Origin of the sequence: Gilliamella sp. App4-10 (assembly GCF_001690495.1) — a bacterium.
Taxonomy (GTDB): domain Bacteria; phylum Pseudomonadota; class Gammaproteobacteria; order Enterobacterales; family Orbaceae; genus Gilliamella; species Gilliamella apicola_G.
Genome location: NZ_LZGS01000026.1, coordinates 1 through 57,671, shown reverse-complemented (window position 1 = coordinate 57,671; position 57,671 = coordinate 1). Strand labels below are relative to the sequence as shown.

Annotated in this window: 53 protein-coding genes, 1 tRNA gene and 1 pseudogene (1 of these 55 running past the window's edge); 30 read left to right on the top strand and 25 right to left on the bottom strand. The window is 35.6% G+C overall.

Features of this window, described 5'->3' with window-relative positions:
* The 7 genes in view from A9G23_RS04205 to tssE are tightly spaced (at most 54 nt apart) and all read left to right on the top strand, a layout consistent with a single transcriptional unit that may run on beyond the window.
* On the top strand, nucleotides 1–769 hold the 3' portion of the coding sequence (locus A9G23_RS04205) for a hypothetical protein (RefSeq protein WP_065586428.1). It extends 350 nt beyond the left edge of the window; 769 of the gene's 1,119 nt are visible here — the last part of the coding sequence; its start codon lies off the left edge, out of view; it ends in the stop codon at nucleotides 767–769.
* A gap of 15 nt (nucleotides 770–784) precedes the next feature.
* Nucleotides 785–4,114 (top strand): ImcF-related family protein, encoded by a 3,330-nt coding sequence (locus A9G23_RS04200; RefSeq protein WP_065586427.1) that lies wholly within the window; start codon nucleotides 785–787, stop codon nucleotides 4,112–4,114.
* 28 nt (nucleotides 4,115–4,142) lie between these two features.
* Complete coding sequence (gene tssA / locus A9G23_RS04195; RefSeq protein ID WP_065586426.1) at nucleotides 4,143–5,768, top strand: type VI secretion system protein TssA; 1,626 nt, start codon at nucleotides 4,143–4,145, stop codon at nucleotides 5,766–5,768.
* 54 nt (nucleotides 5,769–5,822) lie between these two features.
* Nucleotides 5,823–7,586 carry a type VI secretion system baseplate subunit TssF gene (gene tssF / locus A9G23_RS04190; protein ID WP_065586425.1) on the top strand — a complete coding sequence of 588 codons (1,764 nt, stop codon included), beginning with the start codon at nucleotides 5,823–5,825 and terminating at the stop codon, nucleotides 7,584–7,586.
* Entirely contained in the window at nucleotides 7,550–8,593 is a 1,044-nt protein-coding gene (gene tssG / locus A9G23_RS04185) for a type VI secretion system baseplate subunit TssG (RefSeq protein ID WP_065586424.1), read from the top strand. Before tssF ends, tssG begins: the two co-directional genes overlap by 37 nt.
* Nucleotides 8,594–8,612: 19 nt before the next feature.
* Entirely contained in the window at nucleotides 8,613–9,131 is a 519-nt protein-coding gene (tssJ, locus tag A9G23_RS04180) for a type VI secretion system lipoprotein TssJ (RefSeq protein WP_065586423.1), read from the top strand.
* Entirely contained in the window at nucleotides 9,128–9,556 is a 429-nt protein-coding gene (tssE, locus tag A9G23_RS04175) for a type VI secretion system baseplate subunit TssE (RefSeq protein WP_065586422.1), read from the top strand. Before tssJ ends, tssE begins: the two co-directional genes overlap by 4 nt.
* A 74-nt stretch (nucleotides 9,557–9,630) precedes the next feature.
* On the opposite strand, the pseudogene A9G23_RS11715 reads toward tssE, so the two are convergent.
* From A9G23_RS11715 to A9G23_RS04145, 6 genes and pseudogenes are all read right to left on the bottom strand, one after another.
* Nucleotides 9,631–10,471: pseudogene (locus A9G23_RS11715) on the bottom strand (integrase core domain-containing protein); the annotation flags it as partial.
* A 374-nt stretch (nucleotides 10,472–10,845) separates the two neighbouring features.
* Nucleotides 10,846–12,519 (bottom strand): alpha,alpha-phosphotrehalase, encoded by a 1,674-nt coding sequence (gene treC / locus A9G23_RS04165; protein ID WP_065586420.1) that lies wholly within the window; start codon nucleotides 12,517–12,519, stop codon nucleotides 10,846–10,848.
* Between the two features lie 91 nt (nucleotides 12,520–12,610).
* Nucleotides 12,611–14,038: a PTS trehalose transporter subunit IIBC gene (gene treB / locus A9G23_RS04160; RefSeq protein WP_065586438.1), complete on the bottom strand. Its 1,428-nt coding sequence runs from the start codon at nucleotides 14,036–14,038 to the stop codon at nucleotides 12,611–12,613.
* 191 nt (nucleotides 14,039–14,229) lie between these two features.
* Nucleotides 14,230–15,195 (bottom strand): trehalose operon repressor TreR, encoded by a 966-nt coding sequence (gene treR, locus A9G23_RS04155; RefSeq protein ID WP_065586419.1) that lies wholly within the window; start codon nucleotides 15,193–15,195, stop codon nucleotides 14,230–14,232.
* A 155-nt stretch (nucleotides 15,196–15,350) separates the two neighbouring features.
* Nucleotides 15,351–16,454 carry a 5-methylcytosine restriction system specificity protein McrC gene (locus A9G23_RS04150; RefSeq protein ID WP_065586418.1) on the bottom strand — a complete coding sequence of 368 codons (1,104 nt, stop codon included), beginning with the start codon at nucleotides 16,452–16,454 and terminating at the stop codon, nucleotides 15,351–15,353.
* Nucleotides 16,454–18,601 carry an AAA family ATPase gene (locus A9G23_RS04145; RefSeq protein WP_065586417.1) on the bottom strand — a complete coding sequence of 716 codons (2,148 nt, stop codon included), beginning with the start codon at nucleotides 18,599–18,601 and terminating at the stop codon, nucleotides 16,454–16,456. The genes A9G23_RS04150 and A9G23_RS04145 overlap by 1 nt, the downstream gene beginning before the upstream one ends.
* A gap of 364 nt (nucleotides 18,602–18,965) precedes the next feature.
* On the opposite strand from A9G23_RS04145, the gene A9G23_RS04140 reads away from it, so the two are divergent.
* Nucleotides 18,966–19,601: an NAD(P)-dependent oxidoreductase gene (locus A9G23_RS04140; RefSeq protein WP_065586416.1), complete on the top strand. Its 636-nt coding sequence runs from the start codon at nucleotides 18,966–18,968 to the stop codon at nucleotides 19,599–19,601.
* 334 nt (nucleotides 19,602–19,935) lie between these two features.
* Here A9G23_RS04140 and A9G23_RS11880 read toward each other — a convergent pair whose 3' ends face one another.
* On the bottom strand, nucleotides 19,936–20,184 hold the full coding sequence (locus A9G23_RS11880; protein WP_081296938.1) for an NADAR family protein: 249 nt from the start codon (nucleotides 20,182–20,184) through the stop codon (nucleotides 19,936–19,938).
* Nucleotides 20,185–20,213: 29 nt separating this feature from the next.
* The gene (locus tag A9G23_RS11180; protein ID WP_081296937.1) at nucleotides 20,214–20,423 is read right to left on the bottom strand and encodes an NADAR family protein; all 210 of its coding nucleotides are present in this window, start codon (nucleotides 20,421–20,423) and stop codon (nucleotides 20,214–20,216) included.
* Nucleotides 20,424–21,063: 640 nt separating this feature from the next.
* Between A9G23_RS11180 and A9G23_RS04130 the strand changes: the two genes are divergently transcribed.
* Nucleotides 21,064–21,140: transfer RNA gene (locus A9G23_RS04130), tRNA-Met, on the top strand.
* 38 nt (nucleotides 21,141–21,178) lie between these two features.
* Here the strand turns inward: A9G23_RS04130 and metF are convergent.
* The 4 genes from metF to A9G23_RS04110 form a co-directional block, all read right to left on the bottom strand.
* The gene (metF, locus tag A9G23_RS04125) at nucleotides 21,179–22,054 is read right to left on the bottom strand and encodes a methylenetetrahydrofolate reductase [NAD(P)H] (protein ID WP_065586415.1); all 876 of its coding nucleotides are present in this window, start codon (nucleotides 22,052–22,054) and stop codon (nucleotides 21,179–21,181) included.
* 133 nt (nucleotides 22,055–22,187) lie between these two features.
* The gene (gene metE, locus A9G23_RS04120) at nucleotides 22,188–24,461 is read right to left on the bottom strand and encodes a 5-methyltetrahydropteroyltriglutamate--homocysteine S-methyltransferase (RefSeq protein WP_065586414.1); all 2,274 of its coding nucleotides are present in this window, start codon (nucleotides 24,459–24,461) and stop codon (nucleotides 22,188–22,190) included.
* A gap of 177 nt (nucleotides 24,462–24,638) precedes the next feature.
* A complete protein-coding gene (locus A9G23_RS04115) occupies nucleotides 24,639–25,190 on the bottom strand; it encodes a YagU family protein (RefSeq protein WP_065586413.1) in 552 nt (183 codons plus the stop codon).
* A 650-nt stretch (nucleotides 25,191–25,840) separates the two neighbouring features.
* Complete coding sequence (locus tag A9G23_RS04110; RefSeq protein WP_065586412.1) at nucleotides 25,841–26,161, bottom strand: hypothetical protein; 321 nt, start codon at nucleotides 26,159–26,161, stop codon at nucleotides 25,841–25,843.
* A gap of 230 nt (nucleotides 26,162–26,391) precedes the next feature.
* Between A9G23_RS04110 and recN the strand changes: the two genes are divergently transcribed.
* The 5 genes from recN to A9G23_RS04085 all read left to right on the top strand — a co-directional run bounded on the left by recN (nucleotide 26,392) and on the right by A9G23_RS04085 (nucleotide 31,262).
* Nucleotides 26,392–28,053 (top strand): DNA repair protein RecN, encoded by a 1,662-nt coding sequence (gene recN / locus A9G23_RS04105; RefSeq protein ID WP_065586411.1) that lies wholly within the window; start codon nucleotides 26,392–26,394, stop codon nucleotides 28,051–28,053.
* Between the two features lie 52 nt (nucleotides 28,054–28,105).
* On the top strand, nucleotides 28,106–29,332 hold the full coding sequence (gene coaBC, locus A9G23_RS04100) for a bifunctional phosphopantothenoylcysteine decarboxylase/phosphopantothenate--cysteine ligase CoaBC (protein ID WP_065586410.1): 1,227 nt from the start codon (nucleotides 28,106–28,108) through the stop codon (nucleotides 29,330–29,332).
* On the top strand, nucleotides 29,316–29,774 hold the full coding sequence (gene dut / locus A9G23_RS04095) for a dUTP diphosphatase (protein WP_065586409.1): 459 nt from the start codon (nucleotides 29,316–29,318) through the stop codon (nucleotides 29,772–29,774). Before coaBC ends, dut begins: the two co-directional genes overlap by 17 nt.
* Complete coding sequence (slmA, locus tag A9G23_RS04090) at nucleotides 29,771–30,364, top strand: nucleoid occlusion factor SlmA (RefSeq protein WP_065586408.1); 594 nt, start codon at nucleotides 29,771–29,773, stop codon at nucleotides 30,362–30,364. Before dut ends, slmA begins: the two co-directional genes overlap by 4 nt.
* 61 nt (nucleotides 30,365–30,425) lie before the next feature.
* Nucleotides 30,426–31,262 carry a mechanosensitive ion channel domain-containing protein gene (locus A9G23_RS04085; protein WP_065586407.1) on the top strand — a complete coding sequence of 279 codons (837 nt, stop codon included), beginning with the start codon at nucleotides 30,426–30,428 and terminating at the stop codon, nucleotides 31,260–31,262.
* A gap of 57 nt (nucleotides 31,263–31,319) precedes the next feature.
* Here the strand turns inward: A9G23_RS04085 and cysE are convergent, their stop codons facing one another.
* From cysE to A9G23_RS04040, 9 genes are all read right to left on the bottom strand, one after another.
* Complete coding sequence (gene cysE / locus A9G23_RS04080; RefSeq protein ID WP_065586437.1) at nucleotides 31,320–32,099, bottom strand: serine O-acetyltransferase; 780 nt, start codon at nucleotides 32,097–32,099, stop codon at nucleotides 31,320–31,322.
* A gap of 344 nt (nucleotides 32,100–32,443) precedes the next feature.
* Nucleotides 32,444–33,400, bottom strand: a complete 957-nt coding sequence (gene flgL, locus A9G23_RS04075; protein WP_065586406.1) for a flagellar hook-associated protein FlgL — start codon at nucleotides 33,398–33,400, stop codon at nucleotides 32,444–32,446.
* 14 nt (nucleotides 33,401–33,414) lie between these two features.
* Complete coding sequence (gene flgK, locus A9G23_RS04070; protein WP_065586405.1) at nucleotides 33,415–35,058, bottom strand: flagellar hook-associated protein FlgK; 1,644 nt, start codon at nucleotides 35,056–35,058, stop codon at nucleotides 33,415–33,417.
* A 116-nt stretch (nucleotides 35,059–35,174) separates the two neighbouring features.
* Entirely contained in the window at nucleotides 35,175–36,068 is an 894-nt protein-coding gene (motB, locus tag A9G23_RS04065) for a flagellar motor protein MotB (protein WP_065586404.1), read from the bottom strand.
* Nucleotides 36,068–36,955 (bottom strand): flagellar motor stator protein MotA, encoded by an 888-nt coding sequence (gene motA / locus A9G23_RS04060; protein WP_065586403.1) that lies wholly within the window; start codon nucleotides 36,953–36,955, stop codon nucleotides 36,068–36,070. Before motA ends, motB begins: the two co-directional genes overlap by 1 nt.
* 60 nt (nucleotides 36,956–37,015) lie before the next feature.
* Nucleotides 37,016–37,621, bottom strand: a complete 606-nt coding sequence (flhC, locus tag A9G23_RS04055) for a flagellar transcriptional regulator FlhC (RefSeq protein WP_065586402.1) — start codon at nucleotides 37,619–37,621, stop codon at nucleotides 37,016–37,018.
* Between the two features lie 14 nt (nucleotides 37,622–37,635).
* A complete protein-coding gene (gene flhD, locus A9G23_RS04050; RefSeq protein WP_065586436.1) occupies nucleotides 37,636–37,956 on the bottom strand; it encodes a flagellar transcriptional regulator FlhD in 321 nt (106 codons plus the stop codon).
* Between the two features lie 191 nt (nucleotides 37,957–38,147).
* Complete coding sequence (locus A9G23_RS04045; RefSeq protein WP_065586401.1) at nucleotides 38,148–38,864, bottom strand: RNA polymerase sigma factor FliA; 717 nt, start codon at nucleotides 38,862–38,864, stop codon at nucleotides 38,148–38,150.
* A gap of 176 nt (nucleotides 38,865–39,040) precedes the next feature.
* Nucleotides 39,041–39,853 carry a flagellin N-terminal helical domain-containing protein gene (locus A9G23_RS04040; RefSeq protein ID WP_065586400.1) on the bottom strand — a complete coding sequence of 271 codons (813 nt, stop codon included), beginning with the start codon at nucleotides 39,851–39,853 and terminating at the stop codon, nucleotides 39,041–39,043.
* A gap of 334 nt (nucleotides 39,854–40,187) precedes the next feature.
* Here A9G23_RS04040 and fliD point away from each other — a divergent pair, with 334 nt between their 5' ends.
* The 3 genes from fliD to A9G23_RS04025 are packed head-to-tail and all read left to right on the top strand — an operon-like array spanning nucleotide 40,188 to nucleotide 42,370.
* Nucleotides 40,188–41,621 carry a flagellar filament capping protein FliD gene (gene fliD / locus A9G23_RS04035; protein ID WP_081296936.1) on the top strand — a complete coding sequence of 478 codons (1,434 nt, stop codon included), beginning with the start codon at nucleotides 40,188–40,190 and terminating at the stop codon, nucleotides 41,619–41,621.
* Nucleotides 41,622–41,630: 9 nt separating this feature from the next.
* Nucleotides 41,631–42,011, top strand: a complete 381-nt coding sequence (gene fliS, locus A9G23_RS04030; protein ID WP_065586398.1) for a flagellar export chaperone FliS — start codon at nucleotides 41,631–41,633, stop codon at nucleotides 42,009–42,011.
* Between the two features lie 11 nt (nucleotides 42,012–42,022).
* Nucleotides 42,023–42,370 (top strand): hypothetical protein, encoded by a 348-nt coding sequence (locus A9G23_RS04025; protein ID WP_065586397.1) that lies wholly within the window; start codon nucleotides 42,023–42,025, stop codon nucleotides 42,368–42,370.
* A gap of 373 nt (nucleotides 42,371–42,743) precedes the next feature.
* Here A9G23_RS04025 and fliE read toward each other — a convergent pair whose 3' ends face one another.
* Nucleotides 42,744–43,052 carry a flagellar hook-basal body complex protein FliE gene (gene fliE / locus A9G23_RS04020; RefSeq protein WP_065586396.1) on the bottom strand — a complete coding sequence of 103 codons (309 nt, stop codon included), beginning with the start codon at nucleotides 43,050–43,052 and terminating at the stop codon, nucleotides 42,744–42,746.
* Between the two features lie 175 nt (nucleotides 43,053–43,227).
* On the opposite strand from fliE, the gene fliF reads away from it, so the two are divergent.
* From fliF to fliR, 13 genes are all read left to right on the top strand, one after another.
* Complete coding sequence (fliF, locus tag A9G23_RS04015) at nucleotides 43,228–44,952, top strand: flagellar basal-body MS-ring/collar protein FliF (RefSeq protein ID WP_065586395.1); 1,725 nt, start codon at nucleotides 43,228–43,230, stop codon at nucleotides 44,950–44,952.
* The gene (gene fliG, locus A9G23_RS04010) at nucleotides 44,949–45,947 is read left to right on the top strand and encodes a flagellar motor switch protein FliG (protein ID WP_065586394.1); all 999 of its coding nucleotides are present in this window, start codon (nucleotides 44,949–44,951) and stop codon (nucleotides 45,945–45,947) included. The genes fliF and fliG overlap by 4 nt, the downstream gene beginning before the upstream one ends.
* Nucleotides 45,940–46,698: a flagellar assembly protein FliH gene (locus A9G23_RS04005; protein ID WP_065586393.1), complete on the top strand. Its 759-nt coding sequence runs from the start codon at nucleotides 45,940–45,942 to the stop codon at nucleotides 46,696–46,698. The genes fliG and A9G23_RS04005 overlap by 8 nt, the downstream gene beginning before the upstream one ends.
* 1 nt (nucleotide 46,699) lies before the next feature.
* Nucleotides 46,700–48,073: a flagellar protein export ATPase FliI gene (gene fliI, locus A9G23_RS04000; RefSeq protein WP_304363185.1), complete on the top strand. Its 1,374-nt coding sequence runs from the start codon at nucleotides 46,700–46,702 to the stop codon at nucleotides 48,071–48,073.
* A gap of 9 nt (nucleotides 48,074–48,082) precedes the next feature.
* On the top strand, nucleotides 48,083–48,547 hold the full coding sequence (gene fliJ / locus A9G23_RS03995; protein ID WP_065586391.1) for a flagellar export protein FliJ: 465 nt from the start codon (nucleotides 48,083–48,085) through the stop codon (nucleotides 48,545–48,547).
* Nucleotides 48,537–49,688 (top strand): flagellar hook-length control protein FliK, encoded by a 1,152-nt coding sequence (locus A9G23_RS03990; RefSeq protein ID WP_065586390.1) that lies wholly within the window; start codon nucleotides 48,537–48,539, stop codon nucleotides 49,686–49,688. The genes fliJ and A9G23_RS03990 overlap by 11 nt, the downstream gene beginning before the upstream one ends.
* Before the next feature lie 171 nt (nucleotides 49,689–49,859).
* Nucleotides 49,860–50,327: a flagellar basal body-associated FliL family protein gene (locus A9G23_RS03985; protein ID WP_065586389.1), complete on the top strand. Its 468-nt coding sequence runs from the start codon at nucleotides 49,860–49,862 to the stop codon at nucleotides 50,325–50,327.
* Between the two features lie 5 nt (nucleotides 50,328–50,332).
* The gene (fliM, locus tag A9G23_RS03980; protein ID WP_065586388.1) at nucleotides 50,333–51,382 is read left to right on the top strand and encodes a flagellar motor switch protein FliM; all 1,050 of its coding nucleotides are present in this window, start codon (nucleotides 50,333–50,335) and stop codon (nucleotides 51,380–51,382) included.
* Entirely contained in the window at nucleotides 51,375–51,755 is a 381-nt protein-coding gene (gene fliN / locus A9G23_RS03975; RefSeq protein WP_065586387.1) for a flagellar motor switch protein FliN, read from the top strand. Before fliM ends, fliN begins: the two co-directional genes overlap by 8 nt.
* A complete protein-coding gene (gene fliO, locus A9G23_RS03970; RefSeq protein WP_065586386.1) occupies nucleotides 51,755–52,192 on the top strand; it encodes a flagellar biosynthetic protein FliO in 438 nt (145 codons plus the stop codon). The genes fliN and fliO overlap by 1 nt, the downstream gene beginning before the upstream one ends.
* A 6-nt stretch (nucleotides 52,193–52,198) precedes the next feature.
* Nucleotides 52,199–52,936 (top strand): flagellar type III secretion system pore protein FliP, encoded by a 738-nt coding sequence (gene fliP / locus A9G23_RS03965; protein ID WP_065586385.1) that lies wholly within the window; start codon nucleotides 52,199–52,201, stop codon nucleotides 52,934–52,936.
* Between the two features lie 8 nt (nucleotides 52,937–52,944).
* Nucleotides 52,945–53,214, top strand: a complete 270-nt coding sequence (gene fliQ, locus A9G23_RS03960; RefSeq protein ID WP_065586384.1) for a flagellar biosynthesis protein FliQ — start codon at nucleotides 52,945–52,947, stop codon at nucleotides 53,212–53,214.
* A gap of 5 nt (nucleotides 53,215–53,219) precedes the next feature.
* Nucleotides 53,220–54,014 carry a flagellar biosynthetic protein FliR gene (gene fliR / locus A9G23_RS03955; protein WP_065586383.1) on the top strand — a complete coding sequence of 265 codons (795 nt, stop codon included), beginning with the start codon at nucleotides 53,220–53,222 and terminating at the stop codon, nucleotides 54,012–54,014.
* 770 nt (nucleotides 54,015–54,784) lie between these two features.
* On the opposite strand, the gene A9G23_RS03950 is transcribed toward fliR, so the two are convergent.
* From A9G23_RS03950 to tuf, 3 genes are all read right to left on the bottom strand, one after another.
* Nucleotides 54,785–55,120: a zinc ribbon domain-containing protein YjdM gene (locus A9G23_RS03950; RefSeq protein ID WP_065586382.1), complete on the bottom strand. Its 336-nt coding sequence runs from the start codon at nucleotides 55,118–55,120 to the stop codon at nucleotides 54,785–54,787.
* 203 nt (nucleotides 55,121–55,323) lie between these two features.
* Nucleotides 55,324–56,286, bottom strand: coding sequence for an aldo/keto reductase (locus A9G23_RS03945; protein ID WP_065586381.1), 963 nt, complete (start codon nucleotides 56,284–56,286; stop codon nucleotides 55,324–55,326).
* Nucleotides 56,287–56,754: 468 nt separating this feature from the next.
* On the bottom strand, nucleotides 56,755–57,671 hold a 917-nt coding region (tuf, locus tag A9G23_RS03940), incomplete at its 5' end, for an elongation factor Tu (RefSeq protein WP_065586380.1).

Here is a 57,671-nt window from a genome sequence, read left to right as displayed (position 1 = left end):
ACTCAACCTAGACGACCTTTTGACAAATAATCCAAATGTGAGTTCTAAAATTAATAAATCATTAGCATTTGATGAAAAATTTGATTTAAATGAACATATTGAGTGTCTATTTATATCAATGCGAGATATGTTATCTCAATTGCCGGTTAAAGAACCTATCAATATTATTGTTTACTCGTCACCTGAGTCATATGGTCTTATTGGAAACAATATTAATGATGCCTATAAAAATGCAAAAATTGCACAACCTTATACGGTGTCCTTCCATATCATGAATCATGTTGATATTGATAAATTAATGGAATTGATTGATAGTCCTCAATCAGCCTTACAGTTAATTATTATTGATAATACTAGCTCCTTAGGATCTGCTTTCTTATGTGGTTTTTTATTGACTGATAAAACATCTTATCAAGATTTAACTATTGACGTAGCAAAAAGTGAAATTTTACGACCTATGATCACCTCGGATATGTCTTTAGGCATTCAGCAGATGGTCGAAATCCAACATGCCATTCATCATGCAAAACAACTTTGGTTTTCAAATCTTGATAACAAACAACAAGTAGATGTTACTAAACAGTTGGCGCAATGGGATATCTCCCCCGAACAGATGCATCAATTAGAAAGTATAGTGGGTAATCAAACTGAATTATCTTTCTGGCTTTCACTAGCATTAACATGCGAAATGGTAACGCAAAAAAAACAAAATAATTTAATTGCTACAATGACTCAAAATCAATGGTTATTTTCAGTTGTGGCAAAATGAAGTAGGGAGTCGTAAATGAATAAATGGAAATGGACTGGATTAATTTTTATTATATTATTAGGTGCAATATTATTAGCATTAGGACTATTTTTTGGGGGTGATTCGCTTGGCTATACAGCAACAGGGCAAAAAGTACAAATATGGTTACAAGGAATGTTACTGTTATTTGGTTTATTATTGACCCCAATTCTTATTACCAACAGTTATAGGTTGTGGGCACAAGATAAAACTAAACGTGAGTTACTCAATCCCATTCAAAATGAAAAACCAAAAGAATCTCTGCTATTTACAGAATTTCTGGATATTAAAAAACAGTGTAGATATCGTCTAGGACTTTTTTGGCGTTATAAAGTTTGTAAATGTTTAGTTTTGGGGAATCTCTCTGACGTTGAGCTTTTGTTACCTAATTTGCCAAAAGATCAATGGCAATTATCTGATAATATGCTAATGGTATACGGTGGTGATATTCAAGATGACCCAAATACGTTGTGGTTACAAGCATTAAAAAGACATTTCTCACGTATTTTCCCATTTTTTAGTAAACCGCTTGATGCTGTTATTTGGGTTTCATCTAAGCATTATCTTGATGATAACCGGCAACAGCAATCAAGGATCGAAAATGCAGTATTAAAGTTACAAACACGTAATAAAGTTTTAAAATGGTCAGCACCACTTTATTTAGTTGCAGGGCAGCAGTGTGAGCGGTTACAAACAGAACGCATAGAACAAAGTGTTGGAGTCTTATTTACTGAATTAAAAAAAGAGGATATGGAGTCTGTTGTTGTATCTCTTAATCAATTAGCAAAAACATGTTGTCAGCGTGGTGTAAGACAAATTAAAGATAATTTGCATTATTCGTTTTTACTTAAACTAAGTCAGGATTTAGCTAAGCGTAATATCACAAATATTAAACGTTATTTAACATCACTCGTTGCTTTCCCTTATTCTCCTTATGTCAGAGGGCTATTTTTTACACCTCATCAATCAAAGCCAAATAATGAAAATATGACCATTTTTGATCATTCTCTGGCAATGACTCCTACATGGCAATCAATTCGTGATGATGCCCATTCACAATTGGGACGTCGCATGGGAATTCAATGGGGAACTTGGTCTTGTTATGCGTTACTTTCACTTATGGGAACAATGTGTTTGGCTTTGGGGACTTCGTATTTTCGAAATGTATCACTCATTGATGATAGTATTGAATTGGTGAAACAGGCTGATAATTCCGTTAAACAAGATTATACTTCACGGTTACACATACAACATCAGTTACAACAGCATTTAGAACAGTTACTTTATCGTCAGCAACAAGGCGCACCTTTACTTTATCGGTTTGGCTTAAATCATAATGATGAGGTCCTCAAAAGAATGTGGCTTACTTACCGAGCAACAAATTCGCGTAATATTGCTACGCCATTTTATAATATTATGACTGACTATTTGACCTTGTTAACTGAATTGCCACCCGATGATCCAAAACGAATAAAAATGGTTGATTCAGCATATGATGTGCTAAAAGTCTATCTAATGATGGGGCATCCAGAGAGAAGTGATGGGGTTTATTTGAGTCAATTTGCTTCAAAACAATGGCGAACACCCGAAGGCGTGAGCGATGGTGAGTGGCAAATGTTAATGCCAGATTTAGTGCGTTTTTGGGGACAATTGCTCAAACTACACCCTAATTGGGCACAAAATAATGATGTACATTTAATAAAAAATATTAGGCAAATATTAATTAATAAAATTGGTGTACAAAATGCCGTTAATACTCTTTATCAAGAAATGATTCAACGAGCGAGCCAACATTATGCAAATCAAAACTTGAATCAGTTGCTCGAAGGTTTAGATAGCAAAATGTTATTTTTTTCTAATGCTGAAATACCAGGCGTTTATACGCGTAAAGCTTGGGAAGATTCTATCGAGGATGAAATTGCTGAAGCAGCAAAATATCGGAAAGAACAAATTGACTGGGTTTTAAGTGATGGAGAAAGTGATCTGACTGCTTCAATTTCTCCTGACGCATTAAAAAAACAACTTACCGACCGTTATTTTAGTGAGTATAGTGCTGCATGGCTATACTTTTTAAATACGATTCAGTGGCAATCATATAATAATGTTTCAGATATTATTGAGCAGCTTACACTATTGGCTGATACTCGTCAGTCTCCTTTGATCGCTTTAATTAATGTGGTTAAATATCAATCCGAAGTTGCTCACAAAGGTGATGGTTTTTCAGATAATTTAATTCGCTCTGCAAAAAAAATTGTTGATAATAAATCAAAAATTGCTTTGCCAGAAAGCAATGAAGTAACGGGACCTTTAACTACAACTTTTTTACCTGTCACTAGTTTGCTTAATAATGACAATAAGAATGGGCTTTCTTTACAAACCTATCTATCGCGTATTACACAAGTTCGCTTAAAATTACAAAATATAGCCAATAGTGCTGATCCCCAAGCGATGATGCAAGGGCTTGCAAAAAGTGTTTTTAAAGGTACATCTGTTGATTTAACCGAAACACGAGATTATGGTAACTTAATTGCTGCTAATTTAGGTGAAGAGTGGTCAGGGTTCGGTTATAGCTTATTTAAACAACCGCTAGAACAATCATGGCAAGTAGTATTAGCACCAGCTGCCAATAGTTTTAACGATGTTTGGCAAAATTATATTGTCAATCAATGGGAAAAATCTTTTGCAGGTCGTTACCCTTTTAAAAATAGTGATAATGAGGCATCGTTAGCTGAGCTTGCACGCTTTTTACGTGCTGACACAGGAATTATTGATAGTTTTATCACCAGTGAGCTAAGTGGTGTATTGGAAAAGAAAGGGGGAATTTGGGTTATTAACTCTGTCAATGCTCAAGGTCTTAATTTTTCATCTAAATTTCTTAATGCATTAAATTTATTTAATGAATTATCGACAGAGTTACTTGCAACCGGTGATGTCTCTGTGGCGTTTGATCTTATGCCTCGTAGTGGTAGTAAAATTGTGCGAATGGAATTGTTGATTAATAAACAAAAGATGGAATATTTTAACCAATCTCCTACCTGGCAACGTTTCAATTGGCCGGGGGATGGATACTCGCCTTATTCTCAATTAAGTTGGAGTAGTGATACGTCAGGATTACGACTCTATCAATATTATAGTGGCGATTGGGCGTGGATCCGTTTGCTTGAATCTGCATCTGTCAAGCCGTTAGATTCAAGCCGTTATGAACTAATTTGGCAAGCACCAGATGAACGTAAGTTAAGATTTATTTTACGTACTCAGCTAGGGAAAGGACCATTAACATTATTGAAATTACGTAACTTTACTTTACCTAAAAAGGTATTTGAATAACAATTAATTAAAATAATGGATTATTATCATGTTTAGCCAATTATTAAGCCGTTTTTTGGGGCAACAACGCCCTAATGAATTAGTAACTGCTGAGTTAAATCAACGTTGGCTTGATTGGTTACAACCAGTTACAGCTGATAAACCCGCGGGTGATGATTTAACCTATCACGATACCTTTCAGGAAATTAAGGAAGAGATCACAAAATTATCGGGAATTGATTATTCGCTGATTGTTACTGAAAGTGAAACCATATTAAAACAACATAGTAAAGATATTCGAGTCGCAACCTATTATTGTTTGGCACGATTACATATCGATGGTGCAGAGGGATTTGCTGATGGTGTTGAACTCTTAGCTGGATTATTGGACAAATTTGGATCATCAATTTTCCCTTCACGGCATAATATTCGTAAAAACGCTGTAGAGTGGCTTGCTAATACAAGATTTGTTGAACCTCTCACTCAATTGCAACCTCTACCTGAACCTTGCTTGACACGCATTATTATTGCATTGAACCAGATTGATAGTTGTTGCCAAAAGTTGTTTGTAAGCAATGATCCTAATCAACCTATTTCTGCTCCTGATTTGTCAGCGCTAGTTCACTTCTTTAATAATAGTATAAAGAATAATGATAAAAATCTTTCTGTTAAAACAACTAATGTTGATGAGACTACGTCGATAGCATCGCCAGCTTCTTCGCAATTACAATCCCATACAAATATAACAGAAATGAAGTTTCGCTCTCAACGTGATTTGTTTGATCAAGCGCGTAAAATGGCAGCATTTTTACGTGAAAAACCAGAGGGATATCTTGCCGCAGGGCGATTTTTGCGAGTACTTAGGTGGGACATGATTATTGATTTGCCCCCAGCAGATCATCGAGGGAGAACACGGCTACCAGCACCAAGAAATGAACTTAAACAGCATATTAGCCGTTTAATTCTTCAACAACAATGGTCAGAACTTTTTGAACGTGTTGAAACTGCTTTTATGGAAAGTGCTAATCATTTTTGGTTAGATTTACAAAGAGCCACAGTGATGTCGCTCCAAAAAATGGGAGAGCCTTATCAATCTTGGGCTGATATTTATTTAACAGATATCGGTTTAATGCTTGAACGACTAAATGGTGTTGAACGCCTCTGTTTTGAAAATGGTATGCCATTTGCAGATGATGAAACATTAAGTTGGATTGCCAATAATGCACGTATTCATCATCTAGATGAGGGCGATAGTATGGGACCTATTACCGTACACGGTGAGAATGATTGGAATGAAATTGAGAAGCAAGCATTAGAGCTTGTTCATAATGAAAATTTAGAAACGGCGTTTCAATGGTTACAAAATTTACCCTTGCTGCGCTCGCCTAAGCAACGATATTTGTTGCAATATACCCAAGCAAGAGTTGCTGAACAATCTGGCAAGCAAGATATCGCATTAAACCTATTAATTGGACTAAATAAACAACAGCAATCTTTAACTTTAATTCAGTGGGAACAAGAATTATTATTTGATGTTAAGCGATGCTTATTGCGATTAATCAAACAAAAAAACAAATCTAAAGAGATGATAAAACCACATATGTTGGAGTTAGCTGAGTTATTACAGCAAGAGCTAATCCAGCTAGATCCTGCTAGGGCATTAAGTGTGATGTAATTTTATCAACGATAAAAAATAATCAAACTAATATAAACAATAAAGAGATAAACAATGGATGATTTAATTTTACGTTATTACGAATCCGAAATGCGTTATTTGCGGGAAGCTGGAAAAGAATTTGCCAAAATTCATCCTGATAGAGCAAGTCAACTTAACTTAGATCGCGTTGGTGATCGTGATCCTTATGTAGAGCGTTTATTTGAAGGTTTTGCCTTTTTAACTGGACGATTACGCCAAAAAATTGATGATGACTTACCTGAACTTACCGAAAGCTTAGTGAGTTTACTTTGGCCGCACTATTTGCGATTAATTCCGTCATTGTCTATTATCGAGTTAACACCAAATTATGGAATGTTATCTCGCCCAGAAGTAATTCCTCATGGATTACAAGTGCAGACAGAACCACTAGGTCAGATAGGCACTCGATGTCCATATCGCACAACACAGACGGTAACATTACAACCGATTAGAATCAGTCAAGCAAAACTGAGTTTACATCATGATGGGCGAAGCATGATTACGCTTCGTCTCAGTTTTGGGGAGTTAGCTGATTTTGAACAACTTGACTTGTCTAAACTACGATTATATTTGAATGCCGACGGACCGATTGCCTCGACGTTACATTATATGTTAACGCAACAGGTTGAATCAATGCACTTACGTTATGCAACTCAACCCGAAGAACGTATAAATTTACAAGGTAAAATAACCCCAGTTGGTTTTGCTGAAGATGAACGGTTATGGTTAAAACCCGATAATGCTTTTGCAGGATATCAACTTTTATTAGAATATTTTGCCTTTCGCGAAAAATTTATGTTTGTTGATTTACATGGATTAAATATCCGTGATGTTCCAGAACAATGTGATTACATTGATATTGAACTATTGCTTAACCAAAGCTGGCCAAGTGATATGCCATTTGATCATAATAATATTCGTTTACATTGTGTACCTGCCATTAATTTATTCGATATGGAAGCTGATCCAATAGTTGTAAATCAGTTAGAGAGTGAATATTTACTTCGCCCATTACTCCGTCAAGATGGGCATGTTGAGGTTTATTCAGTTGAGCATGTGGAAGCAATCACCCGTCATGGGCGTTATCACTATGTACCTTTTACAAGTTTTAAACATCGCGGTGGCATGTTACGACATGATGCCCCAGAAAGGTACTATCATACCCGAGTTCGTAAAGGTGCTTCAGGGCTACATGATACCTGGTTAATTTTGGGAGGTAAGATTTGGGATAGACACGAGGTGTTTGAGCCCGAGACTTTATCATTACGCATAACGGGTACTAATGGTATGTTACCACGTAAAACATTACGTAATGCTCGAATTAATGAGCTATGTAGCGCCCAAAATAGTATTGCTAAAGTGCAAAATTTATGTTCTCCAACATTACCTTGCTATCCACCAACAGAAGATCGCTTTTATTGGCGAGTATTATCTCATTTAGCACCTAACTATTTGTCATTAATGAATGCGGAAGTCTTACGGGGAACTCTTGCTTTATATGATTGGACAGATAACGAATTAAATCGTCGCCGATTAGAAGGTATAGTCGATGTCTCTCATCGAATGATTAAACGTACCGAAAAAGGGATGTTACAACGTGGTATAGAGATTGAGGTGACAATTAACAGTTATCAATTTACAGGTGAAGGCGATGTGATGCTTTTTGGTGAGTTGTTACATCAATTTTTTGCATTATATGCCGATGTTAACTTATTTACTCAATTAGTGATTGTTATTTTACCAACAGGAAATAAAATTGTATGGAATCACAGCAAAGCATCGAAAACAGCCCTTTAATGCAGGCACTTGAAAAAAAGCTGCCAAAAATAAATTTTTATCGTTTTTGTCAGTTAATTGAACAAATGTATGCAGATGAACCCGTATTAGGTAAGCACGAAACACCTCTCGCTGACCCTCTGCGTTTTGCTCCATCAATTGATATGTCATTTCCTGCAAGTGAGCTAAAATGCATTGAGCGGGCGCCTTATATTAATCGCCCAACCACAGTTAGAACTCGATTTTTAGGATTATATGGTGTTGATTCTGTATTACCATTGGGTTTGCTTGATAATATTATTCGTCGTGAAGAAAACTATCAAGTTATGACAGATTTTTTAGATATCTTTAATCATCGAGTAATAACCCAATTTTATCGGATTTGGCTCAAATATCATTATCCATCAAGCTTTTTAAACGGTGGTAAAGATCCGATATCACTATGTTTACTTGGATTAACGGGATTTGGCATAGAAGGAACGAGTAAACAAATTGGTTCACCATTATCACGATTTTTAGCATTATTAGGTTTAATCACACAAAAAACACGTACATCCGAAGGGATAGTCGGATTAATTCGAGTATTAGTAGATGATGCAAAAGTCGTCGTAAGTGAATTTTATCCAGTTTGGCAAACAATGGATAATCCTGTGCAGTTGGGAGGTAAAGGGCAACAACGCGCCACTTTAGATGGCGGTACTATATTAGGATCTCGCTTCAGAGAGTGCAACCAAACCGTCCATATTGCAATTACACCACAACACGAAAGCCAGATTAAAGATTTGCTACCAGGTGGGCAATTATATGATGATTTGTTAGCTTTATTGCGGGCTTACTTAGGTTATCAAGTGGATGCCAAAATGACACTGTATATCCAACGTCAATTTTTACCTCGTAGTCAACTTAAATCGAGAAATAGTCGACTAGGACAAACAGCTGCATTGACTAAAACAGTAAATGGTGAATCTATACAAGATGAAATTGCTGTAAATTTAGGATGCTATTGTGGAATGAATTATGCCGCATAACACTTAAAAGGAAATAAATATGAGAATAATTACTGTATTTACTGCTATCTTATTATCTCTGTGGCTAACGGGATGTGGTATTGCACAAAGCGCCTCGGAAAGGGCGGTCGATTTAAGCAACTCTATTTTTACATGGGATGTAAGAGCATTGCATTTAGATATTATGGCAAGATCTGAATTAAATATGGATGATGATGGACACTCCTCGCCTGTTGTTATCCGTATTTATCAATTAAAAAAAGCTGACGCATTTAACTCTGTTTCTTATCAAGAGTTAGTTGATCAAGATAGTGATATATTAAAAGAATCATTGCTTGAAAGTAAAGAAATAGTACTAAAACCCAATACGGCTATTTCTATTGATGCTCCATTTCATAAGCAGGCTAAAGCGGTAGGGATCGCTGCACTTTATAAAGAGCCGAACATAAAAGAGAATAACTGGCGGATAGTGTTAAAACGAGGCGATTTAAATATCACTAAACCTCGCGAAATAATCGCAAGTCAATATACAATTAGATTGGTGGAAGAAAATAAATGAGCGCTTCACTTTACGAGCAGCTTTACGGTTATTTTGAGTCAGGCATAGCGGTTGATGATGTGCCTGAGAATGAACAGACCATTATCAGCGTGATGGATAATATTGAGCGTATTTTAAATAGCCGAGCTGGCGCTATAAAACACCTGCCAGACTATGGTTTACCTGATATGTCAACAATCTTTCAGGCTTTGCCCTCATCTGCCTATATTTTGATGAGGGCAATTGAACAAACGTTATTAAAATATGAACCAAGATTGGCATCGATTAAAATTAATATTGATGAACAAAATACTGACACCATGGTATTAGCTTATGAACTAGTTTGTCATTTCAAAGAGGGGGCGCTGGTCAAATATGGGACCTATTTTATGTCTGACGGCAAAGCGCGCCTTAAATATATACGTAAAGCTCCACGTTACACATAGTGAGTGTGTTTTTTCTGGATAGAAAATGGCCATATCTCGCCGTAGTAGCTCAAATTTAATCTGACAGACACATATTACTCACCGGCATTCATTTTAACAAAATGAGTGTCCGATGCACAAAATAAGTTCTCCAATTGCTTTTTCTTAACCAACCCTTTTGCCCCGTTCCACGTTTGCCATGGTGTTTTTCCATAACAATATTTTTCAGAATGTATCCTTTCTCGGTTGTAAAATTCAAGCTATTGGTCAATGTCGGTTTGTATTTCACTCAATTGCGTGTAAATCTTACGTCGAAATAAAACATCATAACATTCTGTTTTCATCGTCTTATGAAATCGCTCACAAATACCGTTAGTTTGAGGGCTATAGGCTTTGGTCTTGGTGTGTTCAATATCTTCTAGATTAAGATACAGTTCATAAGCATGGCTCTACTTATGACCATTATATTCCGTTCCTCGGTCTGTAAGAATGCGTAAAAGCGGTATTTGTTCACTATCAAAAAAAGACAGCACTTTATCATTGAGCATATCGGCAGCGATGAGACTGTTTTTCTCGGTATAGACTTTAGCAAAAGCATGTCTGGAATAGGTATCAATGACTGTTTGTTGGTATATTTTCCCCATCCCTTTAATATGTCCCACATAATAGGTATCTTGTGCACATAAATAACCTGGATGATGGGTCTCAATTTCGCCATGCGCTTCTCGTGATGCTTTGGCTTTTTCGAGGGCTTGTAATTGATTTTATGTGAGCACACATCTATCTTGCACCACTTTGATTTCTAGGGGTGATTAGGCGTTTTTTAAAACTTTCTAAATCGTGACGTAGCCAAATTGAACGTACACTACTCCCTGACACCAATATGCCTTTTTGATGGAGTTGATTGGCGACCCGATGTTGACCATAAGCAGGATATTAAAAATGTCCAAAAAAGACCTACATCCATTGCTTGTGGACGACGTCATATCTCTTCTTTTACTTCAATATAAATACCTGTATGGGGAATAGCATCACGATCTTCAGCAAGTAAATGAGCGACATATTCTTCAAGAAACTTCATTGCTAAACTATTTTCAATAGCGTGGATATTTTACAACGCTATTTTATCTTCCATCATCATTCCTCTTTATTTTTTTAGATTTATCCATTTTTTAAACATAATATTATAACTTTTTAGTCTAATTTTTAAATGGAATTTTAATTAAATAAATCAACATATTGTCATTAAAAATCGGCAATTATCATACATAAAAATGGGCCAGCTTTTATTGATAGCCCATATTGCCTGCTTAATCCGCTTGGTGTAACCAATACATGGCTTCATAAGGTCTTAACCTTATTTCAACACCTAACAGAGGACTATCTTGGTAATTACCCAATAACCGTTGCCAGTTTAAGTGTTGTAACGATTTTGGTAATGACCATGTTAACGTTTTATCGGTCAGATTGGTTATCACGAGTAGTTGTTGCTGCTCCGAACGACGCACATAAGCCCAATAATCGGCAATATTGGGGGTGAGGTCTTGATAATCGCCAAAAATAAAGATCGGATATTCTTTGCGTAATTTAATTAAGGTTTGATAGCAATAAAACACCGAATCAGGATCATCTTGTGCCGCTTTAACATTAATTTGTGGATAATTGTTAGCAACCTCAATCCATGGCTCACCTTGCGTAAAGCCAGCGTTGGCGGAACTATCCCATTGCATGGGCGTTCGGCTATTGTCTCTGGATTTGCTGGCTAGAATAGCTAAAATTTCTGCTTTAGACATACCATCTGCTATTTTTTCTTGATAGATGTTAAGACTTTCAACATCTTTATATTGTGAAATATCGGTAAAATGAGGATTTGTCATCCCAATTTCTTCACCTTGATAAAGATAAGGTGTGCCTTGTAAACCATACAGTAGCATCGCCAACATTTTAGCGGATTGTGTGTGATATTGGCTTTCATTGCCAAGGCGTGAGACGATGCGTGGTTGATCATGATTACACCAAAAAATCGCATTCCACGCCTTACCTTGCATGCCCATTTGCCAGTAACCGATAATGTTTTTAAGTTCAATTAAATCTGGTTTGGCTAAACACCACTTATTCCCATTGGGGTAATCGACTTTGAGATGATGAAAATTAAAGGTCATGGTCAACTCTTTACCATCTAAATTGGCATATTTTTGGCAGTTTACTAATGTGGTGGATGACATTTCGCCCACAGTTTTAAGTTGCTTGGGTTGAAATACTTCACGGCTGATCTCTTGTAAAAACTCATGAATTCGAGGTCCATCGGTATAAAATCGTCGTCCATCGCCGTTATCATCATCAGGGAAATCTTGCTGTTTCGAGACTAAATTAATCACATCCAGTCTGAGGGCATCTACCCCTTTATCGGCCCAAAATTGACACACTTTTTTGATTTCGTTGCGAACAATTGGGTTTTCCCAGTTGAGATCAGCTTGCTCTTTCGCAAATAAGTGCAAATAGTACTGCCTTGATGGTTCATGCCATTGCCATGCTTTACCGCCAAATTTTGAGCGCCAATTGTTAGGCTCTGAGCCATCAGCTTTAGCATCTTTCCAAATATAAAAGGAGCGATAAGGGCTGCTTTTATCTAAAGCGGCTTTGAACCAAGGATGCTCGGTTGACGTATGATTAAACACCATATCCATCATAATTCGGATCCCACGCTGGTGCGCTTGTTTAACCAGTAACTCGAAATCAGCCATTGAGCCATAGCTTGGGTCGATAGCATAATAATCTGATACATCATAACCGTTATCAATTTGTGGGGAAGGGTATATTGGGGTTAACCAAATCGCACTGATCCCCAGCGTTTGTAAATAATCTAAGCGCCGAATAATACCTTGTAGATCACCCGTTGGGCTTGTGCCGCTGGCTTGAAAGCTTTTGACATAAATTTGATAAACAGTACCATTTTGCCACCAAGGAATATTGATTTTGTTCATTGTATTCTCTTTTGTTAATCAGTTAATCGCCCACCGTTTTGTTTATACAATGGCGAATTGTTACTATGTATTGTGTATTGCTTAGTATTACTTAGCGAATATTTAACGTGCCTTTTTTCAGTTTTATCTTGTAAACTACTGAGGTTAAAGCAATTGGCACCACAATTGCCACTAACATAGCAAAGGCATAAATCGTCCAATATATCGGCTTAATGGTTAATATTCCCGGTAATCCCCCAACGCCAATCCCATTAGACAACACTCCGGCTAAACCACAGATTAATCCCGCTAACGCCGAGCCAATCATCGCGCATAACATCGGGAACTTATAGTGTAAATTGATGCCATACATGGCGGGTTCGGTTACCCCTAAATAGGCCGATATCGCCGCTGGCACTGACACTTCACGTTCTTTTTGTTTTCTGCTGACCAAGATAATACCCACAACTGCCGAGGCTTGCGCAATATTGGATAGAGCGATAATGGGCCAGATTGGTGTTCCGCCCATGCTATTGGTCATCTGCAAATCAATTGCGAGCGTTGTATGATGAATACCGGTAATCACCAGTGGTGAATAGATAAAACCAAAAATGGCTGCGCCAATGAAGGCATAATGTCCCGTCATTAAATATTTAACAATATCGGCCATGCCATTGCCTAACATTCGCCCCACTGGACCTAAAATAAAATGGGCTAAAAAGACCGAAGTAATTAACGCAATAATAGGTACAATCACCAAATTTAAATAGTCAGGAACGATTTTGCGTAAATGAGTTTCGATCCAGCCAAGTGCCAGCCCTGCAAAAATCGATGGAATCACCTGCGCTTGATAACCGACTTTAGCAATCGTAAACCAACCAAAATCCCATACTTCGGGAATTTTGCTTCCAAGATCATAAGCATTCATTAACTGGGGTGAAACTAACGTAATGCCAAGCACAATACCAAGCACCGGCGAGCCCCCCATTTTTTTTGTGGTTGACCAACAAATGGCAACCGGTAAAAAGTGGAAAATCGCCTCGCAAGGTAGCCAAAGCAGGCTATAGATCGGCGCTAACCAGGGATAACTTTCGGTAAGAGGCTTGTTATCAATAAATGGCATATCGCCAATGACATTACGCAGCCCCAGTAATAATCCACCCGCGATTAAAGCTGGTAATAGGGGGATAAAGATTTCGGCTAAATTAGAAATCAACCTTTCAAAAACCGACATATTTTGTTTGGCTGCGGTTTTGGTCTGCTCTTTGCTTGTCTCATTTAGATTTAATTGTTGAATAAGTACTTTGTAATAACGATCGACATTAGTACCAATAATCACCTGAAACTGCCCAGCATTAATAAAACACCCTTTGACAAAGGGTAATGCCTCGATGGCATCAATTTTAGCCGCCTTGGGATCAACTAGCGCAAACCTTAACCTTGTCAGACAGTGGGTGACACTCGCAATATTTTTACTGCCACCAACAAAAACGATTAGTTGCTCGATTGATTCTGTGGTTATTTTTAAATCTGTAGCCATAATAACATCCCCTTTTATCGGTAAAAACGCAGCCGACATCATTTTATTTTTATCAATAATCTGGCTGTTTTTTTGATTGAAATTAAGCATAGATTGAATTGCTAAATTAATAAATGGGAACGTTCCCTTTTTTGTGATTTATATCACAAATTAGGATGAAATAAGCACAAATTAAATAACCATGGTTGAAATTAACTTATTAATCGGCAAGGAACGGTAATACTTTTAAACTCAAGATGATTTTGTAACATATTAAGTAACGCTTGCGCCGCATAGCGACCGGCTTGATCAAAGCCCAGTTCAACCGCACATGTTTTAGGAAAAAGAAAACTCAGTAGCTCACTATTGCCAATACTGGCAACGGTAATATGTTTAAGCTGTTTTTCGTGTAAGTATTTATTTAACCCCAACGCAATGGCATCGGTTGCGCAAACAATAGCCGATGGATTTTGTACTAACACAAACTCGGCAAGCTCATAGCCTGAACGGTAACTTAATGGCCCTAAAACCGCATTTGGGTTAAGTTGATATTGCTGGCAAAAATCCACATAGGCTTGATAACGCCGTGCGCCAGTGGTTTGATCTTGTTGCTCAACCCCAATATAACCAATCTTTTGATGTTGTTGCGATTGATATAAATGAGCCAATAACATTTTAACTGCGCCCACATCATCATAACAAATACAAGTATGTGCTGGGAATTTTCGTGCAATCACCACACTTTTATCCTGCCAGACGGATAATAATGACTGCTCAAGCTCTGTAAAGGCAAAGATAACAACGCCATCAGCTTGCTTGTCTTTGAGCATGGATAAATGTTCGTTAACTTTGGCGGTACTAAATTGACTTTCCATAATGATCGGATCATAACCCTGCTGGTAAAAAATAGGCAACATGCTTTGCACCGCTTGATTTTCAGACAGTGAATCAAGCCGAGTGACAATAATCCCAATCACTTTATTCCCATAGCCACGCATCGCCCTAGCCGATTTCGACGGCGTAAATTGATGCTGTTCAATGATTGCCATCACATTGGCGCGGGTACTTGCTTTCACCATTGGATCATGATTAATCACCCGTGAAACCGTCGATTTACTCACCCCACAAAGCTTGGCAATATCTTTAATGGTTAAATGATTTGAGGATCTGTTCATCATAAATTAGCCAACAAAAATCAATAAAATTATACTAAGCTATTTTAGAAAAAATAGCGATTTCAGATTGTTTATTTGGGCTTGGTAAATTGGATTTTTGCTAAACAATAGTTAGAATTAAAATCAGGTAAAAATGATAAAATCTGAATTAGCACGAGTCAAAAACCATGTAATAACGCCAGTAAACTATCTTTAATCGTGTTATTATCTTGCATTAAATCAATAGTACAAAAGGATAATTTATGTCCTTGGATAGTTATATTTTCATTAACCGTCACACCGACAGTCGGGTATAGCAACATGCCAGAGGCGCAAACGGATAAAGGATCGCTATCTTTTTCCTGACTTCTTAAATAAGCATACAATTGATAAAGGTGGTGACTACTAAACGAGTTAGGTCTAAATCGTGATTTTTTTAAAATTGAGGTACATTTAGTATCAATAATTAAACGTTGCATATGACTGCGATTTTCAAGTATTAAATCGGTTTTCATAGTTGGCAAATAGGCGGTGATATTATCGGTCACATTGCTATATTGCCAATTTAATTTTTTACCCGCATAAATAGTCCATTGCCGAGGATCTAAATTTACACGATAAAAGCCAACTATCGCTTTTTCAAATAATTCACGTAACCAATGATCGGTTTTTTTTAGTTGTTCAATGGTATGTAATCCTTGGAATTGAGTGGGAATGGACAAGCTAAAAATCAGTTTTGCTAAAGAGATTAAAGTATTATCTTTAAGATTTGCATGGTTAAAACGCTCCTTTTCATAGCAATAATGCGTTGTTTGACCAATCTTCAACGCAGTAAATTGATGAATGATTTTTCTACATTGTTCAATTAAGCTCGCATCGTTTAATTTTTTTACTAATAAATGAGCCGCAGCATGAATATAGCGATTTTTAGGGGTATCAATCGTTAAATCATCATATCGACATTGAATTTTACCTTTTGCCAATAATTGCTTTCGCTGAGTAGTTAAAACCTCTATTTTTCCTCTGACACGATTAAGTGCTTTTGTTGTGAGCTGATAATTTGTAGCAAGGTGATGTATTAACCATTTATTTGCTGCCTGACAATATAGTTTGGCAGCGAGCGTCATTAATTCCTCAGGGTTATTTTCTAGCTCTATTCTCTGTTTTTGCCCTACAGTTTTATAATAATCAGAAGCATAGAGCAAAAGTAGCCATATGTTTCTAATTGGTATTTTGGCAACGGTCGTATTGGTTAATAGCGGATGATTATTTATCGTGGTCATTATTGTCCATTACCTAATAATATATTCATCGCATCGCTAAATTTTTCAGGCTCGCCAAACCAATACTCTTCTAATAGGGGCTCGATTTCTGAACGAACAATATGCTTAAACCAATCTTGCGCAGTCATTTTTTGGTTAGAACAGGTAAAATAGCTATGCCCAATGGTAAATGCCTTGCCGAGTGAACTATCATTACTGATATATTGATTTAATGCCTCTATACGGCGCTTTATATCTTGTAATTGTTGCGGTGAAAAGGCGTGTTTTTCTTGCATATAGTTGAGCCAATTTTCGCCAAAATGAGGACTTAAATGGTAAAAGGCAAAACGACGACGTAAAGCAAAATCGAGCATCGCTAACGAACGATCGGCAATATTCATAGTGCCGATAACATAAAGATTGGCTGGAATAAATACGCCTTTTTCATTTTGGTGTTGGTATGTTAATTCTAATGCCTCATTTGGATTTCGTTTATCAGCTTCAAGTAGCGTTAACATTTCACCAAAAATTTGTGCTGGATTGCCACGATTAATTTCTTCAATCACAATAACATAATTTGATTGAGCATCATTCCTTGCTTGATTAATTATCTCTAAAAAAGGTCCATCAGTCAGCGATAATTTTCCATCACTGGTTGGTCGATAGCCGCGGATAAAATCCTCGTAAGACATATTAGGATGAAACTGAATGGCTTTGATATTCTTTGAATCTTTATAACCAACAATAATATTCGCTAAACGTTTAGCTAACCAAGTTTTACCTGTCCCTGGCGGGCCTTGTAAAATAATATTTTTTTTCAACTTTAAGCTCTTTAATATGGCTTGCAACTGTTGTTCATCAACAAAACAACCCTCATTGATTAGGTCATCTAGGGTATAAGGTTGTTTTATGATTAAAGGTTCAGTAGTATCTTGGTTATTTAAACGCTCTTTAGCTTCATAATCAGTATCTAAGATCGCATTTTCATTGTTACGCAATGCAGTTAAATAAAGTTCAGGATAAGAGTGAACAGGAAAATTTTCATCAGCAAACCTCACAGTTAAATCATCAAGCAATTTCAGATAATCATTACCGCTGAAATCGCTTTTTCTTAAGTTTTTATTTTTGAAAATTTCTACATACTGACTTAAGTAACTTTTTGTTACTTTATCTAACACTAAATAAGCATTAGGACGAATCCAAAATAAACCATTGGTTAGTTGCCAAGAGCAATAAGGTTGCGCCATAGCCAAATCAAATTTTTGCTTAAAATCCTCTTGATAATTGTCATCAATATTAGAAAAATTTAAAGCGACAGAATAAAGATCCCAAAGATTATCTATTTCTTGCTGCTGATTTTCTGAATTGGTGAAAAACCAAGAGATTTGATTATTTAATAATGGTATTCCTTCCCAAGAATTCGGTACTGGTTCCTTAACATCAAAAAATTCAGCCCATTTTTGAGCAATGTTTTTCCTGATTTCTTCGGCATTTCCTCTATTAAATGTTCCCAGCACAGTAAAAGGACAAATATCGTGCAAATTTTTATCTATTAAATAGGATAGTTTAAACTCTAAAGCTAGCTGATTAATAAAAGTCATCAGTTTAAGTCTTTTATTTTTATCTTGGTAACTTAACAACTTATCAGCAATTTCCTCATAAAAAGGTATCCATTCTAAGAGTGGTTTATTATTATCGTTGTTGTCACCATAACGAGATTTCCAATATGGAGCATTGCGAAAAGCATCAATATCTTGTGGCTGATCATAAAATGCAAAATTAATTAATTGTTTATTCAGCCAATTATCATTTTTAACACTCCAGATAGTGTTTATATAGGTATAAAAGTACCATTTCTTATTCAGATTAGTTTGTTGCCAATCGACTTCTAACAATTTTCCATCACCATGATTTTTCGTTACGATACCAATCGCTTTAATTTCCATAACAGAAACAAACAGACCTTTATTATCAAAGGGTAAATTAATTTTTTGATTATAGGTTGATTTGATGGCAACTTTATCGCCAACAGAAATAGATTTTACGTTATCCAAAAGTTTATTATCATAACCATTTTGCCAGATACCTGAACTAATAAAATTCTCTGTTTGGTCCTTATTACCTTTAAATTTTGCACCTAAAAACCAATATGTTTTTATCTCGTCCAATTGCTTTCCTTTCTGATTATGTTATTTATTTTTATGTATATTCTAAAATAATTTATTGTTAACCAAAAATAGAATGTTGATAATTTTTTGCTGACTATTGTTATCAAGTTATTTATGTTTTTACAATACATAATCAAATAGTAAAATTGTAAAAAATAGATGGTTTTTAATAACGCCATTAATGCCTTAAAAATGTTGTGCATGCATAGCTGATTGAATTTTTGTGTAAAATGATCTTATTATTCGGCAAATAAAATGGGTTAAATTAGGCTATAAAATTATTCATCATAATAAATTGTCGATCACAAAGCGGACATAAGATGTAATATCATGTCACTCATTAAACGCTTGAAAGGAGCAAAGTATGAAAATTGCAGTTATTGGTGCGAGTGGTAAAACAGGGCAACTCTTGGTAAAAGAGGCGATTTCACGAGGACATGACGTTACTGCAATAGTGCGTAAAACGAGTCAACATCTCGATCCAAAAGCAAATGTGCTAATTAAAGATCTGTTTGAATTAACCTATACTGATTTAAAACCCTTTGATGTGATTATCGATGCATTTGGTACTTGGTCACTGGAATCACTGCCGTTGCATCAAACCAGTTTAAAACATTTAACGGATATATTAAGCGGTAAAACAAATCGCCTATTAGTGGTGGGGGGAGCTGGCAGTTTATATGTTAATCCACAGCATTCACTACGTTTGGTTGATTCACCTGATTTTCCTGATACATTTAAACCATTAGCCACCAATATGGCCAAAGCACTTGATGCGCTTAGAACGTGCGATGATGTGCAATGGACTTATTTAAGCCCAGCCATTGAGTTTAACGCTGACGGGGAAAGAACTGGGCATTATATCTTGGGCGGTGAAGAGGTGTTATTTAACAGCCAAGGAAAAAGCCAAATCAGCTATGCCGATTATGCCATTGCCATGATTGATGAGGCAGAAAAAGCCAAGCATATTAAGCAACGTTTTACCGTTGCTAGTGAGTAATATTGCTAAAATACTGCAAATAAGCTTTCTTATACAGAAATAAGCACCGATTTTCCATAATAACAAATACAATATCCCGACATATTTTCCAACACGTTTCCAGGTTTATTATTTTTAGAAACGAGTTGGATCTGACTTGGGATATTTTTGAATTTTAATGAAAAAATGAATTTAACGGCAACGTATTAACCAGAAGTGGGGAGTAGGCAAAGTCAAAAGTTTTGTCAATAAGTTTCAGGTAACTATGCATTTAAGTATAAAAAATAGTTGTTTAGGCAAAAAATAGACCTAAAAAAGCAAATATTCATCATCTCTTTTAATGACTAAATTTAGATTACGCTTTTAGAACCTCTCTCACTTGCATCAAAACTTTACCAAGTAGGTTTTTGCCGCGCCATTTCGTTATATTAAATCTCATTTCGTCATCAATGCTTAAACTAATTCCCCAAATCTTGTCATATGGACTAGCTTCGGCTAACACTTTATCTTTGGTGGATAATAGATATTGTTTAAGCTCACCATTTTGCGAAAACTTGGCATAATTACCGGCAAAAACACTCTCTTTTTTATGCTGATTCCAGATATTTTCATCAAAATGACGTACTGCTTGCCCTAGTTTTTTTGCATTTTAGATAACGGGATAGCTAAAATGGCGTTGGCACTATCGATATCTTTAAATAACAACACTTTAGAATACATCATCCACTGTTCTGCATTAGAAAATTGAATATTATCAATAACAAAATGGCAAGGATACCACTGAGACAAATAATGATCAGGGCTAAAAAAGAAAATCATTTTCTTCTTTCCGACGTGTTTCATCGATTGAAATCGCTCCTGTTACAGAAAAATAAACTTATCAATAAAACCTAACTATTGATCAAAGTGACAAAGATTGTATTGGTTTTATCGCATGATTGCTAATATAAAAAATCGGTTATGAGTAATCAGTTCTCATGTTAATAGATAGTTTTGCCTATGTCAGTTATTTTCAATATTTAAAAGACAATAAAGAATTCAAATGTGAATATTTTTTAGATGATGATAATAATCTTGAATATAATAAAAAAAAATCATTAAGTTATTCCCGCAATATTCTCTCGCTTATGCTAATAAAACTAGGCTATTTTTAGCATAGAGTCGCAATAATTACCTTACTCTTTTATATAAAGCTTGTGAATTCTGATAAAAACAGCTCAGGTAGCGCATTGATTTTATTGAAGTTTTATTTCAAGTTTTTAAGTAAAGTCAAATAGTTATAGGGTGATTGCTATTTTAGTGTAGTTAGGTTTCTGGCATATTCGGTTTTAACGAAAATAAAAATACGGGTCAAAACGTTTAGGCAGGTGTGTTTATGTAAAAAAATACGCCATATTTACTCAATAATGTTTAAAAATGTGGCATTTGATTTAAAAAGGTATTGCTTTATTATTTTATTACTATAATATAGCCATCTCTTTGACGCGGGGTGGAGCAGCTTGGTAGCTCGTCGGGCTCATAACCCGAAGGTCGTTGGTTCAAATCCAGCCCCCGCAACCAATTCCTATCAATCCTTGATATATCTTTTTTCATCATCACTATTTTGATTTTGGTACAGCTAATAACGTCGCGACAGCTTCGCTAATGCGTCTGGCTATGTAGCTATTGTTCATAGTGTATAAATGAATGCCATCCACATTTTGTGAAACTAAATCAACAATCTGATCGATTGCATAAGCAATACCGGCATCACGAAATGCATCAGGATGATGTTCATATTTTTCCATCATTTGTTTGAATTTTTTCGGTAAATTCACTCCACACATCGATACCATGCGCTCAATTTGGTTTTTATTAGTCACTGGCATAATGCCGGCTTCGATCGGCACATTAATGCCCATATCGTGTGCTTTATCTAAAAATGCATAAAAATAGTCGTTATCAAAAAATAGCTGTGAAATAAGTTGATCAGTACCGGCATTGACCTTTTCTTTTAAGTGGATCAGATCTTGTTTTAGTGTTGATGCTTCAAGATGACCTTCTGGATAACATGCGCCAATCACGTTAAAATCACCGTTTTCTTTAATAAAGGTCACCAGTTCGCTGGCAAAACGAAAATCATCTTTGGGCGGTACATTCGGGCTGATGTCGCCACGCAAAGCAAGCACATTATCAATCCCTGCACATTTAAGATCATGTAGGATTTTTTGCATTTCGGCTTTATCAAAATTGATCCCCGGTAAGTGCGCAACACTTTCGATGCCATAAGTATGTTTAACCGAATGCGCAATATCAATGGTGGTTTGACCATTTAAGCTACCTCCTGCGCCATAAGTGACGCTAATAAAATCGGGCTTAAAATAACCCAGTTCACGCAGCGTGCTATAAATGGTTGCTAAAGGTGAGGTTTTTTTAGGGGGAAAAACTTCAAAAGAGAACACCGTTTTTTGATTAAATAATAGATTTGTTTTCATTTGTATTATCCATTCGTTATATCACTTATTTTCCTTATTAATATTTCCGCCACCCAAATAGGTGACGGAAGTGTCAGGATTAACAAATTATGATGTTTTAGTAAATAAGCTTAACGATTTTGTAAAATAGTGCCTAATTCAGTGTTTTTCTTACTGCTAATGTAGCCTCAACAAGATGCTGTAAGCTTTCAACGACTTCTTTTTCGCCACGTGTTTTTAAACCGCAATCTGGATTAATCCATAATTTTTGCTTATCAATCTTCGCCAGTAATTTTTCAATCGTCGCTTTAATTTCAGCAACAGGCGGAACGCGTGGCGAATGGATATCGTAAACACCTGGCCCAACTTCGGTTTTAAAATTATTGGCATTGAGCACATCAATTAATTGCAGATTAGAGCGAGAGGCTTCGAACGAAATCACATCGGCATCCATTGCATCAATATCTTTAATGATGTCAGCAAATTCGCTATAACACATATGTGTGTGAATTTGGGTATCAGCTTGGACTTTGCTGTGTACTAACCTAAATGCCGGAATCGCCCAATCAAGATATTCGCTGTTCCAATCCGCTTTACGGAGTGGTAATTTTTCTTTTAACGCGGCTTCGTCAATTTGAATAATTTTAATGCCAGCTGCTTCGAGATCTAACACTTCATCACCAATGGCCAATCCAATTTGGAATACCGATTCTTTTTGGGAAATATCTTCACGTGGGAATGACCAATTTAAAATGGTGACAGGCCCTGTTAACATGCCTTTAACTGGTTTGTCAGTCAGGCTTTGTGCATATTTTGAATATTCAACCGTAATCGGTTTAGAGCGTGAAATATCCCCCCAAACAATCGGTGGCTTAACGCAACGTGTACCGTAAGATTGCACCCAAGCTTTTTCGGTAAACACAAAGCCATTTAAGCTTTCACCAAAATATTCGACCATGTCATTACGTTCAAATTCACCATGCACTAACACGTCAATGCCAATTTCTTCTTGTAATTTAATACACTCAGCAATTTTTTGTTGGTTAAATTCAGTGTATTGGTTTAAGCAAATTTCGCCTTTTTTGAATTTAGCACGATTTAAACGCACATCAGGCGTTTGCGGGAATGATCCAATGGTTGTGGTTGGTAATAATGGTAAATTAAAGGCCTTTTTCTGCGCTGCTTCACGCACTGAAAACTCAGGTAAACGGGTAAAATCAGACGCGCTTAATGCCGCCACTTTTTGGCGAACCGCTTGGTTTGCACCTTCACGTTCACGGGTAAATAGTGTTTGATTGGTTTTATAAGCTGCATGGTTATCAGGATTTGCATCATTAAATAACTGACCAAGTTCAGCCAATTCTTGTAGCTTTTCTTGAGCAAAAGCAAAATAAGCACGTTGTTGAATAGTTAATTTGGTCTCATTTTGTAAGGTATAAGGAACATGCAGTAATGAACAAGATGTATTTATCACAATATTTGTGGCTTTTTGTTTTATTTGACCAAGTAAAGCTAAGGTTTTTTGATAATTATTTTTCCAGATATTTTTACCATTAACCACACCAGCAAATAATACTTTATCAGCTGGGAAGCCATTATTTTCAAGTAAAGCTAATGACTGTTTACCTTCAACAAAATCAAGCCCAATCCCATCAAAAGGTAAAGCGACAAGTTCTTTATAACAATCACGCACATCACCAAAATAGGTTTGTAGAACAATTTTGGTGTTACCTTTAACTGATAATATTGCTTGATAAAGTTCGGTAAATAAGGCGATATCGTCTTTATTTAGATCGGTCACTAAAATTGGCTCATCAATTTGAATCCACTCAGCGCCAAGCGTTGTGAATTTTTGGATGATCTCTTGATAAGCTTTAATAATATCTGCTTTAAAATCGACCAGTTGTTTGTTGCCTAAGTATTGTGCTAATTTAAAAAAGGTTAATGCGCCAATCACAACAGGTTTGGTTTGCACGCCTAGTGCTTTGGCTTCTTGATATTCATCAAAAGGTTTTGTACCTGTTAACTTAATCTGTACTGAATCTTCAATTTCAGGCACTAAATAGTGGTAATTGGTATTAAACCATTTTTTCATAGCCAGCGCACGCACATCGCCTTTTTCGCCCTGATAACCACGCGCCATCGCAAAATAGCGGTCAAGTTCAGGTAAACCTAAATCTTGATAACGTTTTGGGATCACATTCAATAAGCATGCGGTATCAAGTACGGCATCATAAAATGAAAAATCATTCGATGAAATAAAAGCAATTTTTTGTGCCGCTTGTTGTTTTAAGTGCTCAGCACGTAACGCTTTGGCTTCGTTTAATAATTCAGCTTGGGTTTTATTACCTTTAAAATAAGCTTCTGTTGCAAATTTGAGTTCGCGAAGCTTACCAACACGAGGATATCCAATAACAGCAGTATTCATTTTTGTTCCCTTTTTATCCATTTTCTTCAGTGATAAAGAAGATAACAAAAAAAACAGGTATTGAATAATTATAGTTTTTTATTAGTTGTTATAGTTTTTAACTATATCTAATAAAATAAAAAATCCCACTATGGTTAAATAGTAGGATTCAAAATTAATTAATAAAAGCTAAGCCAGCTATTGACGCCACTTGCCATGAATTGGTCTTGAAAAATGAGCAAGTACAGCAATCATACAAATTTCAATCGATACGCCCCAATAGATATGACCTAAAAATTCACTCCATAGCTCATAACCATTTAAATTCCATAACCAACCAACAGTGCCTTCCACATCATAAATAGGGTGACGAAAACCTAGTAATGGAATTAAAAAACCATGCATAGCGACAGTAACAAGAATGCCAAAAAATGCCCCATACCATAATCGAATATTATTCCAAAAATAGGCAACATAAACATATACAAAAGCAAAGGCAAAACTAAATAGCCAATGATAAAGTGTCACTGCACCAGAGACAGTATTTATTTGATAAATATAATCAAGCGAATGAGAATCAATATCTAACCAACCAAGCCAAGCATCAATGTGGGCTGCAGGCGGCGAAATTTCCCCTGGAACACGAGGGGGCATATTAACTTCAGACCCCCACTTAACTAAAGCACTCATAAAACCACCAATGATAGTAGTCCAAATAATTACTTGGCGATTTGTTTTATTTCCAAACATACTCGGTTTTCCATAGTTATAATAAATAGGTGTTTGGATTATACTGCACAGTAGTTTGAGATAAAAGAAGAATAAATAGGATTGGTTGATTGTAAAAGTGATTGGAATAATGGAGGATAATTTATTTATAAAACGTTTTGTATTGCTTTGAGGAAAAAGTAATTTTTAGAGCAATTTGTTTTGTTGATAAATAATTGAGCACGGTAATCATGTAAAACTAACTTAACTAGATCATTGTGTATGATGATTTATTATTAAAACGGTATAGAATTCTGGATATTTTTTACAAAAAATATAACTTAAAAAGTGAACGGGTAGAATGATTTGATTAATAACTGCTTAGAGTGACATATGCTACATTATTTTTCGTTTGATCTTACAATGTGATAGGGTTGGTATTAAGTTGGCAGTTTAGAATATTATCAAGAGTTTAGAGAGTACACAGTTAAGGTGATGGAGGGAGCAAAGTAGAATTGGCCCTATAAGTAGAGTCTTATATTTTAATAATCATTGAAGTAAATTGAGCTAACCAATTCTCATACGATAATACGTGTTTAACTAATCCTCTTATATCAGCAATATCATATATAGCATAAAAAATTGCATCTTGATTAGGAATTCTTTTTGCCGCAAAATGAGCAAAAATATTTCTATGATTTCTTCAAGTTTCTCTTCTGCTTCTTTTTTTGTTCATGGCTTAGGTTTAATTCTGAAAGACAAGATATAATTTTATTAACTAAATTAGGAATAATATGTAATTTTTTTTGACTTGTAATTAAAATCCCTTTTTCTTTTAATATATTAAAACAACGCCTAATGTTTAAATCAATAAAATTGTCAGTTTGTATATACATACCTAATATTCTAAAGTCTTCATTAGTTAAATTTTCTAATAACTCAACTTCAAAATTTTTTAATTCATTTCCCAATGCTAATATTTGTTCAGTCCTAAATTCTTTTGGTAATCCCATTTTATTTCTCTTTATTTAACTTTTATCGAAGAATAATCAGTCAATCTAACTTAGAATCAATTATCCCTTTACACTCTGCTTACCGTAATTGATGCTCAATCTCCCTATACTTGAACACAAGCTTCCCTCCCAAAACATCTCAAGAAATAAAAACAATCACCTGTATTTATTTACAGTGTTTTTGCTGTTATACTGCCAATATTATAACTAGCCTTATGTATTAATTTATTATGATAACTCAACTAACTATTAATAATTTTGCTATTGTGGATCAGCTTCTTGTCGATTTTACTTCGGGTATGACTGCTATTACGGGTGAAACGGGCGCGGGGAAATCTATTGCTATTGATGCATTGGGATTATGCTTGGGTAATCGTTCTGATGCCTCATCTATTCGGCATGGTGCTGATCGTGTTGATATTTCGGCTTGTTTTGTGCTGGATGATACGCCGGCTGCATTTGCGTGGTTGAGCGAAAATCAGCTTGATGAGGGCAATGAATGCATTTTACGCCGAGTGATTAATCAAGATGGGCGTTCTAAAGCATTTATTAATGGTCGTGCGGTACCTATTTCGCAATTAAAAGATTTGGGGCAAATGTTGATTCAAATTCATGGGCAACATGAACATCAACGGCTGTTACGCAGTGATTATCAACAGCTGTTACTAAATCATTATATGAATGAATCCACCTTGCTTGCCCAAATGCAGCAAGCCTATAAACAGTGGAAAGAAGCAACACGAGCCTACCAGCAATACCAAACCTCACGACAAGAGCGTGAGGCGCATATGCAGCTTTTGCAATATCAGTTAAAAGAGTTAAACGAATTTTCACCAATTTCTGGTGAATATCAGCAAATTGATGAAGAATACAAACGATTATCCAACAGTGAACAATTGATCCATCTGAGCCAACAATCTGTGTTGTTGTTAGATGAAGCCGATGAATATAACGTCAGTAATTTACTCAGAAATGTTAAAAATAGTGTTCAAGAGCTGGCAGAGCTCGATCCCACTTTAAATAATGTTTATAACATGCTTGAAGAGGCTTCCATTGAGATTAAAGAAGCAAGCGATGAACTTCGGCATTATAATGAACGTTTAGAGCTCGATCCGGCACGCATCATGCAACTTGAACAGCGATTATCTAAACAAATTGCTTTAGCGCGTAAACATCATGTTGCCCCCGAAGCATTACCTGATTTGCATCAAACCTTGTTGGCTGAATTTAAACAGCTAAATCAGCAAGATGAACAAAATGAACAACTTAAAACCGATATTAGCAAATACCATCAAATCGCCGTTGACATTGCCGCTAAATTACATCAAAAAAGGTTAACGATAAGCAAAACATTAGCTAAAAAAGTAACGACCATTATGCATGAATTATCCATGCCTAATGGGCAATTTAGTATCGATATCGCTTTTGACGGGAATCGATTAAATGAAGATGGCGCCGATCAAGTCACTTTTTTAGTCAGTACCAATGCCGGTCAAAGCCCACAACCGCTCGCTAAAGTAGCATCTGGCGGTGAATTATCACGTATCGCCTTAGCCATTCAAGTTTTAACGGCGCAAAAAATGGATACGCCAGCTTTAATCTTTGATGAAATTGATGTCGGTATCAGTGGTCCAACTGCCGCAAAAGTAGGGCAACTATTAAGGCAACTTGGGCAATCAACCCAAGTGATTACCGTTACCCATTTACCACAAGTGGCAGGGCAAGCAAATCAACATTACTTTGTTAATAAACAAACAAATAGCAAACAAACTTCAACCGACATGCAAAAATTAGATAAAAATGGACGGTTAAATGAGTTAGCCAGATTATTAGGTGGCGATAAAATTACAGAGGCAACATTAGCTAATGCGAAAGAGCTACTTATTATCTAACTGAATTGTGGTAATATAGCGCTTTCATCTTAGGTGTGAAGGAAGCTTGATCATGAGTCTATCGGGTAAACGTATTTTGTTAGGCATTACTGGTGGCATTGCTGCTTATAAATGCCCTGATCTGGTTCGCCATTTAAAAAAAGCAGGCGCACAAGTGCATGTCGTGCTGACAAATTCTGCTAGTCATTTTGTGGCTAAAATGACGCTACAAGCCGTTTCTGGCAATCAGGTATCTTGTGATCTCTTCGATCCATCTGCCGAGCTTTCTATGAGTCATATTGAACTTGCCAAATGGGCAGATTTAGTCTTAATTGCACCGGCAACCGCCAATATTATAGCCAAAATGGCCAACGGTATTGCTGATGACCTGTTATCAACGATTTGCTTAGCCACATCTGCACCGATTGCCATTGCGCCTGCAATGAATCAACAAATGTATAAAGCTGCAGCAACGCAACATAATTTATCAGTATTAGCCTCAAGAAATACTTTAATTTTAGGACCAGATAACGGGTTCCAAGCCTGTGGAGATATTGGACCTGGGCGTATGCTTGAGCCACATGCTATTGTTGAACAAATTGCACACTATTTTAAAGCCACTTCTGCACTTTCAGATATATCTATTACCATTACAGCAGGCCCAACAATCGAAGAAATCGATCCGGTTCGTTACATTAGTAATTACAGTTCAGGAAAAATGGGCTTTGCAATAGCAAATGCAGCCGCTCAAATGGGTGCTACAGTCACATTAATTAGTGGGCCTGTCCATTTAGATACGCCAAATGATGTCAACCGAATTGACGTTAAAAGCGCTAAACAGATGTACGATGAAGCATTAAATCACGCGCAAAAATCAACTATTTTTATTTCGTGTGCGGCGGTTGCTGACTATCATGCTAAAACAATTGCGACGCAAAAAATCAAAAAAACTAGCGATAACAATGAACTTATTATTGAATTAGTGAAAAACCCCGATATTGTAGCAAGTGTCGCAGCATTAAAAACGCATCGTCCTTTTGTAGTAGGATTTGCTGCTGAAACTCACGATGTCAAAGCTTATGCACTAAAAAAATTAACCACAAAAAACCTAGATTTAATTTGCGCTAATGATGTTTCAGACAAAACCATCGGCTTTAATTCCGACAAAAATGCATTAACGCTATATTGGCAAAACGGTGAGCAAACATTGCCATTAAGTAGTAAACAACAATTAGCAACACAGTTACTTCAAGCAGTTATAACACGATATAAAGCGAGTCACGATGAAGAGAAAAATTGATATAAAAGTATTAGACCAACGTTTAGGTCATGAATTTCCACTACCTACTTATGCAACAGAAGGATCCGCTGGTATTGATTTACGCGCGATGTTTGATAAAACCACTGAAATCAAACCTGGTGAAACTATCTTAACGCCGACGGGGTTATCAATGCATATTGCCGATCCTAATCTGGCCGCTTTAGTATTACCGCGTTCAGGCCTTGGCTCAAAAAATGGTATCGTGCTTGGTAATTTGGTTGGTTTAATCGATTCTGATTATCAAGGTCAACTATTTGTTCCCGTTTGGAATCGTAGTCAAACACCTTTTGTTATTGAGGCAGGCGATCGCATTGCTCAATTAATCATTGTTCCGGTTGTACAAGCAGAATTTAACATCGTTGATGAGTTTATTGAGTCAGCACGCGGTGAGGGTGGATTTGGACATTCGGGTAAAAAATGATTGTGAGCAGCAAAAATAAAAATCGTAAAGAAGATATCTTACAAGCATTGGCAAAGATGCTTGAATCCAATGAAGGCACGCAAAGAATTACGACAGCTAAATTAGCTGCAACAGTCGGTGTTTCTGAAGCAGCGCTATATCGACACTTTTCAAGCAAAACAAAAATGTTTGAAAGCTTAATTGTCTATATTGAAGATATCTTATTGTCTCGCATTAATGTGATTATACAAGATGAGCCTAATACTTTTACTCGCTTGCAACTGATTTTAGCGTTAATATTGGGCTTTTCTGAAAAAAATCCCGGATTAACTAGAATTATGACGGGTCATGCGTTAATGTTTGAACAAGAACAGTTACAAGAACGTATTAGCCAACTATTTGAACGTATTGAAACCCAAATCAAACAAGTTTTACGTGAACGAAAAATTCGTGAAGGTGTCGCTTTCATCACTGATGAACGCATTTTATCCAGTCAGTTATTAGCTTTTTGTGAAGGTATGATGGCACGTTATTCTCGTTCAGGATTTAAATATCTACCAACAACTAATTTTGATACACGTTGGACTTTATTAGCCAAGCAGTTAGTTTAATTAATTTTGTACAAATTCCCTTTGACAAAAATTTCTTTTACCTATTACTGAGGATAATAATATGAATGTTGAAGATTTTTTAAATTATGCCCTTTCATTTATCAAAAAATATGATGGGGTTGTATTTAGCTATATTGCTCATTTCTTCTTTGCCATTATTATTTTTGCTATTGGTAGAACCGTCGCAAGTTTGCTTAGCAACCAATTAAAGCGCATATTATTTAACCGTCACGTTGATCCGACTGTTGTTAAATTTGTTAGTGCGCTGTCGTACTATATCATCATTGTTATGACATTGGTTGCTGTTTTGGGTCAATTAGGGGTGCAAACAGCTTCCATTGTTGCTGTTATTGGTGCAGCGGGATTAGCTATTGGTTTGGCATTACAAGGCTCGCTGTCTAATTTTGCAGCTGGAGTTATTTTAATTATTTTTCGCCCATTTAAAGTGGGTGAAACAGTCGTCATTAATAGTCTGCAAGGTATTATTGATTCTATACAAATTTTTTCAACCTCTATTGTTACACCAACTAATGAATTAGTCGTGATCCCGAATAGTCAGGTCGTGAGCGCCAATATTATTAACTATACTCGTTTACCTGAAAGGCGTTTAGATTTAGTGATTAATGTGGGTTATAATTCAGATATTCAAAATGTTTATCAAGTGCTAAAACAAGCGGTTGGTAAAACTAGTAATATATTAACATCTAAAGAAACGACTATTCGATTAGATGTCTTAGATGCTTCTTCAATGAATTTTAATGTATTAGTTTGGACATTAAATGAAAATTATGGCACCGTAAAAGGGGAGCTACTTGAAAATATCAAAAATGGATTAACTGAAAATCATATCAATATTCCTTATCCAACCATGGATGTAAATGTTAACACTAAGTCGTAATTTATTAAAAACTCCGTCGATGCCCAGTGACGGAGTTTGTTTATTCTTTAATAGCGATTAAATATCTTGATCCATATTTAAAGCAGGTTTTTCACAATCAGGGCAACCCACCACTTTTGCAGGTACACCCACAACAGTTGTATGCGGTGGCACAGGATCTAACACGACGGAACCTGCACCAATTTTAGCCCCTTTACCTATTTCAATATTACCTAAAATCGTTGAATGCGCACCGATCATCACTCCTTCGCGTATTTTAGGATGACGATCACCATTTTGTTTTCCTGTGCCACCTAAGGTGACTGATTGCAAGATAGAAACATCGTTTTCGATCACAACCGTTTCACCAATCACAATCCCCGTTGCGTGATCAAACATGACTCCACAGCCAATTTTTGCCGCGGGGTGAATATCAACGCCAAACACTATTGCAATCTGGCTTTGTAAAAAAATGGCCAATGATTTACGATTTTGCTGCCAAAGCCAATGAGCAATGCGATAAGCTTGTAACGATAAAAAGCCTTTATAATAAAGCAGTGGCGTTGAGTAATAATTAGTCGCTGGATCGCGAATATAGACAGCCATAATATCGCTTATTGCTGATTGAATAATAGTTTCGTCAGCTTGATAAGCCTGCCGAGCAATTTCTCGAATTTCAATAGCTGGCATAACCTGAGAAACAAGCTTGTTAGCCAAAATATAGCTTAAGGCACTATCTAGGTTTTCATGATTAAGCAAAGTTGCATGGAAATAACTGGCTAGCATCGGTTCACTTTCAACTAATGCTGAGGCTTCTTGTCGAATGGTTTGCCATAATATCTGGGGGTTAACAACTATTTTTGCATCGTTCACAACAAGTTCCTATACATATTAACTAAAATTGCTAACATTGTTTCGCAAACTTACCTTGGAAGCAAGTATTGTATTGATTTAAAATCAACTATTTGAATAGCGATAAAGCTATTTTTATTATCGTGTTTTAGGTTGTTTTTAGTTTGTCTATGGCGTGCAACTTAAGAAGCTGATTTGTTTACTAAATAAAAAATAAACCCAAAATTATATTGTGGTTTGTTCATAATATAAGAGGCAATAAGCCTCTTTTTTATTGGATGAATATTGTTGAATAAATAGGATTAATTAAGGTAACAGCATTAATATTGTTATGTAACAATAATTTCGTGCTATTTCATTTGAAACAGTGACATATTTTGCATCGTCATAAAGGTATATTGTGCTGCTTGTAAATTAGCTTGTAACATCACATATTCTGAAATGGCTTCGTACCAATCAACATCTTCAAGTTGGCTGATTTGTGTTTGAAATTCAATATCTAATGTTTTACCTAGTGCGGTTAATCTATCAATTTCGGCCAATATCGAGCCACCTTCTGCTCTCAGTGTTGAAATATTATTAAATGAATTGTCTATGCCGTGACGCGCTTTTGATAATCCAGCTCTAAATTGTTCAACGGTATCTTCATTATCATAATCTAGATCTATTTTTAACGCTTCAATTGCATAATCAATACTGGCAAATATGTTACTTTCTGCCGGTGAACCATCAGTTTCTTTAACATTTGAACCTGTCATAAATACTTGAATGCCGGTAAAACTCAGCGATACTTCGCGCGAGTCATCAATCAAAACATTTACCGATGTTGTGCTGCCAACGTAACTCACTTCGCCAGCTTCGTTCATAACAAAAGGGGGAGTATCGTTTTTCTTACCCGCAAAAAGGTAGTTGCCATTAGTGTCTTTTGCATTAGCTAATGACAAAAGTTGATCTTTTAAACCTTGTAATTTGTTGGCAAGATCGCGTCTGTTTTCTTCATTTAAGGTTTCGTTTGAGGCATAGACCAATGTTTCTTGAATGGATTGGATAACAGTATTGGCTTCCGCTAAGATAGTATCTTGGCGACTTAGTAATTTATCGGCACTTTCGCGTGTTGCTTGAAATTGTTCATTTTGTGCTTGCGCTTGTTTTATTATTAATGATTGTGATGCGCCCATTGGGTCATCAGAAGGCGATAAAATCTTTTTGCCAGTCGCTAAATGTAACCCCGATTTTTGCCATTTGCTATTGGTATTTAAAATACTTTGCAAGTTTTTTTGATAGAGTGAGTTTGTGCTAAGGCGCATTTTTTATCCTTTTATCATTTAGTTAAACCTAAAATGGTATCAAATAGTGTGGTTGCGGCATCAATCACTTTTGCATTAGCTTGATAATACTGCATATAGACCTGCATAGAGATATATTCTTCTTCAATATTAACCCCAGATATTGATTGATTTTGTTCATAAATTTGTTGGGTAATATTTTGACTTGATTGAGCCGAAATTTTCGCTGTTTGGGTCTCACTACCAATATAGCTGACTAAGGTCGTATAAGCGCTTTTTAATGTTGTGGTACCATTAATGAGTTTTTCATGTTGGATTTCTAATAATTTAGTGACATTACGATTATCACCTGCACCATTTTCTTCATCATTAATTCCCGTTGCTAATTTATTCACATCTTTCACTAGCAGTTGTAATGATGAGGCAATATCGGCAACAGGTTTTATGATAAAAGAGTCTCCACTAACGGCATTTCCGTTTATCTCGATAGCTAGCCCATCAAAAACCAATTTACCGTCTTCAATTTGTGGAGTGATTTGCTGACGATCTGATAATCGTGTGACAATCCAATTGTTGCCATCAAATTCGATTTTATAATCAGAAGCTTTTACTTCTGTCACAGCGTTAAACTCGATTTTAGCCGAGGCGTTCCCTTGGTTTTTCGTATTTGTGATACAACTAGGATGATTGTAATCGAATAACTTTTCACCCTGATTACCATTAATATCAACACCGGACATATGTACTTCATTAAAGCGTTCAGCTAAATTGAGCGCAATTAAACCTAATTGATTACGAGCTTCGGTTAGTGGTCCTTCACGAAAGGTTAATAAACCATTTAATGTGCCAGATGTAATGTTTTGACTAGTCAGTTCTTGCTTGGCACCTGAATGATGAGTATAAATAATGGTATTTAAAGAAGGATCGTCTGCTGAAGGTTGTACCGATAATAAGTTAATCGAAGAACCTTGAACTAAATTTAAACCATTAGTGAGCGAAAGATTATATTGCCCATTTTGTTCAGTAACAGTGATACCAATGATTTCGCTTAATTCATTGACTAGCTGATCGCGTTGGTCAAGTAATGCATTGGGTTCGTTTCCACCCCCAACTGACTGTAGTTGTGAGATTTTTTGATTAAGCTCGGCAATTTGTTGAGTATAGGAGTTGACTTTATCAACATTATTGCTTAATTCAGTATTAATATTGGCGATTTGATTTTTTAAATTTGTTTCTGTTTTATTAAATTGACTCGTTAAAGAAGTCAGATCACTAATCACCGTTTGTTTCGTTGATGCATCACCCGCATTTGATGTGAGTTTATTTAAACTGGCAAAAAGATTGTTAAGTTGTGATGAAATACTATTATCATTTTCTGCTAATAAATTATCGACTTTGGATAACTCTCCATAATAGGATTTAATAGAACCATTTTGTGATTGTGATTGGCGTAGTTGTCCGACCACAAAGTTGTTAAAAGCACGATTAACCGATGATATTGCAACGCCATTACCTACAAATCCGAAACGATGTTGAGTACCATTTGCTTGACGTAAAATTTGTTGTTGGCGATTATAACCTGTTGTATGTGCATTACTGATATTATTGCTAATTACATTAAGCATATTTTGTGCTGCATTTAATCCACTAATACCGGTATTCATTAATGAATTTGCCATAAAAACTCCTCAATATAGTTTTAGTTAATAATATCCATTAAAAATAAGTTATCTTTTATATCGGCTTAACTTTTCAAAACTTTAATAATTTTTACAATCGTTTTTTTAAATTGTATTTATTCTGATTTAATTTGTTGTGATTGTTTTAAAAAATCGATGCCGGTCATGTTATTTTCTTTTTCAATATACTGTTGTGCTGTTTTATTCAAAATTAAGATGCTAATACGTCGATTCGCATCTTTACTATAGTTAGGATTATTTAGACTAACGGTGTCAGCTAATGCAACAATGCGCATAATCTTACTGGAGTCTAATCCGCCAGCAATGAGCTCTCTCCTTGATGAATTGGCTCTATCGGCGGATAATTCCCAGTTGCTATAACCACGATCGCCCGTTGTATATTGGCGTTCATCCGTATGGCCTGATAAAGTGATTTTATTCGGTAAAGAATTGATGATCGGCGCTAATGCATGTAAAATTTCTTTCATATTGGGATCAATCATTGCGCTACCCACATTAAACATGGGTTTATCATCTGAAGCCAAAATTTGAATGCGTAACCCCATTTCAGTTAATTCAACAATAAGATTCGGCGCTAATTTTTTAAGGCGTTCATCGATTTCGAAAATTTCATAAATCTTGCGCGCAGCTTCAATCATCTGTATTTTTTCAAGTTGTTGTTTTTCAAATTCATTCTGTAATGGATTTAGAATATGATTTTTTTCTTCACCAATTTGTTTACTTACATCATCTCCACCGCCTGGTATTGGGCTTTCACTATCGCTAATATTGTTTCCACCATTTAGACCAAGTATTAATGGTGTTCTAAAATATTCTGCGATTCCTTGTAATTCTTGAGGAGTCGACTTTGCAATTAACCACATGACTAAAAATAGAGCCATCATTGCCGTCATAAAGTCGGCATAAGCAATTTTCCAAGAGCCACCATGATGACCACCGCCATGCCCTGATTTTTTCTTAATAATTATTCTTACAGATTTATCGTTCATTATTCGTTATTTTCATTTTTTTTGAGATTTTTATCTTTAACTTCTTGGATATATTTTTCTAATTCAAAGAATGATGGTCTTTCATGAGAAAATAGCGTTTTTCGTCCAAATTCAATACAAATTTGTGGAGCATAATCATGCATACTGGCAATAAGTATGACTTTTGTGCACTCTAACATTTTTACCATATCGGCGTTTCTTTGTTTCAATAAGGCGGCTAGTGGTGAAACAAAACCATAAGCAAGTAAGATCCCTAAAAAAGTCCCTACCATAGCATGGGCAATAAGTTCACCGAGTTCACTTGCAGGCCTATCAGCTTGTGCAAGTGTATTAATTACCCCCATTACTGCTGCAACAATGCCAAATGCCGGTAAACCATCACCAATACCTGAGATGGCATCAACAGGTTTTTCAAGCTCGTGGACAAATGTTTCAATTTCTTCGCTCATTAGTGTTTCTATTTCAAATACATCCATATTGCCACTAATCATCAGTCGTAAGTAATCAGTGATAAAATCGCAGATTCTAGGATTAGCTAATATAAGCGGGTACTGCTTAAATAATTCACTTTCATGTGGATTATCAATATCGGATTCAATAGATAGCCCCCCATTTTGGCGAATCTTCGTTAAAATGGTATACATCAAATTAATTTGTGTTAGATATAGGTTTTTATTATATTTAGATGTTTTAAATAATTGCCCTAAAGATTTGAGTGTTGCTTTTATTGTTTTTTGTTCATTACTGACAATAAAAGCGCCAATTGCAGCGCCACCAATAATCAACAGTTCAAGTGGTTGAAATAGTACGGCTAAATAGCCACCACTTAGCACATAACCAACTAGTGCCGACGCGATCACAACGATATATCCTATAATTATTAGCATAGGCTTTCTTTTTTCTCCAAAAAATATCAGTTAAATAACTTTAATATCTCTAATCTTTATTCAAGCGAATATCTGTTTTACAACTGATGAATTTAAATAATTTGCTTTTGATAAAACCTTCAGGCATTTTTCGTCATTTTCTTTTTGTGTTTTATTATTTTTATCTGCCCTTGACGGTGGTTGACATAAACTGCAGGTAAACGTGTTTTGAGGGTGATAAGCGTGTGTAATAAAAAGTCCACGGCATGCGGTGCAACATGATTGTTGCATGACATTTCTTTCAACAAATTTGACTAAAATCCAGGCTCTGGTTAGCCCTAAAACAGGCTCGTCTTTATGTGAAACTTGGCATTGTTCTAAATAAAGCTGATAGGCATTTAATATAGTTTGAATGCTTGAATTCTGACCATTTTTAACTAAAAAAGCGTAAGCATTATAAAAAATACTAGCATGGATATTGGGTTCCCATGTCATAAACCATGAGGTTGAAAACGGCAATAAACCTTTAGGTGGTGGACAACCTTGAATTTCTTTATAAAGTTTTATCAGTTTATTTCGGCTTAAATTTGTTTCACTTTCCAGCATTTGAATTCTTCCACCAAGGGAAATTAATTTGATAGCCAGTTCGGTTTCCTTATATTTTTGGATAATACTTTTATCTGACATATTCGGATCCTTACCTACTTATTCATTGAATCTAATAGCAAACTTGATAACAAAATACCTGTATGCATTTGCTTTATATCACTAACGCGGGATTCTTCTGTAAGTTTTTCCATCATTTCTGCGTTTTCAAATCGTAGCTGAAATGTCAATTGATTGGTTTCTGATAAAACCAACATTTGCGAGGTACTTAAACTACTAAGTATATCAGCCGTTTTTTCATCTATACCTAATCGATACATTGCCATAACTTTATCTTTTTCAATCATTTTCTGGCTTAACAGTAGTGTTGACAGATTCAAATGATGTATGCATTTAAGAATATCGTCATCGAGTATATTTACCAATTTAATCACCAATCTCTATTTATTTTTTATTCGCATAAAAAAACGAACAACAAGTAAAATTAAAACATTAATATTTTTTTTGTGCTTAAAATTACATTTTTAAAAGGAAAAGGTCAATAAAAAAATCATTTCAATTTATTTTCGATTAATTTCGTTTTATTTAAATTATTTTTTTATTTTTTCTAAAAAACAACTTTACTTTGTATTCTTTTTATTGCTTGACTATGTAATTGGCTTACTCTTGATTCGCTAATATCCATAATTTTACCAATCTCTTTTAAATTGAGATCCTCTTGGTAATAAAGTGATAAAACAAGTTTTTCTTTTTCTGGTAAGTTTTCAATTTGTTGAATAACGGTATTGCGAATTTCCTCATCTATGATTGCTGAAAAAGGGTTATTATCTTCTTCATATTCAATAATGGCATCAATGTTATCTCCCAATTTTTTATGAATTTCATCATAAGAACATATTTGACTACTATTTGAATCTAATAAAATTTTACGGTATTCACTGATCGGCAATTCTAAATATTGGGCAATTTGATAATCATTAGGCGCTGTACCTAGCTTTTGTTCTAGTTTATTAATTGCTGTTGTGACATCTTTAATTTTTTTACGAGTTTGCCTTGGTAGCCAATCACGACTACGTAGTTCATCAAGCATTGCGCCTTTAATTCTTGGTATAGCAAATGTCGCAAAAGTATTGCCTTGAGAGGTGTCATAGCGCTTTATTGTGTCTAATAAACCGATATAGCCAACTTGTAACAAATCATCAAGTTCAACCGTTGCAGGTAAACGAACTGCTAATTTCAAAGCTTCATTACGAACCAAATGAATATATTGTTTCCAATCGATTTGATTTATTACACCGTGTGAGTTATATAAACTGCCATCCATTTTTGCACCAATGTTAAAAAAATGCTTAATAGTATTATGACGATAGTTGATGAATTTAATGGGCAGAATAAAGGGATAAAAAATAGCTAATTATAATGATTAGTCATAACGACATTATATAAATGCCGTTATGAGGATGTGACAAATTTAGGATGAACAAAAATAGGTAAATAGAATTACTGCAATAAAGAAAGTACAGATTGTGGTACTTGGTTAGCTTGTGCTAATACTGAAGTACCTGCTTGTTGTAAGATTTGACCACGAGTCATGTTTGATACTTCTGTTGCATAATCCGCATCTTCAATTCGGCTACGCGCAGAACTTAAGTTATTTACAGTATTGTTGATATTAGTAACAGTTGATTCGAAACGGTTTTGTACTGCACCAAGTTGTCCTCGTAATGCATCAATTTTTGATAACGCGGCATCAATGGTTTTTAATGGATCTTCTGTTGGTGTATCAGATACGTTAAATGCATTTAAACCAAGTTCCGTGCTATCGATTTTTTTCAAATTGATTTCAATGGTTTCGCCGTCGTTTGCACCCACTTGAATTTTAAGTGTTTTATCTTCAGATAATACTTTAGAACCATTGAAATCAGTTTGTTTAGAAACACGATCAATCTCATCTAAACGTTGATCGATTTCGTTTTGAATTGATACGAGATCGCTTTCAGAGTTAGTGCCATTTGCTGCTTGAACCGTTAATTCACGAATACGTTGTACGTTATTGTTGATTTCATTTAGTGCACCTTCAGTGGTTTGCGCAAGTGAAATACCATCATTTGCATTACGAGCAGCTTGAGTTAAACCTTTGATGTTTGAAGAGAAACGGTTAGCAATAGCTTGGCCTGCTGCGTCGTCTTTTGCGCTATTAATACGCATGCCTGATGAAAGGCGCTCGATAGATGTGCTAAGAACGCTTTGAGAATTGTTAAGATTGTTTCTTGCCATTAAAGACATAGTATTAGTATTAATTACTTGTGCCATTTTTATCTCCGATAATATAAATATTAAAATCAACAAGATATTTAAATTTAATTCAATATTTTTGCTGATAAATAACTTATCGGTAACAAAATAGGGAACTTTAATATTTTTAATGATTATTTTTTTAAAATAGACATATGTAGTCGTAAATATAATAAAAATAACAAGGTAAATCAATATATTATATTTTTATTAGGAATTTTTTTAATGATAATTTTTTATTCAAAACAAAGTTCTTTTAACCTATTAAATAAATAGTTAAATGATGACTAAATTTTTTTAAGTGCCAGCCGATATAAATAACAGTGAATAATTGTTATAGGTAGGCTAAATCATGGCGATGAGTGCATTAGGGATAGGTTCGGGAATCGATCTTGGTGAAATTTTGAATCAATTAGAAGCGGCTGAAAAGACACGCCTAACACCCATTACAATGCAGCAAAAAGCGATTAATGCCAAAATTAGTGGTTTTGGCAAATTAAAAAGTGCATTAACAACGTTTAATACAGCAACGGCAAAACTCCAAAAAAAAGAGTTATATCAAAGTCGATCTGCAGTAAGTAATGATAATTATTTTTCGGTAAAAGTAAATAGCAAAGCTGCATTAGGTAATTATGCTGTTACTGTTGATCAATTAGCAACATCTCATAGTGTTGCGACATCGGCAATCAAGGATAAAAATACTCAATTGGGGAATGATAATGCAACACGAACCATTACCATTGAACAAGCTAATGGTCATAAACTGAATGTGACTTTATCGAAAGATGAGACGTCATTAGAATCAATAGCGAACGCCATTAATAATGCTAAAGTGATTAATGATGATGGAGCAGAGAGTTCTTCAACAATGAATGCGACGATTGTGCGTTCGGGGACCGATGGCTATCAATTAGTGATTACGTCGAAAGAAACGGGGGAACAACAAGCCATTACCTCTATTTCATCCGATGATGATAAGTTAAACCATATTATTGGATTTGACATTAATCAGGCGAGCAATAGCCCCATGGCTGAAGTTGCAAAAGCGCAAGATGCCAAGTTTTCGTTTAATGGTATTGCGATAACCAGCGCCTCAAATACCGTTAAAGATGTAATGGATGGCGTTGATATTACGTTAAAAGAGGTGACGACAACCAGCCAAAATCTTACTATAAGTGCCGATAACGAAAAAACAGAAGAAGCCATTAAAGAATGGGTCGAAGCATTTAATCAATTACAGTCAACAATATCAACGTTAACTAAATTCACCACAGAAGATAAAAATTCAAAGGAATTAAATAATAGTAATGGTCCACTTGTGGGTGATGCGACATTACGCAATATTGACCAAAGTATCCGTTCTATCTTTGCCAAAGGACAATCGGGTGAATATTCGGTATTGGCTCAAATTGGTATTAATATGGATAAGAATGGCACGTTAACGATTAATGAAAATGAGCTAAAAAAAGCATTGAATGAAAATAGTGATGCAGTGGCAACACTGTTTACCGGTGATGGCAAAAACACAGGGATCGCCAATGAGGTTTTTGCCAAAGTCAGTGGATTTATTGATAGTGATGGTATGATTGATTCGGCAACTAATGGATTAAATACCACATTAAAATCATTAGATAAACGCCATGAACAAGTGAGCAATTCTATTGAACAAACCATTGAACGTTACCGCGTTCAATTTACCCAATTGGATATTTTAATTAACTCGTTAAATAGCATGAGTAATTATTTAACTACCCAATTTGATATGATGGCAAACTTAAAAAAATAGAGGGAAGTGATGTATAAATTAGGTTCTCAAGCCTATGAGCAAGTGAATTTAGAAACGCAAGTTAATCAAGCATCCCCCCATCAATTAATCGTTTTATTATTTGATGGAGCACTAAATGCAATTAAATTGGCTAACTTGTATATTCAAAAAGGCAATATTGTAGGTAAAGGTAATGCTATTTCTAAAGCGATTAATATTGTTGATAATGGGCTTAAAAGTTGCTTAGATTTAGAAAAAGGGGGTGAAATCGCTGAAAATTTAGATCGCCTATACCAGTATATTAGACAGCAATTAGTTTTAGCCAATTTACATAATGATCAAGAAAAACTGCAAACTTGTTTTGATTTGTTAAATAATATTGCTGAATCTTGGCGTGAAATTGCAAAATAAAAAGGACGATTATGCAAGGAATTAACTTATTAGAACAATACAAACAATTTAATTATATTGTTGAACAAATGTTGATTAATGCACAGAATGAAAACTGGGAGTTATTGTTGAGTTGGCAGGCGAAATACCATCAATTATCAAAAAGTATTATGTTGGTTGATGATTTTTCGGTAATTGAAAATATGTCCTTACAACATCAAGACATTGTTCGAATGTATATTAAAAACATACTGAGTTATCAACAGCAATTAACTCAATTAATGAAGGCGTATCATACCCAGCTCAGAAAATGGATTGGTGAACATGTCAATTATCAGACCAAAATAGATAGTTATCAACAAATTGCCAGTTTAATGTAAATTTGTGAATTGATCTGCTTGAGCTTTATTCATTAGTTAAGGTTCAAGTCAATATTGCTATTAAATAGCTTTAACAAACACTTCTATTTTAAATAATGAATTCTTTTATGGGTAATTTAAAAATTTTTAGTGATTAAATTTTTATCATTGTTTACTATTTGTTGAAAAAAGGTTTTGTACACCGGATAACAAATATTTATGCCAAGATCTTGATTGGTTTCTGAATTCAATAAATCGCTCTCATCATATCGGTCAATAGATTTTTTCGGTTTTTTCGAATGTTCGGTGAATTGATTAATTATCGCCTTGAGTACCAGAATTCAAGGTTATCTGTAAATGCAAAAGAACCAAAATTTAGGATAGGCTATTTATATCAGACATTCATATTCATAATTTCTTGATAAGCTGCAACCAGTTTATTGCGCACTTGAATACCAAATTGCAATGAAACCGATGATTTTTGCATATTAACCATGACCTCATTCAAAGAAATATTCGCCTCTCCCATTTCAAAAGCTTTGGCTTCATTATTTGCCTGTATTTGTCGTTGACTGATGTTATCTAAAGCGGTTTTTAATTCTAAAACAAAGTTTTTATCTGCAAACTGCGTTTTTGGGGTTATTGACGTTGATTCATTTAAATTAGTGAGTTCAATTGGATTGAATGCGTTGATTGTATTCATTTTGATATCTGCTTTTTAGCTCTTTTGTTCCTGTATCGCTAAATTTAACATAAAAATAAAAAAGCAAAGGGTTTAAGTAAGGGAAAAACTGCACGCTTTTCTCGCCATTGAATTTGTCAAATACATGGATAATAAAGCGCAGAGTTAATCTAAATAGTTTAGAGTCAGGGTGCCTATGGCTAGTCAGACAGTCAATAATAAAGGTGAATCAATCTTAAATAAGTTACCTTTTGTCAATCAACTAAAACAAAACACCAAAATGGCATTGTTAATTGCCGGTGTGGTTACGATAGCGATTATCAGTTTTATTTATTTATGGGCTAAAGATGAGTCTTATAGTGTTTTGTTTAGTAATTTAAATGATAAAGATGGTGGCGAAATTATTAGCCAGCTTGATAAGATGAATATTCCTTATCAATTTTCATCTTCTGGCTCCACTATTTTAATTCCACAAGATAAAGTTTACGATACCCGATTACGTATTGCACAACAAGGTTTGCCTAAAGGTGGATCCGTTGGTTTTGAATTGCTCGATAAAGAAAGTTTTGGTATGAGCCAATTCAATGAACAAATCAATTATCAGCGGGCTTTAGAAGGGGAATTATCTCGAACCATATCCATTATCAGTAGTATTGATGATGCTAGAGTGCATTTAGCAATGCCTAAGCCATCTTTATTTGTCAGGGAAAGAAAATCCCCTTCAGCATCGGTAGCATTAACGTTATTCCCAGGTCGCTCATTATCACAAGGTCAAATTGATGCCATTATCCATTTAATCTCTAGTAGTGTGCCAGAATTACAAGCAGATAAAGTAACCATTATTGATCAGCATGGTCGCCTGTTAACAGGCGAAGGCTATCGTGATCGAAATACCAATATCGCACAACTCGAATTTAGTGAGCGAATTGAAAATAGTGTTCGTGAACGAGTAGAAAAAATCATCATTCCTATCTTGGGTAAAAATAATGTTAAGGTACAAGTGAATGCTGATATTGATTTTAGTCGGCAAGAAGCAACATCAGAAACTTATGACCCGAATAGCGATATTGCTAATCAAACTATTCGCAGTAAGCAACAAGTCGAAAATCGCCAATCCGCTAAAAGTTATGGTATAGGTGGGGTACCGGGTGCATTGTCTAATCAACCTGTACCAATTTCTAGTGCACCGATTGATGAACAAGATGAAAAAAAAGAAGCGACTGAACAAAATGATAAACAAGGACATTACAGCTTACAATCAAATCATACCGTCAATTTTGAAGTCAATAGACAAGTGATACGCAGTCAAATACCTGAAGGTCGGATTAAACGTTTATCGGTTGCTGTTTTGGTGAATTATAAATTTGTCACAACTGAGTCAGACAATGCTAAATCTGAAGATGATGACAATGACAACCCGTCATCTTCCATAACAGAACAATGGGTAAAGTTAGATAATGATGAACTTCAAAATATTGAAGCACTCGCGCGTCAAGCAATGGGCTTTTCTGATTTACGTGGCGATACATTAACTGTTGCGAATTTGAAATTTACCGATCAAGCACTTGATGACAATGACGATATCGCATTTTGGAAAACCAATGAATTTTATGATACTGCCAAAACAGGGATTAAATATCTCATTTATATCCTCATTTTCTGGTTTATGTGGCGTAAGGTATTACGTTCAGTATGGATGAAATTGCAACGTAAATTCCTTATCGAAAAAGGGGAATTGTTAGATGCTCAATCAACGGTAGATGAGAAGCTAGATTACAGAGCGTACAGTAAACAACAGCACAAAATATTTGAAGATAATATGCAACAACAACAGCACATACGGAAAATTGTTGAGAAAGAACCGCGTGTCATGGCATTAATTATTCGTAATTGGATAAATAAGGAGGACACTAAACAATGATTTTAAATGAATCTCAAAAAGCGGCGGCGATTTTAATGGTATTAGGTGAAGGGCTTGCGGCACAAGTCATGCAACATCTTAATCAAAAAGAGGTGCAACAAATCAGTAGTGCAATGATGTCATTACCTCAGTTTTCTCAAGAACAATTGAAAGGTATACTTAACGAGTGCCAAGTTGCTCTTGAAGAATGTGCGGTTTTAAATACCGATCCAAATGGCTATTTACGTTCAATATTAGGTCGATCACTGGGTAGTGAAAAAGCTGAACGTTTACTTGATGAACTATTATCTACTGATCAAGAAGAAGCAACCGATGGTCTTGAAATGCTCAACTATGTTGATGCAACAAGAGCCGTTGATCTGGTCAAAAAAGAACATCCACAAATCATTGCGACTATTTTAGTTCATTTAAATCGTGATTTAGCAGCAGAAATTTTAAATCTGTTTGATGATGAATTGCGTAACGATGTCATGCTACGTATTGCAACTTTTGGTGGGGTTGAGCCTTCTGCTCTGCAATTACTCTCATCTTCATTATCGACATTATTACATGGTCAAAATATCAAACTGAATAATCTTGGTGGAATACGTACTGCGGCAGAAATTATTAACTTAATGAAAACACAACAAGAAGAGCAGGTTATTAATGCATTGCGTGATTATGATGGAGAGTTAACGCAAAAAATTATTGATGAAATGTTCTTGTTTGAAAATCTGGTTGACGTGGATGACAGAAGTATTCAACGCTTACTTAAAGAAGTCGATAATGAAATATTGATTATCGCATTGAAAGGAGCATCAGTTGAATTACGTGACAAACTATTGAGTAATATGTCACAGCGAGCAGCATCTATTTTACGTGAAGATTTAGAAAATAGGCCGCCTGTACGTTTATCTCAAGTAGAAACTGAACAGAAGAAAATTCTGGCTATTGCTCGTCGATTAGCTGAAAGCGGTGAAATGATTCTAACTAGTGGTGATGATGAATATGTATAATCAGCCCGATAGATTAGATTGGGAGCCACTCAGTTTCCGGGATTTAACACCATCTAAGCTATCAGAATTAAGCCAAAGCAATGAGATTGAGCAACCAGAGGTTAGTGAATCAACGTCTGCTCCTAATTTTGAGTATGAACCCATTGAACCTAACGAGATCGAACAAACACTGGAGCAGTTAAAGCAGGAGATTGAAGCTAAAGCCTACCAAGAAGGGTTTAATTTAGGTCGATCTGAAGGCTTTGAAGAAGGTAAACAAGCTGGCTATGAACAAGGATATCGCCTGGGACAACAGGAGGGACGTGAACAGATTGAACGGCAGCTTAATGATGAAAAACATAAAGCCGTTCATGCTATAACGGATTTAGTCAGTAATTTTCAGCAATCAATTAATGATATTGATGAGTTAATTGTACCTAAATTGTTTGATTTGGCGTTAATTGCGGCACAAAAAACAGTAGGCAGCATGGCTAAAGTAAAACAAAAACAGTTAAGCCATACCATACAAACATTAGTTGAGCAGTGCCCAATTTTATCAGAACCGATATCGTTACATCTTAATCCTACTGATTTGCAATGGTTAGAACCCCTATTGAATGAAGAAAATCAGCAAGAACAATGGCAATTCATTGCCGATCCTAACATTGAAATAGGCGGTTGCAAAATTATAACCGATACTAATGAAATTGATGCCAATATCAATGACCACTGGCAAATAATATCTGATAGCCTAAAAAAGGATGATTATTAACGTGAAATATTCTTCACAATGGCTAAGTAAAATTGACCAAGCTACACAACAACTTGAATCACTATCATTAATTCGCCAATACGGACGCTTAGTTAAAGCATCCGGATTGGTGCTTGAAGCTGTTGGATTAAAATTACCTTTGGGATCTAACTGCTTGGTTGAACGACAAACTAATGGTCAAACGGAGGCAGTTGAGTGCGAAGTGGTTGGCTTTAATGATAAAACACTTTATTTAATGCCGTTTGAATCAACGGACGGTATTTTATTAGGCGCACGCGTCTATACTAAGCAATATGATCTAACGCACTTTAGTCATAAAGTCTTACCCATGGGAATGAGCCTATTAGGTCGAGTGGTTGATGCTATGGGGAAACCGTTAGATGGTAAACCGCTATCTGAGCAGGTTGAGTTTGAAGGATTATCTCATAAAGCGATTAATCCCTTAAAACGTACCCCTGTTCATCAGGTACTTGATGTTGGCGTCAGAGCCATAAATGCTTTGCTAACGGTTGGTAAAGGGCAAAGAATGGGCTTATTTGCAGGATCAGGGGTTGGCAAAAGTGTCTTGCTTGGCATGATGGCACGCTACACACAAGCGGATATTATTGTTGTCGGTCTGATTGGTGAACGTGGGCGAGAAGTTAAAGATTTTATTGAAAATATTTTAGGCGAAGCAGGATTGGCTCGAGCGGTTGTGGTGGCAGCTCCCGCCGATGTGTCGCCATTATTGCGCTTACAAGGTGCTGCGTATGCAACAAAAATTGCCGAAAACTTTCGCGATAAAGGGTTTAACGTTTTACTTATTATGGACTCTTTAACGCGTTATGCAATGGCACAACGCGAAATTGCTTTAGCGATAGGGGAACCCCCAGCAACGAAAGGCTATCCTCCGTCGGTCTTTGCCAAATTACCCGCATTAGTTGAAAGAGCGGGTAATGATGAAAATGGAAAAGGTTCCATTACGGCATTTTATACGGTATTGACAGAAGGTGATGATCAACAAGATCCGATTGCCGATTCGGCCCGAGCGATTTTAGATGGGCATATTGTTTTATCTCGCTCGCTTGCTGAGTCTGGGCATTACCCAGCCATTGATATTGAAGCTTCAATCAGTCGGGTGATGACCGATCTTACTGCGCCTGAAGATGAAAAAAAATCCCGATTATTTAAACAATTGTTTTCAAGCTTTCAACGAAACCGCGATTTGATCAATGTGGGGGCTTATGTAACGGGGACTGATCCTTTATTGGATAGGGCGATAGTATTGTTTCCTGCCATGCAAAAATTTTTACAGCAAAGTATTAATGCACATTGTAGCTATCAAGATGCTTATCAACAATTAGTGAGTATTGTCGAACCAACATTAACGAGTTAGGAAAGCGTAATGGCAAATAAAAATTCTGGGCAATTTGCGTTTTTAACATTAAAAAAACTAGCAAAAAAATCGGTCGATGAGACGTTAATTAAGTTAAAAAAAGCGCATGAAAATCACCGTCATGCACAATCGCAACTGCATGTATTAAATGACTATTATGCCGAGTATCAACAAAAATTAAATAACGCTTTATCTCGTGGTATTAAAGGTGGTGAGTTGAATAATTTTAATGCTTTTATTTCAACTATTGAGCAAGGCATTGCGCAACAGCAAAAAGTATTGTTAACGTTGGATATTAAGCAAAAGCAAATCACCAATCAACTTAATCAATCGCAAAAAAGCTTAAATACCTATACAACACTATTAGACAAGCAATATAAAAAACAGCAACAACAACAAAATCGTTTACAACAAAAACTGACAGATGAATTTGCACAGTTACAACTCGCAAGGAGAGCATTAAATGAATATTAATCTTATGAATGATTTGAACCTTACCACTACTCATCAATCAGTGCGAGTTGGAACAGATTTAACAACTAATAATGATTGCTTTCAACAATTATTGCGACTAAATGAAAACCAATCAGATCAAGGTAAAAAAACAATTAATGGCAAGTTAACTGTTACCGATGATGCGCACGAAGATAATGACCATGATGTTGATATGTTTATGACGACCATTTATCCCTTTAATGTACAGAATTATGAACAAGAAAAACAAGCTTTAGCAAGTTCACAAAAAAGGAGTGATATTCCTGAAATATTAAATGCTAATTCTCTCGATAATTTATCGTCAGAAACATTAATGAATGAGCAGGCAACACAGTTACTTACTTCTATTTATGACAGTGAAGATGTAATTAATAAAGTCACCTCACAAACTGAAGTAATGTCATTATCAAACGATAAAAAGGCGAAAAAAGGTGATCTTGCTCATAAAAAAGTCGCAAGCATTAAAGGTAAAGTTAATAATCTTCATGTTAACCAAGAAAATAATGCGAAAAATGCCAGTGATATTATGCGAAAACTAGCGGCTCATCAAACTCCATTTATAACAAATAATCACAATAAAGATGGGATAGTACATAGCAATCAAGAACATTCTTTGTTGACTCATGCAAATGGACAAAGCCTGTTACTATCGCCAACCAATGTTAGCGCGACCTCAGCTACGTTAAATTTACCAACACAACCTATTATGCAATGGCAAACTTCATTAAGTGAACAAATTATTATGTTTAATCGTCAAGGAATTCAAACTGCCGAAATAAAATTACATCCACAGGCATTAGGATCATTGCATATTAAACTTGCCATGAATAACGATAAGATGAATCTTCATATGATGGCTGCGCATAGTGTTGTTAAAGGTATGTTAGAATCGGCATTACCCTTTTTAAAAACATCATTGGAAGATCAAGGCATCATGCTAGAGCAAGCCAATATTGGTGACTTTTCGATGATGAACGATTCACAGCAATCCGCTATGCATCAACAAGCACAAAATAACCCGATACCGACCGTGCAAACGCTTGATGCGTCCGATGTGGGTGTTGAGCAAATCATCGTTGAAAATAGTGCGCACAATTCTGGTCTTAGCATATTTGCTTAACGATTAACATTATTTTTAATTTTTGATTTAAATAAGTTGAAGCGCATAAATAGGTAATGTTTTATTGCCTATTCTTCAAATCGATTTTAAAAATATGCTTTATTATTCTTGTAACCATGTCCAGTTAATGGATTAGAGATCTTTTTAAATTTTATAGAGACAAGAATAAATATGCCTACAGCCTCAAAAAAAGTCAGTAATTTAAATTTAATTCTTATTCTGATGACGCTATCAGCGATAAGCTTTGCGGCTTATTTGTGGTTTCAAAACCATTCACCAAACACCCATAAAGAGCAAGAAGAACCCCAAATTTTATCCCCCGTATTTTTAACATTAAAACCATTTACAATTTCATTACCTGTTTCAGAAGAAAATAACGATATCAACAAAATTATTTATATGGGCATCGTTTTACGTGTGGCTAATGAAGATCAAAAAACAGTGTTATTAGATTATTTACCGGAAGTAAGAAATGATATGCTGCTTTTAACTTCAAAGCAGTATGTCAACAAGCTAAAACTAGAAGCAGGGAAAACCGATTTACAAGAACAGATAAAAAATAAGTTATCACGACAATATGATGCAAAAAATTGGGTAAAAGTTGATGAAGTTCTATTTACTGATTTTATTATACGGTGATTATTATGCCCGATAAGATCGAAGCCACAACAGATATAAATGAAAAGGATGACGTAGCACAAAAATCTGAAAGTTTTTTGATAGCTGAAGATGATGACAATATCGATGCTTCCGTTGTCTCGTTACCTTCCGGGAAAAAAGCCGACGTTAAACCCTATGATCTATCGGTCAAACATCGCTTTATTCCTGAGCGTTTAACTGCGTTAGAAATTATTAATGAACGTTTTGCTCGTCAGTTTCGAATTGGTTTATTCAACCGATTACGTCGTAATACGGATGTAGTTGCATCACCCATTGAACCACAAACATTCAAAGAGTTTTCTGATATTTCATCGGCAAACCATTTAAATCTAGTGCACCTTAACCCATTAAGAGGTTCGAGCTTATTTTCGTTTTCACCTGAATTAGTTTTTATTATCGTAGATTCATTATTTGGGGGGGATGGACATACATCTAACATTGAAACTCAAGGGCGTGAATTTACCCACACTGAACAACAAATCATTAAACGAGTATTGGAGTTAGCATTAGTTATTTATCAAAATGCATGGGCTGATATTTATGCAATTGAAACCGAATATATTCGTTCTGAAATGCAAAGTAAATTTACCAACATTACTAGTTCACCTGACGATGTCGTGTTAACAACCAATTTTAAAGTTGAAGTGGGTCATAGCAAAGCAACATTTTGCGTTTGTATCCCTTATTCTATGGTCGAGCCAATCAAAGAGTTATTAATCAAACCACCTGTCGAGCAGCAGACTTATCAAGATGATAAGGTTTGGATGAGTTCATTAACTAGTGGGATCAAACAATCAACGGTCGAATTAGTTGCCAACTTTACCCATATTCACACAACCGTTGCTAAACTGTTAGCCTTAAAAGTTGATGATATTTTAGTGATCGATAAACCAACAAATTTAGATGTAACAGTCGGTGGCGTACCGGTATTAAAAGGTCATTACGGTAAAGTAAATAAACAATATGCAATTCAAGTAGAACAGGTCATTAATCCTGTGATAGAACAATTGAATGAGGGAGTGTTCAATGACTGACATCAAACCAAATAACGATGAAAACCAAGAAACAAAAGTAGCGAGTGATGAGCTTATCACTAAAGAAGCTATTTTTGAGACATTATCTCCACAACAAAATGAAGATAAAAAGCAAGATATTAATCTTATATTAGACATTCCAGTTGAATTAAGTGTCGAGCTTGGTCGAACCAAAATAGCCATTAAAGATCTGTTAAATCTAACCCAAGGGTCGGTAATTGCATTAGATGGACTTGCGGGTGAGCCATTGGATATATTAATTAACGGTTATTTAATCGCCCAAGGCGAAATTGTGGTGGTTGGTGATAACTATGGTGTGCGCATCACCGATATTATTACCCCATCGGAGCGTGTAAGAAGATTGAGTCGTTAATGACAATAAAGCAAACTAATTTGGCTCAACCTACGGTTGGTGCAATCAACACGAATACCTTATCGGCGTCGCCTACTGATTTAAATATTTACACCAAAGTTGGATCATCAATGGGATTGATGCTTGTTGTGGTCCTCGGTTTTATTCTATTGTTAGGGTGGTTTGCCAAACGAATGGGTTGGAAAAAAACATCCGATCAATGGATTGATGTCAAAGCCACATACAGTATTACGCCTAAAGAACGTATTATACTGGTTCATGTCGATAACCAACTATTAGTGGTGGGTATTACTCCTCAACAAATGACACTGTTACATACCATCAATGAACAACGTAGCAAAATGTTACTTGCGCAAAATGCGACAGATAAAAATCTAACGAAAAGTCATGCATTTCAGCAGATATTACAATCCGTTTTAAAACTGAAAAAGGAGTAACAACAAATGCGGTTAAATTTAACTATTTTGCTAAGCTTATTGTTGTGTAGCCTATCGGTTAATGCTGAAATTCCCGTATTATCCGTCATGAACCAGCCCCTGAGCGGTGGGCAAAGTTGGTCTTTACCGGTTGAGACATTAGTCTTTTTGACCTTACTGACCTTTATACCGGCCATATTACTCTTGATGACCAGCTTTACGCGTATCATCATTGTGTTAGGTCTGTTACGTAATGCCCTTGGTACACAATCAGCACCACCCAATCAGGTTATTTTGGGTATTGCACTGTTTATGACCTTTTTTATTATGTCGCCGGTAATTGATAACATTTATCAAGACGCTTATGTGCCTTATTCGCAAAATCAAATCACTATGCAAGAAGGTTTAACCAAAGCAACAAAGCCATTGAAAGAATTTATGCTTACCCAAACGCGCGAAAACGACCTAGCGTTATTTGTTAATATGTCTCATCAAAATGATATTCAAACACGTGAAGATATTCCTTTAAGAGTGCTCGTTCCCGCTTTTGTGGTGAGTGAATTAAAAACAGCGTTTCAAATCGGTTTTACCATTTTTATTCCTTTCTTAGTCATTGACCTCGTGGTAGCCAGTACGCTTATGGCATTAGGTATGATGATGGTGCCACCGGCAACAGTATCACTGCCATTTAAATTAATGTTATTTGTATTGGCAGATGGTTGGCACTTATTACTTGGCTCGCTAGCGCAAAGCTTTTTTAGTTGAGTCGTACTATGTCACCTGAATATATTAGCACCTTAGCAATACAAGCAATAAAAGTCACTGTATCACTAGCAGGACCATTACTGTTAGCGGCATTAGTAACAGGGTTAATCATTAGCTTATTACAAGCAGCAACGCAAATTAACGAAATGACATTATCATTTATTCCCAAGATCATAGTGGTTATTGTGGTTTTGATAATATGGGGTCCATCCATGCTATCAACCATGATCGACTATATCCAAACCGTTATCACTGACATTCCTAACTTAACTAGTTAAAAGTAATGGAATTTGATATCAACAGTTTCTTTAATATTGATTTCTTTTCTTGGGTTAGGGACTGCTTTTTTCCTTTTGTTCGTATTTTAGCGTTGATCATGGTAGCGCCTATTTTTGGCGAAAAAGAAATCCCCAATCGCGTTAAAATTGGCTTGGCACTGCTGATTGCGATTGTACTGCCACTTCCTCATCTCGATGACAATATCAAAATATACTCTCTTATAGGAATATGGATTATTGCGCAGCAAATAATGATTGGCGCGCTAATTGGTTTTACCATGCAGTTGGCATTTATGACAGTGCGATTTTCGGGTGAATTAATTGGCATGCAAATGGGGCTGGGCATGGCGACTTTTTTTGACCCTATTGGCGGCCCATCCACATCAGTATTGTCACGCTTAATTAACATCATTGCTCTATTAATATTTTTGAGTGTGGACGGTCATTTATGGCTTTTATATGGTATATCAAATAGTTTTGACATCATTCCAATTGTCGTGATGCCATTACCCGCAAACGGATATTTAGCACTCATTGATGCCAGTAAGCTATTATTTATCAATGGTATTATGTTAGCACTCCCCTTAATGACTTTACTATTAACCATCAACATATCATTGGGGCTACTTAATAGAATGACACCACAGCTATCGATATTTGTCGTTGGCTATCCGGTGACACTATTATTAGGCTTGCTTATGCTAACTTACTTAATTACAACGCTACCGACATTTTCAGAATTTATTTTTGAACAAATATTTGAGCGCATTGCTAACATGTTGTGGTATTTAACTCATTGATACTTGCGATCAAAAAAATCCTTAAATTATTATTATTAGATGTTTAATACTAACTATTCTTCGTTGAACGTTAATTTATTTAGAAAATGATCAATGATAAACTAAGCAACCGACAGCAAGTCTTATTTATTATCCTAATGATTGGCTTTCTGAATTATGATAGATAAGAAATTGACTATAAGCAAAGAACAAGAATTAATAAAGTAGGCAGAAAGACTCGCTTTACTTAACGATGAAACTGATTTTGAAATGAGGTCACGGGTTATTGCATTTTTCTATATAGCCTTTGAAAAAGCATGATTTTCAAAGGCTCAACTTTATTTGCTTCATAATAAAGTCAGAAGGCTTATTAACACTTATTTTTCGGCTTAATGATGCCGAGGAGCAATGAGACCGCATAATAAAATAGGCTAATAATGAATATGAAAGATTGCTATTAGGTCGGTCTCACAAAGCACTCTTTCTTCAACGTCATCAATAATCAAATCGAACAATATTGTTATATTTGCTCGCAAACCACAGAAAATGTTTGCCAAGTACCGATGTAATTTGTACTTGCTTTTTGTGGCTATTGAGAGAGGTTTATGTTATAACATATTGATTTAGTTATAAATACACAAAAACAGCTAAATAAAAACTTAAGTAAAATCAATGTGCTACCTGACTGTTTTTTATTGTGTAATAAAGCATATTAAGCCATATCTAAAACTAAATACTCTATTAATGCGGATCTTATCAGTTTTAATAGAGTATTTAACGGGGCTTTTTAATTAAGCCTTTTTAACAAAGCAGGCTTTAAGCATAATTTTCATACCGTCAATTTTGCAATCGATTTCGTGATCGCCTTCGACTAAACGAATACCTTTGGCTTTAGCTCCTTTTTTTAATACTGTTGAAGATCCTTTTAATTTCAGATCTTTAATCAAAATAATATCGTCGCCATCGGCAAGCAAATTCCCATTACTGTCTTTTACTTGTAATCCCGCATCAGTAGATACAACTTCGTTTGGATCCCATTCATGGGCACATTCAGGGCAAACATAAAACGAACCATCATGATAAGTATGTTCAGATTGGCAAACTGGGCAATTAGGGATAGATTCCATAGTTTATAATTCTTCCAAATTAAATAAAAATGGCGCTTACTATAGCAAAAAAACGCTATTAAGTCATTGCGTTCACAGCTTAGTTTCTATTAAGCTATGTTTTGCTTTGCATATCCTTTACTATTAAGGGTAACAACATGGCTTTATAGATACAGTTTTAAATCAAGCAATACTGATGTTACCCGATTAGGTTAGAATAATAGCTAAAGCGCACCAACAATACGATGTGGCATGTATTGCTCTTCTAAATATATGATATCCTCTTTCGATAATGAGATCTTCAGTGCGCCAACAGCATCATCTAAATACTTGGTTTTAGTTGCGCCAATAATTGGTGCGGTGATCCCTTTAGCAAATTGCCAAGCTAATGCTACTTGAGTCATTGTCACACCATATTTTCCGGCAAGCTCGTTGACTCTTTGTACAATATTAGCATCCAGTTTTTGTGTACTATCATATTTGGCAATAGCGACCTTATCTGTTTTACTGCGTAATGTATGGGTTTGCCATTCTACACGAGCCAGTCTACCAGCAGCCAAAGGGCTATATGGGGTCAGTGACACATTGAATTGTTGGCAGATAGGAATTAATTCACGCTCATCTTCACGATACAGTAAGTTATAGTGATTTTGCATCGAAACAAAAGGCGTCCAACCATTTTGCTTAGCCGCAAGTTGTAAGTTATAAAATTGGTATCCATACATGGCTGAAGCCCCTAATGCTCTGACTTTTCCTGCTTTGACAAGATTATGTAATGCTTCCATTGTCTCTTCGATTGGTGTTGTATAGTCAAAGCGATGAATGATATATAAATCTATATAGTCTGTGCCAAGACGTTTAAGAGATCCATTAATTTCTTTATCAATAGCGGTTTTCGAAAGATGTCCCTCATTAAAATAGACTTTAGTTGCAAGAATAACTTTTTCGCGTGCTATATTTTTTTTTATCGCTCGCCCTACATATTCTTCGCTTGTGCCTGCTGAATATGTATTGGCAGTATCAATAAAATTAATGCCTAAATCTAGCGCATGTTTGATAATTGCTTCACTTTCGTCGGGATTAAGAGTCCATGCATGCATTTTACTGGCTGGGTCACCAAAACTCATGCATCCTAAACAAAAGCGAGATACTTGAATATCAGAATTGCCAAGATGTAAATATTCCATAAAATCCTCCTTATTATAATAAATGAGTATGAATAAATATTATTCTTCTAATAACCAGCTAATAACACACATTGATTAAATTATTTTAAACGCTATATTTATTGAGATAAATAAGGTATTGGTTGATAGTATCATGAATTAAATTCACTAATAATAGGTTTAAGTACTATAGTAATGAGTTAAATTACTTTTGATTATCAACCAAATCGCAAAAATTGATATTAGATAAACCAGCAAAATATGGATTGATATTTAATGTAATAATCTAAAATGGTATTGTGTTAACGGTAATATTTTAATAGTGAATGTTTTAATACTTGAAGAAGCCAATATGACTGAGTGATTTGGCTAATTTGATTTAAATATATATGAAATCATTGATTAGAAAATAAAAAAGGTGCACAAAGTGCACCTTTTTTACTGATGATAAAGCGTATCAATAGCTGCGCTTTATGATAGCAAGTTAAATTACTTAATAACTTTAGCAACAACACCTGCACCAACAGTACGACCACCTTCACGAATCGCAAAACGTAAACCTTCAGCCATCGCGATTGGGTGAATTAATGATACTGTCATTTTGATGTTATCACCAGGCATTACCATCTCTACGCCTTCTGGTAATTCGATAGTACCTGTTACGTCAGTTGTACGGAAGTAGAACTGTGGACGGTAACCTTTGAAGAATGGTGTATGACGTCCACCTTCATCTTTGCTTAAGATATACACTTCTGATTCGAAATCAGTATGTGGAGTGATTGAACCTGGTTTTGCAAGAACTTGACCACGTTCGATTTCTTCACGTTTTGTACCACGTAGTAATACACCAACGTTTTCACCCGCACGACCTTCGTCAAGTAATTTACGGAACATTTCAACACCAGTACAAGTTGTTTTAGCGGTTGGCTTGATACCAACAATTTCAACTTCTTCACCAACTTTGATTACACCGCGCTCAACACGACCAGTTACTACTGTACCACGACCTGAAATTGAGAATACGTCTTCAATTGGTAATAAGAATGGTTTGTCGATATCACGCTCTGGCTCTGGAATATAGCTATCTAATGCTTCAGCTAATTCAACAATTTTGTCTTCCCATGCTGCTTCGCCTTCTAACGCTTTCAGTGCAGAACCACGAATGACTGGTGTGTCATCACCTGGGAAATCATATTGAGATAGAAGCTCACGTACTTCCATTTCAACTAATTCTAATAACTCTTCGTCATCAACCATATCGCATTTGTTTAAGAATACGATGATGTAAGGAACACCTACTTGACGACCTAAAAGAATGTGCTCACGAGTTTGTGGCATAGGTCCATCAGTTGCTGCTACGACTAAGATAGCACCGTCCATTTGTGCCGCACCAGTGATCATGTTTT

Bases quoted from the DNA above. Each gene is read 5' to 3' on its own strand.
- A9G23_RS04200 (WP_065586427.1), top strand. From the start codon at position 785: ATGAATAAATGGAAATGGACTGGATTAATTTTTATTATATTATTAGGT.
- tssA (WP_065586426.1), top strand. From the start codon at position 4,143: ATGTTTAGCCAATTATTAAGCCGTTTTTTGGGGCAACAACGCCCTAAT.
- tssF (WP_065586425.1), top strand. From the start codon at position 5,823: ATGGATGATTTAATTTTACGTTATTACGAATCCGAAATGCGTTATTTG.
- tssG (WP_065586424.1), top strand. From the start codon at position 7,550: ATGGAATCACAGCAAAGCATCGAAAACAGCCCTTTAATGCAGGCACTT.
- tssJ (WP_065586423.1), top strand. From the start codon at position 8,613: ATGAGAATAATTACTGTATTTACTGCTATCTTATTATCTCTGTGGCTA.
- tssE (WP_065586422.1), top strand. From the start codon at position 9,128: ATGAGCGCTTCACTTTACGAGCAGCTTTACGGTTATTTTGAGTCAGGC.
- treC (WP_065586420.1), bottom strand. From the start codon at position 12,519: ATGAACAAAATCAATATTCCTTGGTGGCAAAATGGTACTGTTTATCAA.
- treB (WP_065586438.1), bottom strand. From the start codon at position 14,038: ATGGCTACAGATTTAAAAATAACCACAGAATCAATCGAGCAACTAATC.
- treR (WP_065586419.1), bottom strand. From the start codon at position 15,195: ATGATGAACAGATCCTCAAATCATTTAACCATTAAAGATATTGCCAAG.
- A9G23_RS04150 (WP_065586418.1), bottom strand. From the start codon at position 16,454: ATGACCACGATAAATAATCATCCGCTATTAACCAATACGACCGTTGCC.
- A9G23_RS04140 (WP_065586416.1), top strand. From the start codon at position 18,966: ATGAAAATTGCAGTTATTGGTGCGAGTGGTAAAACAGGGCAACTCTTG.
- A9G23_RS11180 (WP_081296937.1), bottom strand. From the start codon at position 20,423: ATGAAACACGTCGGAAAGAAGAAAATGATTTTCTTTTTTAGCCCTGAT.
- metF (WP_065586415.1), bottom strand. From the start codon at position 22,054: ATGAAAACAAATCTATTATTTAATCAAAAAACGGTGTTCTCTTTTGAA.
- metE (WP_065586414.1), bottom strand. From the start codon at position 24,461: ATGAATACTGCTGTTATTGGATATCCTCGTGTTGGTAAGCTTCGCGAA.
- A9G23_RS04115 (WP_065586413.1), bottom strand. From the start codon at position 25,190: ATGTTTGGAAATAAAACAAATCGCCAAGTAATTATTTGGACTACTATC.
- A9G23_RS04110 (WP_065586412.1), bottom strand. From the start codon at position 26,161: ATGGGATTACCAAAAGAATTTAGGACTGAACAAATATTAGCATTGGGA.
- recN (WP_065586411.1), top strand. From the start codon at position 26,392: ATGATAACTCAACTAACTATTAATAATTTTGCTATTGTGGATCAGCTT.
- coaBC (WP_065586410.1), top strand. From the start codon at position 28,106: ATGAGTCTATCGGGTAAACGTATTTTGTTAGGCATTACTGGTGGCATT.
- dut (WP_065586409.1), top strand. From the start codon at position 29,316: ATGAAGAGAAAAATTGATATAAAAGTATTAGACCAACGTTTAGGTCAT.
- slmA (WP_065586408.1), top strand. From the start codon at position 29,771: ATGATTGTGAGCAGCAAAAATAAAAATCGTAAAGAAGATATCTTACAA.
- A9G23_RS04085 (WP_065586407.1), top strand. From the start codon at position 30,426: ATGAATGTTGAAGATTTTTTAAATTATGCCCTTTCATTTATCAAAAAA.
- flgL (WP_065586406.1), bottom strand. From the start codon at position 33,400: ATGCGCCTTAGCACAAACTCACTCTATCAAAAAAACTTGCAAAGTATT.
- flgK (WP_065586405.1), bottom strand. From the start codon at position 35,058: ATGGCAAATTCATTAATGAATACCGGTATTAGTGGATTAAATGCAGCA.
- motB (WP_065586404.1), bottom strand. From the start codon at position 36,068: ATGAACGATAAATCTGTAAGAATAATTATTAAGAAAAAATCAGGGCAT.
- motA (WP_065586403.1), bottom strand. From the start codon at position 36,955: ATGCTAATAATTATAGGATATATCGTTGTGATCGCGTCGGCACTAGTT.
- flhC (WP_065586402.1), bottom strand. From the start codon at position 37,621: ATGTCAGATAAAAGTATTATCCAAAAATATAAGGAAACCGAACTGGCT.
- A9G23_RS04045 (WP_065586401.1), bottom strand. From the start codon at position 38,864: ATGGATGGCAGTTTATATAACTCACACGGTGTAATAAATCAAATCGAT.
- A9G23_RS04040 (WP_065586400.1), bottom strand. From the start codon at position 39,853: ATGGCACAAGTAATTAATACTAATACTATGTCTTTAATGGCAAGAAAC.
- fliD (WP_081296936.1), top strand. From the start codon at position 40,188: ATGGCGATGAGTGCATTAGGGATAGGTTCGGGAATCGATCTTGGTGAA.
- fliS (WP_065586398.1), top strand. From the start codon at position 41,631: ATGTATAAATTAGGTTCTCAAGCCTATGAGCAAGTGAATTTAGAAACG.
- A9G23_RS04025 (WP_065586397.1), top strand. From the start codon at position 42,023: ATGCAAGGAATTAACTTATTAGAACAATACAAACAATTTAATTATATT.
- fliE (WP_065586396.1), bottom strand. From the start codon at position 43,052: ATGAATACAATCAACGCATTCAATCCAATTGAACTCACTAATTTAAAT.
- fliF (WP_065586395.1), top strand. From the start codon at position 43,228: ATGGCTAGTCAGACAGTCAATAATAAAGGTGAATCAATCTTAAATAAG.
- fliG (WP_065586394.1), top strand. From the start codon at position 44,949: ATGATTTTAAATGAATCTCAAAAAGCGGCGGCGATTTTAATGGTATTA.
- A9G23_RS04005 (WP_065586393.1), top strand. From the start codon at position 45,940: ATGTATAATCAGCCCGATAGATTAGATTGGGAGCCACTCAGTTTCCGG.
- fliJ (WP_065586391.1), top strand. From the start codon at position 48,083: ATGGCAAATAAAAATTCTGGGCAATTTGCGTTTTTAACATTAAAAAAA.
- A9G23_RS03990 (WP_065586390.1), top strand. From the start codon at position 48,537: ATGAATATTAATCTTATGAATGATTTGAACCTTACCACTACTCATCAA.
- A9G23_RS03985 (WP_065586389.1), top strand. From the start codon at position 49,860: ATGCCTACAGCCTCAAAAAAAGTCAGTAATTTAAATTTAATTCTTATT.
- fliM (WP_065586388.1), top strand. From the start codon at position 50,333: ATGCCCGATAAGATCGAAGCCACAACAGATATAAATGAAAAGGATGAC.
- fliN (WP_065586387.1), top strand. From the start codon at position 51,375: ATGACTGACATCAAACCAAATAACGATGAAAACCAAGAAACAAAAGTA.
- fliO (WP_065586386.1), top strand. From the start codon at position 51,755: ATGACAATAAAGCAAACTAATTTGGCTCAACCTACGGTTGGTGCAATC.
- fliP (WP_065586385.1), top strand. From the start codon at position 52,199: ATGCGGTTAAATTTAACTATTTTGCTAAGCTTATTGTTGTGTAGCCTA.
- fliQ (WP_065586384.1), top strand. From the start codon at position 52,945: ATGTCACCTGAATATATTAGCACCTTAGCAATACAAGCAATAAAAGTC.
- fliR (WP_065586383.1), top strand. From the start codon at position 53,220: ATGGAATTTGATATCAACAGTTTCTTTAATATTGATTTCTTTTCTTGG.
- A9G23_RS03950 (WP_065586382.1), bottom strand. From the start codon at position 55,120: ATGGAATCTATCCCTAATTGCCCAGTTTGCCAATCTGAACATACTTAT.
- A9G23_RS03945 (WP_065586381.1), bottom strand. From the start codon at position 56,286: ATGGAATATTTACATCTTGGCAATTCTGATATTCAAGTATCTCGCTTT.